We start from the raw sequence: 57,671 nt of genomic DNA, 5'->3' as shown, positions 1-57,671 counted from the left end.
ACGGCTACGGGCAGTCGCTTGAAAAAAGGGATTGTATCTGTGGATCCTAGATTGATTCCATTGGGCACAAGGCTATACGTTGAGGGCTATGGCTATGCTGTAGCTGACGATGTAGGTGGTGCTATTAAAGGTCATCGCATTGACTTGGCATATGATTCTCGCTCTGAAGCATTGCAGTTTGGTCGTCAAACTGTAAAGGTATACGTCTTATAATCAAAGCTCTCTAGTATATTATTCTAAGATAGGTTTAATCGACTTATCTCATGATATATGTACTAGAGAGTTTTTTCTTTTACCGAATTATGATGTTATCGAAAACTCGAATATTCGGAGATTATGGTATAATAAATAATAGATATATGGGAGGATAACTCATCATTTTTAATAAATGGGTGTATTCAATAGTTATATGATAAATGGTAAAGGAAAGTCTATGGATAAAGTACGGCGCGTGGAACGAATGGTGGCAATGACAAAATTGTTAGTTGATTCACCGCAAAAATTGATTCCTTTGAATTATTTTTGTGACTTCTTTGGCATGGCGAAATCTACAGTTAGTGAAGATCTAACCTGTGTAAGACAGTCTATGGAACACTTTCAACTGGGAACATTAGAAACGGTAGCCGGTGTAGCTGGTGGGGTGCGATTTATTCCTCATCGTAAAGGCTCTCAAGCAAATGATATTTTACGAGATGTACAAGCTCGTTTAAAGGAGACGGATCGTATTATTCCTGGCGGTTTTATTTATATGTCTGATATTCTCTACGACTGGCATGTGATGACTCGCCTTGGGGAAATTATTATGACTCGCTTTATGGATCGCAATCCAGATTATATTTTGACTGTAGAAACAAAGGGGATTCCGTTAGCTGTCATGGTAGCGCGAGCTTTCAATAAACCTCTTGTCATTGCTCGTCGTGATAGTAAGGTTACTGAAGGTTCGGCTATTAGTATTAACTACGTAACTGGTTCCTCTGGTCGCATTCAAACTATGACGCTTACAAAGCGCGCTATTCCACCGAATGCTAGGGTTTTGATTATCGATGACTTTATGAAAGCAGGGGGGACTGCGAAGGGATTAAAAGAGCTTGTCCTTGAAATGAGTGGTGTCGTTGTGGGGACCGGTGTTTTAGTAGCAACGGCAGAACCAAACCCCAAATTAATCGATGATTATGAATCACTATTTACCTTCTATGGTATCGATGAAAATACAAAGAAAATAAGTATTGAACCAGTATTTGATGAAGAGTAAAGATAAATATTAATATTAAGCACATCATAGGCCAGTATAATAGTTTTATATTAACTATTGGCTAATAGGTTAAAAATGTAATTAATATTAAAATGTCAGACATATAAGAGATAATAGATAGGAGATTACTATGAATATTGCAAGCCTCATTTTAGCTGCTGGTAAGGGTACGCGCATGAAGTCTAAATTGCCAAAGGTGTTGCACAAGGTTGGCGGCAAAGCTATGGTAGAGCGCGTTCTTGAAACCGTTCAGTCAATCGGCACAAACCGCGATGTGGTTATCGTAGGTTTTGGTGGTGATGCGGTACAAAATTATTTAGGTAATCGTGCTGAATTCGTTCGCCAAGAAGAACAAAATGGTACAGGGCATGCCGTAAAAATGGCTCAGCCAGTGCTTGGTGATTATGATGGTACAATCTTATTGTTGTGTGGTGATACTCCACTCGTTACAAAGGAAAGCTTAGAAGCTCTTTTAGAGGAGCATAAAAACTCTGGTGCAGCTGCTACGATTTTAACAGCACATATGCCTGATCCAACTGGTTATGGTCGCATTATTCGTAATGAAGCAGGTTCCGTAGTTCGCATAGTAGAACAAAAAGATGGTAAACCAGATGAATTAGCCGTTCAAGAAGTAAATACTGGTATGTACGCTTTTGATAGCAAAAAATTATGGCCGTGCTTAGATCAACTATCTGATGATAATGCACAAGGTGAATTGTATATCACAGATGTAGTTGGTATTCTTGTAAATGGTGGCGATAAGGTAAGCGCTTATATGACTAAAGACTTTGAAGAGTCTCTAGGCGTAAACTCTCGCTTGCAATTAGCTGAAGCGGAGTCTATTTTAAAACACCGTAAAAATGTTGAATTAATGACAGCCGGTGTAACAATTATCGATCCAGCAAATACTTACGTAGCTCCAGAGGTAACAGTAGGGGCGGATACAATCTTGTATCCTGGTACAATCCTTGAAGGAGATACTGTAATTGGTGAGCGTTGTGAAATTGGTCCACATACTCGTTTAACTAATGTGAAAGTTGGTAACGATACGATTATCCACTTCACTTATGGTCATGACTGCGAAGTAAAAGATGGTGTAGATGTAGGTCCATATGTTCATTTACGTCCAAATACTGTACTAGGCAACAAGGTTCATGTAGGTAATTTCGTAGAGGTTAAAAACTCAAATGTTGGGGAAGGCACCAAGTTCCCACATCTTTCTTATATTGGCGACAGCGATGTAGGCGCTGGAGTAAACATCGGATGTGGCACAATTACTGTAAACTACGATGGTAAAGTTAAACACCGTACCACAATTGGCAATGGTGCTTTTGTTGGTTGTAATAGTAATTTAGTGGCTCCTGTAACTGTTGGTAATTATAGCTATGTTGGTGCTGGCTCTACTATTACTAAAGACGTGCCAGATAAGGCTTTGGCAGTAGGCCGCAGCAAGCAAATTGTGAAAGAAAATTGGGTAACAGAGGATACTTTCAAAAAGAAATAAAAAATTTTCGTATTTTTTAACACAATTAGGGCAAAATAGTATACAATAAAAAGGCAATAGTGTGTATCTGTAATGGATGATTATGGATAAGTAACCAGTATAGGAACAAATGAAAGGGTATCAAAATGGCATTTGAAGACGGCAAAAAACTTAAGATTTTCACAGGTAATGCAAATCCAGCATTGGCAAGAGAAATTTGTGATTATTTAGGTTTGCCTTTAGGTGAAGCATTTGTAGGTCGCTTCAACAATGGCGAAGTACAAATTATGATTGATGAAAGCGTACGTGGCAAAGATGTATTTATCATTCAACCAACTAGCTATCCTGTAAACGATAATTTAATGGAATTAATGGTTATGGCTGATGCGTTGAAACGTGCTTCTGCACGCCATATTACTGCTGTAGTTCCTTATTATGGCTATGCTCGTCAAGATCGCAAAACTCGTGGTCGTGAGCCTATTACAGCTAAATTAGTAGCTAATTTGATGCAAACATCTGGTATTACACGTCTTGTAACTGTTGACTTACATGCAGGTCAAATTCAAGGCTTTTTCGATGTGCCTGTAGATCATTTATATGGTGCATCCATCTTGGCTAAATACATTAACGAAAAACATCTTGAAGATGCTATCGTTGTTTCCCCAGACCTTGGTGGCGTAACACGTGCTCGTGACTTGGCTGACCGTATTGGTGCACCAATCGCAATTATCGAGAAAAAACGTCCTGAACCAGGCGTTGCTAAAGTTATGAATCTCATTGGCGACGTAAAAGGTAAAAACTGTATTATCGTAGATGATATCGTAGATACAGCTGGTTCCCTTGTAGAGGGTGCGAAAGCTTTGGAAGAGTTTGGTGCTAAATCTGTAACAGCTGCTGTTACTCATGCAGTATTAACAGATCCTGCTAGCGAACGCATTGCGAACTCTAATATTAAAGAGCTTATCGTTACAAATACAATGCCATTACCAGAAAATTGTAAATTGGAAAATGTTACACAATTGTCTGTTGCTCCATTGTTGGGCGAAGCAATTATGCGTATCTTCCATGAAGTATCTGTAAGTAATTTGTTCGACAAATAATAGGTGATTCTTGAAATTAGTAGTAGGCCTTGGTAATCCAGGCAAGCAATATGAAAAGACAAAACATAATATAGGATTTATGGTTGTCGACGCCATCGCGGATAGTGTTCCTCACACTCCTTGGAGGGAGGAACAACGAGCAGAAGTGTGCAGCATTACCGTAAATGGTGAAAAAGTATTGCTTGTAAAGCCTCAAACTTTTATGAATGCAAGTGGTGAATCTGTAGGACCGTTGATGCGATATTATAAGATTGATCCATCTGATGTGTATTGCATTTATGATGATATGGATTTACCAGTAGGCAAATTGCGCATTCGACCAAATGGTAGCTCTGGCGGTCACAATGGTATTAAGTCTTTAATATCTCACTTGGGAACAGAGAATTTCCCTCGCTTCCGCGTAGGCATAGGTCGTCCGTTACCACAGTGGACTGTCATAGATCATGTGTTAGCACCATTTAGTGAAGAGTCACAAGAGAAAGTACAAAAGGGTATCAAGGATACGGTGAAAGCTGTATTAGGTACCTTAGAAGTGGGTATCGATAAGGGGATGAATCAATTCAATCCTAAACGTCGTCCACATCGATAAATACATGCATAAGGGCATGAGTCTCATAGAGATTCATGCCTTTTTTACGAGGTATATATGAGTAATCAAGAAAGAATGCCTTTTGTAGAGGCCTTAGAAGCATATAAAGAACAACATTTTGTGCCCTTTCATACACCAGGTCATAAAATTGGTGTTGAAGCGCCTCAGCGACTAAAAGACTGGATGGGACCTGCTTTGCCATATGATTTAGGTGTTATGTATGCCTTAGATGACTTACATGAACCAGAAGGGGCATTAAAGGAAGCACAAGACTTAACAGCTGAGTTATATGGTGCTGATCACTGTTGGTTTTCCATCAATGGCACTACGGCCTTGATCGAAGCTATGGTTATGGGGACAGTAGGTCCCGATGAAACAATCATTATTCCTCGTGAAGCGCATCGCTCTGTTATAAGTGGTTTAGTCTTATCTGGTGCAAAGCCTGTCTATATGGATTGTCAGTTTGATGAGCGATGGGGCATACCTTTAGGTGTCTCTTTAGAAGATGCAGTTAGAACCATGGAGGCCCATCCAGAGGCAAAGGCGATTCTATTAGTCTACCCGAATTATTATGGTGTAGGTGTAGATATTGTAAATATTGTAAAAGAGGCACATAAACGAGGTTTAATAGTTCTGGTTGATGAAGCACATGGTCCACACTTACCATTTGATGAATCCTTACCTATAGGTGCTATCGAGGCGGGTGCAGATTTAGTAGCACAAAGCACGCATAAATCAGTTGGGTCTTTGACACAAACCTCTTGGTTATTAGGCCAAGGAGATATGATTAATAAACGTCGTATTACACAAATGCATCAAATGCTACAAAGTACGAGTCCCAATTATATTTTCCTTGCCTCCTTAGATATGGCGCGTTATCAATTGGCCACAGCAGGTAAGGCCCTAGTAAGTCGTACCGTAGAATTGAGCCTATATTTACGGAATGAATTACATAAGATTTCTGGTGTCACTACCATGGAATATAGGGATATTCAAGATCGAGTGGCTAACTACGATTGTACTAAGGTCCTTATCGATGCAAAAGAATTAGGTATTACCGGTATTGTATTTGAACAAATGTTGCGAAAACAACGTATTGAGGTAGAACTAGTGCAAGCTCATCATATACTGGTACTTATTACAATTGGCGATACTAAGGCGTCTGTAGATGCTTTAATTAAGGCTGTAAAAACTGTAAGTGATGAAGTATTAAATGGTTCATATACAACTGACCATAGCTTAGAGGGTAATTTTGATGTGCTTAGTAAAGATTCAGCTCTATTACCTGAGCCCGTCGTTCGTGTAACACCTCGCAATGCTATGTATGCTCATCGTGAGCAGGTTCCGTTACGTGAAGCATTACATCGTATTGTTGGGGAGACTATAGCTTATTATCCCCCAGGGATTCCTTGTGTAGCCGTAGGTGAAGAGATTAGCTCCTCTGTGTTACAATATATAGAGAATCGAAAGGCTCTAGGTTACGTGCCGAATGGGGCCAATGATATGACATTAGAAACAATCTGGGTGTTACAGGAGTAATTATGGGGACTTTAATCATATTAGAAGGCGGAGATGGTAGTGGCAAAGCTACGCAAACTAAACTATTAGTAGAACGCTTAATCAAGGAAGGACATGCAGTTAAATCTGTAAGCTTCCCAAACTATGATAGCGGCGCTGCTATGCCTATCAAAATGTATTTAGCCGGTGAATTTGGTAAAGATGTACATGATGTCAACCCTTATGTGGCAAGTTCCATGTATGCCATAGATCGCTTTGCATCCTTTAGAACTGATTGGGAAGAGTTCTATAAAAATGGGGGCATCATTATTGCAGATCGCTATACGACGTCTAATATGGTGCACCAAATGGTAAAATACGATGATCAGAAGGAACGTACTGCATTTTTGGATTGGCTTGAAGACTTTGAATTTAAAAAGTTCGGATTGCCTACACCTGATGCGGTATGTCTGTTAGATATGCCTCTTGAAGTCAGTGAAGCCCTTATGGCGGAGCGTACTGGCAAAACGGGAGGCAGTACAGGTGATATTCACGAAGGAAATCATCAGTACTTAGTAGCTGTTCACGATGCCTATGAAGAGCTAGTAGAACGCTACCAATGGCACCGCATCCCTTGTGCTAGTAAAGATGAATTTAGTCAGTATACGTTGCGCACCATTGAAGAAATTCATAACGATGTATATCAAGCAGTAGTAAATCTACTGCCTTAGGATAGGGCGGCTCTTTTAAAAGTCGCCTTTTTCTTATATAATATTAATATTGAGCATGTATTGATAGGAGGAGCTATGACATATTTTGATTCTATAATTGGTCAAGATTCGATCAAGGCACACCTATCGGAACTTGTAAGTCGCAATGCATTACCACATAGCCTTTTATTTTATGGTGAAGCAGGTCTTGGCAAGCTAGATATGGCCATTGGTCTTGCGTCTCTATTATTGGGGCGCCAAGTATTTTCTCAACCTGAGGGGACAGCTTATTTAGAAGCCGTTAAAGAAGCACGTCTTGCCAATGGTGAGACCGAAAAACGCATCGAAGCAGAAGGTTTGCCTATCTATATGGATAAGGGCGATGCCTTTTGGATTCGTCCTATGAAGACGACCTTAAAGGTGGAACAGTGGTATTCATTATTGCAAGATCATCTGTCAGTAGCAGGTAATGGTAACCGCGTTGTCATCGTGGAGGATTTTCACACGGCCAATGCAGTCATGGCAAACGCTATGTTAAAAACCATTGAGGAGCCGCCTGAACAGGTGTATTTCATCATAATTACGAACAAGATTAACACCGTATTGCCAACCATTATTTCTAGATGTATGGGCGTTGGTTTTAACAGTGTTGATGTAGATACGATTCGGAAGGCTCTTGTAGCTCGTGGAATTACTGGTGATATTGAGCAGGCTTTGTTAGCAGGTCATGGCAATCCACAATTAGTGGAGAAACTGGCTACTCAAGGTCGCATTGAAATGCTAGAGTTAGCAGTTAAAGTAATGGATATGCTCGCCTACGAAACGAGATGGTTTTCTATGATTTCGCTAGCTTGTGAAAGCTTACCTCGTGAAAGTCTAACAGAGTTAATGCACTGGCTACGTCTTGTGAGTAGAGACATGATGGCTCTTAAAATGGGGGCCCAAGACGGACAATTACAAGTACCTATGTACAAAACTCAATTATTACGATTATTACCGCGCTGGTCTATGCAAGCACTGTCAGAGGTTATTCCCGAAACATTGCAAGCAGAACGTGCTTTGCGCTTACATATAAAAACCGCTCTCGTGGTGGACGGTCTTAGTATCGCCCTTCATGATGCTCGGGAGGAGGATTAAATGCTAACCATAGTTGGCGTACGCTTTAAAAAGGCAGGTAAGATTTATTATTTTCTGCCTGAACAATTAGAATTATCTGTTGGAGATGGGGTTATCGTTGAAACGGCACGTGGCGTTGAATACGGTACGGTTGTGATTGGACCAAAAGAGGTCTTTGAAGATGCTGTTGTAGCCCCTGTTAAGCCTGTTATTAGAAAGGCAACTCCAAAGGATTTGAAACAAATCGAGAAAAATAAAGAGCGCGAAGAAAAAGCCTTTGAAATTTGTCTCGAAAAAATTGGAAAACGTAAGTTACCAATGAAGCTCATCAATGTGGAATACACATTCGATATGAATAAAATTATATTCTTCTTTACTGCGGAGGGTCGTATCGACTTCCGTGAGCTAGTTAAGGATTTAGCAACAGTATTTAGAACTCGCATCGAGTTGCGTCAAGTAGGCGTCCGTGATGAGGCTAAGGTTTTAAATGGTATTGGCGCTTGTGGTCGACCTTTATGTTGCTCTAACTTCTTAGGTGACTTCACACCTGTATCGATTCGAATGGCTAAAGACCAAAATTTGAGTCTGAATCCTACAAAAATTTCAGGTGTATGTGGTCGTTTAATGTGCTGTCTTAACTACGAAGATGATTTATATAAAAAAGGTGGCGACCTATATGTGAAGAAGGAACGCCCTCAAGCTCCTCAAGAGGTTGCACCTCCTGGGATTGGTAAAGAGGTTGTAACTGATGAAGGTATTGGTAAGGTCTTAAAGGTAAATCACCATAAACATACGGTGAAGGTACAGCTAGAAGCTGGCCGTACTATTGATTTGAAATGGTCCGAGGTGGCATTGCCTGATGAATGATCAAGAACGACTTGATGATTTAATTATAGATGGCTTACAGATTTATCAACGTTCTGATATGTTTCGCTTTTCCTTTGATGCTATAGCACTCATTCACTTTTGCCGTTTTAATAGTCGTCATACTTATGTTGATTTTGGAACGGGAACGGGTGTTATGCCGCTCATAGGGACGTCTTTAGGGGCGGGGCATATAACGGGTATAGATATTAACGAAACTCTTATTGAGTTAGCTCAGCGCAGTGTTGAGCACAATGGTAAACAAGATGTGGTAAAGATGTTGTGCGGCGATTATCGACATATATCTTACCGAGATATACAAGATAAGCCCTTTGATGGCGTTATTGTAAATCCCCCTTTTTATGATTCTGAAAGTGGTGCAAAACCTACGTCTGAAGAGCGGGCTTTGGCACTTCATGATGGACATACAACATTGGATGAGGTTTTGAAAGCTATACAGTCCTTTATTAAGTGTAAAGGGCGCTTGTGGATGATTTATAGTGCTAGTCGCTTACAATATGTGCTACATGAGTTAGAAGTAGCCAACTTTCAAGCTAAGCGAATTCGATTTATTCACGGTATGATAGATAAACCAGCGAAACTTGTGCTAATTGAAGCTATTTATCAAGGTCAGGCTGGACTTGTGTTAGAGCCGCCACTTATCGTTTACGAGAATCCTAATGTGTACACGAAGGAGGTGTCCTCTTGGTATGAACGATAACGAATGGGGCACCTTATACTTGGTGCCTACACCGATAGGTAATTTAGAAGATATGACGTATCGTGCAGTTCGCATCCTAGGTGAAGTCGATGCTATCGCCGCAGAGGATACGCGCCATACGGGTATATTGTTAAAACACTTTGATATTAAGAAGCCTTTGATTTCTTATCATGAACATAATAAGGACGAAAAGGGTGCTTATATTATTAAGCTTTTATTAGAGGGACAGTCTATTGCTTGTGTTAGTGATGCGGGTATGCCCGCTATATCTGATCCAGGGGCTGACCTAGTAACAAAAGCGATTGAAGAAGGCATAACGGTAGTGCCATTACCCGGTGCAAATGCGGCGTTAACAGCGCTAATTGCATCAGGATTAGATACGAAATCCTTTACCTTTGCAGGTTTTTTACCTAAACGGGGTAAACATCGGATTGAAGAACTACAGCGACTTTCACAAGCGACGGGAACTTTGATGTTTTACGAAGCCCCCCATCGATTGCAGGAGGTCTTACAAGATATGTATGAAGCCTTTGGCAATCGTTCTATTACGGTGGCAAGGGAGTTGACTAAGAAGTTTGAAACCTTTGTGCGCACCGATTTGGAACGTCTTGTAAATGATTTAGAACAGCTCACCTATAAAGGGGAATTCGTCCTCATCGTAGGGGGTGCTGATACAGTGAAATCTGACATTAGTGAAGTGTCAGATGAACCAGTATCTTATGTAGATGCTGTACAAGCCCTTGTAGAAACAGGGGTGCCTAAAAAAGAAGCAATTCGCCAGGTGGCAAAGCGATTTAACGTTTCCCGCCGGGATGTATATAATATTGTAGAACGTTAAACCTTCCCATTCGAAGGTTAGAAGGAGACTCATCATGGGAGACACAAAAAAAACGTATTATATTACGACACCTATTTATTATCCAAGTGCTAAGTTGCACATTGGACATACGTATTGTACATCTGTAGCCGATACGATTGCTCGTTTCAAACGTTTAGCAGGTTATGATGTACGTTTCTTGACTGGTTCTGATGAACATGGTCAAAAGATTCAACGTGCTGCAGCAGCAGAAGGTATTACACCTCTTGAATACACTACGAATATCGTAAATGGCTTCAAAGCATTGTGGGAGAAGATGCATATCTCTAACGATGACTTCATTCGTACTACTGATGAACGCCATGAAAAGGTAGTGCAAGAGCTCTTTACAAAAGCTTATGAAAAAGGCGATATTTACAAGGCTGAATATGAAGGTTGGTATTGCACACCGGACGAAACATTTTGGACAGAGCAGAAGCTAGGGCCTAATCATACTTGTCCGGATTGTGGTCGCCCTGTAGAGCGCGTTAAAGAGGAAAGTTATTTCTTCAAACTCGGTAAATATACTGATCAATGGTTGAAATTTATCGAAGAAAACCCTGATTTTATTCAACCTGAATCTCGTCGTAACGAGATGATTCAATTCGTAAAACAAGGTCTTGAAGACTTGGCTGTTTCTCGTACATCCTTTGATTGGGGTATCAAAGTGCCATTCGATCCTAAACATGTTGTGTATGTTTGGTTCGATGCATTAGTAAACTATATTAGTGCACTATCTCCATTTGATGGGGATGGCGAATTATACAAAAAATACTGGCCAGCAGATCTCCATTTAGTAGGTAAGGAAATTGTACGTTTCCATACAATTATTTGGCCTATGATGCTCATGAGCCTTGAGTTGCCATTGCCTAAAAAGGTATTTGGTCACGGCTGGATGATCGTTGACGGTACAAAGATGAGTAAATCTTTGGGGAATGTTATTGACCCAATTCCATTGATCGATACCTATGGTGCAGATTCTTTGCGTTATTATTTATTAAGTGAAATCACGCTTGGCAATGATGGTAACTTCACATTGCCTAATTTCGTTACAAAAATCAATGCTGACTTATCTAATGACTTAGGTAACTTATTGAACCGCACTATTGCTATGATTGAAAAATATCATGGCGGTGTGATTACAAAATGCGATGATATGGACGATTTAGATCGCGACGTATCTGCATTAGCAGTTCAAACTGTAAAAGACTTTGAAGCATCTATGGAAAATATGGAGCTTAATAAAGCTATTAAGTCCGTATGGGCATTTATTGGTCGCATGAATAAATACATCGATGAAACAATGCCTTGGGTATTGGCTAAATCTGAAGACGCTAACGATAAAGCTCGTCTTCAATCTACTATGTATCATTTAGCGGAAGCATTGCGCATCATTGCTATCTTAGTAAGCCCTGTTATCCCTGTAGGGGCTCCGAAAATCTGGGATCAATTAGGTCTTGTAGGTTTTGGTGAGGCTACATTAGAAGACGCTAAAACTTGGGGTGCATTGCCAACAGGTACAAAAGTTGTGAAAGGTGAACCTATTTACCCACGTTTTGAAATCCCTGAAATGGTAGAAGCTACTCCAACAGAAGCTAAAGAGGCTGTAGATACATCTAATATTCCACCATTAAAAGAAAATATTACGTACGATGACTTTGAGAAACTCGATCTTCGAGTAGCAAAAGTGGTTAGCTGTGAAAAAGTGCCTAAATCCAAAAAGTTATTGAAATTTGTATTGGATATCGGCATTGAAGAACGCACAGTACTAAGTGGTATTTCTCAATATTACGAGCCAGAAGCTATGGTTGGTAAAAAGGTAATTTATTTGTCTAACTTGGCTCCTAAGAAGATGATGGGCATCGAGTCTTATGGCATGATTTTGTCCGCATCTGACTGGGAAGAACATTTAGAGGTAACAAATATTGAATCTTTACCAGCAGGAAGTGTGGTTAAATAATGAAACTCTTTGATACACATGCTCATGTGAATGACGGCCGTTTCAATAATGACCGTGATGAGATGTTACAAGCTTGCTTTGATGCAGGCGTAGAATACATCATGATTCCTGGTGTAGACCGCAGTACCGTTGAATCTGGTTTAGCGTTAGCAAAACAGTATGACCGTCTTTATGCTGCGGTAGGCACACATCCTCATGAGTCTAAAGATTTTACAGAGGAAGACTATGAGTTCTATAAGGAGCAAGCACTCAATAACGATAAGGTACGTGCTATCGGTGAAATTGGTTTAGATTATTACTATGATTTCTCAGATCGTGAAACACAAAAACGCGTATTCATTCGTCAGTTGGAGTTAGCTCGTGAAGTAGAGTTGCCAATTATTATTCATGACCGCGATGCACATGGTGATATTATGAATATCTTGCGCAATGAAGGTAAGGATAATTGGGGCATTTTCCACTGCTATTCTGGTAGCTGGGAAATGGCAAAAGAAGCTATTAAATTAGGCTTCTATATTTCCTTTGCCGGTCCTGTAGTATTCCCTAAGTCTACTAATCTTAAGGAAGTAGCTCGCCAAGTACCCTTAGATAGAATACTTATTGAAACAGATTCACCATATTTGACGCCACCTCCATTTAGAGGACGTCGCAATGATCCTAGCAAAACTCAATTTGTGGCAGAGGAAATTGCACGTCTAAAAGGTATCGATGTAGATGAGTTCTGTGAAATTACTTTCAATAATGGTAAACGAGTATTTGGTATTGATTAGAAACATACTAGTATACAATATTTCTAATTGACTAAATGTAAGACAAGTTCTCATGGTCGTAGCTATGGAATAGAGATTAAAACTATATAGAAATATAAATTATAAAACGCGATTCTCCCTTTGCGGTGAGAATCGCGTTTTTCTATGGTATACTAAAGTATATTCATACTGAACACGTAGTAGGATGAGGGTAGTAGGATGAAACGTATTGCATTTATAGATTTAGGTTCTAACTCTGTTCGATTTGTCATTTATGAGATTTCAAAAACAGGTAGCTATAGACTGATATATCAAGAAAAAAATAGTGTGCGCCTCAGTGAAAATATGTGGGGCACACAGAAATTAACAAATGAGGCAATGGAACGTTCCTTGCGTTCTTTGAAAGCCTTTGTTCATATGGCGGAAGCTATGGATGTTGATACGATTAAAGCTGTTGCTACGGCTGCCGTACGCCTTGCTAAAAATGGCGATATATTTATAAAGACTGTAAAAGAACAAACAGGTCTAGATTTAGAGTGCATTGCAGGTGAAGAAGAGGCTCGATTAGGCTTTCTTGGTGTCATCAATACCATTGGACTCAAAGACTTTATCATCTTTGACTTAGGTGGGGCAAGTACGGAGGTAACCCTAGTACGAGATCGTCATATTGCAGAGGTTATAAGTTTGCCAATTGGTGCACTTACCTTGACAGGCACGTATCAAAAGGGGGAGGAGTATACCCCTAAAGAGCTTGAAAAAATGACTAAAGCAGTGAGGAAAGTAATTAAAGAACATACTTGGCTTCGCAATGTAAAATTACCACTCCTTGGCATTGGTGGTACAGCACGTAATATAGCTAAAATGGATCAACGAAAGTTATCGTATCCTATTACAAAACTCCATAACTATGAAATACCATATCATCGATTCCATGAAATTTTCGAAGACGTAAAAGGTAAATCTTTAGAGGAGCGTAAAAAGATAAGTGGTTTGTCTTCAGAGCGTGCAGATATCATTATCGCAGGCCTTACCATCGTGGAAGAATTATTTAACTACGTAAATACTAAAACTCTCGTTGTTGGTGGTTGTGGTTTACGTGAAGGTTTATTCTATGACTACTATGGAACACATTATTTAGGTGGAAATCCTATTATCGATGATATATTAGTTCATTCTGCTGAAAATGTACTGTTAGGCATGACTAAACATGAGCTAGTACACGCCAAATATATTACTGGTTTAGCTACAACCTTATTTGATGAATTAGAGTCACTTCATAAAGCAGATAACAACGCAAGAAGATGCTTAATTACGGCTGGCCTACTTCATGATATTGGTAAACGGGTTAATTACTATAGCCACGCACGTCATGGTTGTTACATGCTTGTAAATAGTAATTTATATGGCATTTCTCACGTAGAACAAGCTTTTAGTGCTTTCTTAGTTATGAACTCCCATGGATTGACACCTAAAGAGTATAAAAACTTCTTATATGGTAAATTATTAGATCAAGATCAACGCTCATTAGGTCAAAAATTATCTATTATCTTAGCCTTGGCTGAGGCTCTCGATGAAAGTCATGAACAATTTATTCGACGATTAGAGGTAGCTATTAAATATACTAGTGTGGCCTTAAAGGTACACTATTTAGAAGGTCGCGATGTGAGCGTTACGAAAGCGGCTGTTGAAAAATTAGCAAAATCCTTCAAAAAAGAATTCAAAAAAGAGTTAGAAATAGAGTGGACGGAAGCTCGTAAGGAGGCATAATGGCATTACCAAAAGCATTACGATATGCAGTATTACATGTGGGCTCCAGTAGTATGAGCATTACTATTGTAGAATATAGGGACATCGATGATGTACGTATTATCGATCATGCGGCACGAGAAGTAACCTTTGGAGAGGAATTATTTCAAACGTCTCGCTTAAGCTTTAAAACGATAGAAGAAATCTGTCATATTTTAAAAGGTTACAAGCAATTAATGGCAGATTATGGTGTAACTCGTTCTAGACTATATGGGACAACCGTAATTCGTGAGGCTGCTAATCGCCGTAGTATTCTAGATCAAATCTATATCCAAACAGGTATGCGTGTTGACGTTATCGACATGCCAAAAGAGGTATATTACAAATATGCCTTGCTATACTATAAGATGACGAATCAGTATCGCTTGACGGATCCTACCAAGGCGACGTTGTTCCTTGATATTACATCTGGTGGCGTGGGATTAACAGTATGGCGTGGTGAAAGTTTATTATTCCAACGCAATATGCATAGTGGTTCCTTGCGCGTTATGGAATCCTTTAACCGTAACCAACGTTCTTCTACGTCGTTTCCTATGGCAATTACTGAATATTTGCATCGCATGATTGGCCCATTACGTGAGGAACTTCAAACTTTCAATATTAATAGTGTCATTTTATCTGGTGATGAAGCTCAGTATATGGCTCGTCTCATGGGGGATGAAAGTAATAAGGACGATATTATTACTATTGAACCTGAACGATTTAAAGGCCTCATTAACTCCTTTGATGGTGTAACGGCTACCAAGCTAATGAACCGGTATAAATTGCCAGAGTATAAGGCTAATATTCTGATGCCTACCATGATTTTATTTAATGAAATCATTACGGCTATAGAACCTAAATCTTTGATTTTTAGTAGCTTCTCCTTCTCCCAAGGTGTAAGCTGGTTTTATGGTGTAGAGGCTGAAAACAATCCGTTTATGTACCAGCTACGTGAGCAAAACGCTCAATTAGCTCGCGCTGTTGCAGATAGATATCATACCGATAGCATTCACGATGCTGAGGTAGAACGATTTAGTTCATTATTCTGTAAAACTTTACGGCACAAAGGTTTACCAGAGCGGTGGGGCTATTTATGTCGTATAGCCGCTATCCTTTGCTCTGTAGGTAAATTTGTAAATTTGCGGAATCATGGGGAGCATGCCTATCATATCGTGATGGGTACAGATATTTTTGGACTTTCAGAAGAAGAAAAACAAGTAGTGGCCAATGTTGTATATTATCACTACAAAGGCACACCATCTGATGACGATGCTTACTTTAATGCACTAACCGAATTGCAAAAGATTCAAGTGACAAAGTTAGTAGCTGTCATTCGCGTAGCTTGTGCCCTTGATGCGGGCAGTAATCAAAAGATTTCAGATGTTACCTTAGAGGAGCGGGATAATGTATTATATGTATTCTGCCGGACTAATGAAGATATCTCTTTAGAATGGTGGACATTTATAGGTGACTCTGAATATTTTACAGAAGTCTTTGGTATGGAAATTAAGTTAGTAAGAGGAGGTGACCGCCATGTTCAGTAATGCAAAATACTATTTTAACCGTGAACTATCTTGGTTAAAGTTTAATCAGCGTGTACTATTAGAATCGATAGATAGCAATACGCCTTTATTAGAACGGTTACGCTTTATTGCTATCGCTAGCTCAAATTTAGACGAGTTTTTTATGATTCGAGTGGCTGGTCTACGACATCAAGTGGTAAATGGTATCGTTAAATATGATGCTGCGCATATGGATGCAAAGGCACAATTAAAGGCCATTGATGAGTCTGTACAACGACTCGTTTCTATGCAAAGTACATATTTAAACAATGTGCTCACTGAACTTGAAAACTACGGTTTCTTCTTTACTCAACCGGATCTACTCGATGTAAAATCAAAAGCTTGGTTACGTCATTACTTTGAGGAACATATCTATCCTGTTGTAACGCCACTAGCCGTTGACTCTGGACATCCATTTCCGTTTTTAACAAATCATACTATCAATGCTATTGTGCGTATCTTTCAAATATTACCGGATGGAAGAAAGGATTATAAGATTGCTATCTTGCCTATTCCATCTGTACTAGATCGTATTATTGAAATCCCAAGTAGAAGTAATAAAGAACATCGATTTGTTTACTTAGAGGATGTTATTACCTACTATGCTAATCAATTCTTCCAAGGTTACGGCATTGAAGATTATATGGTATTCCGTATCACTCGTGATGCGGACTTAGAAATTGATGAAGAAGAGGCAACGGATTTACTATCGGAGGTAGAGGAATCCTTGCGTCGTCGCCGTCGTGGTGATGCGGTGCGCTTAGAAGTATGTGGGGATGTGAAAGGCCACTTGCTTGACTTTGTTCTTACAAGTGTTGAGCTTGAACAAAAGGATGTATATCGTATTGATGGTCACTTGGACTGTCGTATGTACTTTGATTTTTGCAACTATCCTGGATTAGATGAACTGCGGTACGAGCCTTTTGACTCCAAGATTCCTAGTGAATTAGTTGATCATGAAGGTGAAAGTCTGTTCTCTATAATTGGCAAACAAGATCTTTTTGTTCATCATCCTTTTGAATCTTTTACTGTAGTTGAACAGTTTATTGCTCAAGCTGCAGTTGATCCTGATGTGCTTGCCATTAAACAAACCTTGTATCGCGTAAGTGGTGATTCTCCAATTATTGCATCCTTAATTAAGGCTGCAGATAATGGAAAACAAGTTACCGTTCTTATGGAGGTTAAGGCTCGTTTTGATGAAGAAAATAACATTCAAATGGCCCGTCGCCTTGAAAAAGCCGGCTGTCATGTAATTTATGGGTTGAAAGGTCTTAAAACACACTCTAAAATCACTATGGTGGTACGTAGAGAGAATGATGGCATAAGGCGTTATGTTCATCTTGCTACAGGTAACTATAATGGCAAAACTGCTCGAATTTATACTGACTGTGGTATATTTACGTGTAATGATGAATATGGTGACGATGCATCTCGCTTCTTCAATTTGATTTCTGGCTATTCTGATCCGCCAATTTGGAATAAATTTATCGTAGCGCCCTTAAATTTACGGGAAAAAATTATAGAACTGATTGATCGTGAAATTGAATTGGCTAAAAAAGGGGAGGATGCTTATATCATCGCTAAGATGAACTCCTTACTTGATAAAAACGTTATTGCCAAGCTATATGAAGCATCTACTGCAGGTGTTCGTATTGAGCTCATCGTTCGCGGTATTTGTACACTTCGTCCTGGTATTGCCGGTGTAAGTGATAATATTACGGTTCGCTCCATAGTAGGTCGTTTCTTAGAACATCATCGTTTATTTTATTTCCGTAATGGTGGCAATGAAAGTCTGTATTTATCTAGCGCAGACTGGATGCCTCGTAATTTAAATGAACGTGTAGAGCTCATGGTTCCTATTGAAGATAAGCGTCATAAAGAACGTGTGAAGGGCATATTGGATCTTTATTTGGAAGATACCTTAAAAGCTCATATTATGAGAGCTGATGGTTCCTATCGCAAGATTAATGATCGAGAGTATCCAATTTCTGCTCAAGAAGAGCTTATGAAAGCAGCTATTGAGAATGAACGTAAGGAGTCGATGACCGTCATCGAACGTCTACAACCAATGCTGAAGATGAATAAGTGATGAATTTTGACTTATAGATAGTATTATGAATTTTAATACAACTATGTAGTACGAAAAAAGCCTGTTTATACAGGCTTTTTTCTATGTATATCTATTTGAAAATGAGATAAAAATGAAGTTTTAGAAAATGTTGAAAATCTTGGTAACAATTTAAAAACACATAAAAATACAATTTTGGTAATAAAAAAACTGTGTATACTATATATGGTATGAGTGTCGTATATATGTACACAATTCGGAATATATTGTATTGTACTTAAAAATATCGATATGTTCGTATACAGTGGACTTTTTGTGTAAAACTCTAAAAAATATAATATGAAAAATCAGTAATTATGTATGTTTGAGTCTTATTGTTAACCTAATGCGTTTGACAGGTTATATCTATCTGTAGTAGAATAATACCATTACAGGAGGGATTACAACATGAGAATTCATAAGACACACAAACGATATATTTCGTCTGTTGTTGCCGGATTGATTGTAACAGCTGTAACTATGACAGGTTTTTCTTATAATGATAAAACCGTTACCGTTATGGTAGATGGTGCAGCACACACTGTTAGAACGCATTTAAATTCTAACGAAGGCATCGTACGCGACGCTGGGGTTAAATTAAATCCAAATGATAAAGTTATTTCCAGCTCTACATCAGTTCAAAATGGTACAACACTAACTGTTGTTCGCGCTATTCCAGTTTATGTAACTGTGAATGGTAGAACAAGAGCTGTTTTCACTACAGAAACAACGGCTCAAGGCGTTGCTAATGAGCTCGGCTTTAAAATACCTAACTATGTAGTTGTAGGTGATGCAAATGGTTCTGTATTAAGTGGTACACATATTACAATTGCTCAAGTAACAAGTCGTTCTTTATCTACAGTGGATCAAGAAGTTGCTATTGAGGTTATCCGTCAAAAAGATGATACAATGGCTAAAGGTGAAGAAGAGGTTGTTCAAGTTGGTCAACCTGGGTTAGAACGAGTACAACGTGAAATATTATATAGCAATGGTACAGTTATTAAAACAAATGACATATCTAAAGTAACACAACGCGCAATGGTTCCTACCATTATTAAAGAAGGTACCCGTGAAGTGACTACTTCTCGTAATGTAGCGGGTCGTGCATCTCGGGCTATCGTAATGGAAGCATCTGCTTACCTAGCAGGCGATGGAGATGGTTTGGGTATTACGGCTACAGGTGTTCCTGCAGTTCGTGGTATTGCTGCTGTTGACCCTGATGTTATTCCATTAGGTACACGCTTGTTTATTCCAGGCTACGGTGAAGCTATTGCAGCTGATACAGGTGGTGCTATTATAGGCAATAAAATTGACCTTGTAATGGACTCCTACGGCGAGGCTATGGAGTTTGGGCGTCAAGACGTAACAGTGTACGTTTTAGACTAAATTATGTTAAAAATACTAAAAAAGACGACTTACATTGGTAAGTCGTCTTTTGCTATTTAATCTTCAGGGTTATAGGACAAAAAGTGTTGCTATTAATGCCGATGGAACTAGTTAAATACTAGCTCCATCGGCATTTTATCTTTTTGAGTAACTTTTACATATAGGACAAAAAGTGTTGCTAAAAAGTCTGAAACTCCTTGATTTTACTGACTCAAATGAGGTTTTATCTTTCTAAAGAGATATATTTTTTAGAAGGAGTATAATTATGAAACTAGTCAGATGCCCTAATTGTGGTTTCGTCTGTAAGAGAAATGGTAAAACAAATGCGGGTTCTCAACGTTGGTATTGTAATCAATGTTCTTACTCATTCACAAATAAAGTGAATAAAACTAACAATAATTTACAGATATTTTTGGATTGGTTATTTGGTAAACACACACAGTTAGATATGGCTGGCGATGGACGTTCATTTCGTAGAAAAACATCACAGTTTTGGGAGCTTTGGCCATTACCACCAAAAGTTGAATCATCAAGTAGTGTGGTATTTGTTGATGGTATTTATTTAGCTAGAAATGCTTGTATTTTAATCTGTTGTAATGAGACGCATGTCTTAGGCTGGTATGTTTGTAGATATGAGCATTCTAAGGCTTGGGAGGCTTTATTACGACGTATTTCATCACCTATAGTAGTTATATCCGATGGTGGTACCGGCTTTCAAAAGGCATTAAAAAAAGTTTGGCCGAAAGCCAAACTACAAAGATGCTTATTTCATGCATTTCAACAAGTAAAACGCTATACAACAATACGTCCTAAAACGATTGCTGGTTGTGAGTTATATGGAATTGCAAGGGATTTATTAACAATACACACGCAAGATCATGCTATAAAGTGGGTACAAAACGTTATGTCATGGAAAGTACGACATAGAGTATTCCTATCAGAAATAACAGTTGATGAAAATGGTACGATACGACCTAAACATGAACGACTTATAAAAGCAGAAAATTCCTTAGTTAAATTGATTAACAAAAGATGTTTATTTACTTACTTAGATGCATCGTTAACATGTGCCTGCCCAGCTACTAATAATCGTATAGAAGGTGGTGTAAATGCTCAGTTACGCACTATGTTACGTAATCATAGAGGAATGTCTATTGAAAGACGAATAAAAGCGGTGTTCTGGTGGTGCTATATGCACTCACCAAACCCGCTTTCTAATGCAGAAATACTTAAGGTTATGCCGACCAACAAGAGTATTTCTGATATATATCATACCATACATGAACAATCTAGGTTAGAAGCTTCTATTCCGACTTGGGGTGATGCTATTGTTTGGAGTGATTTGCATAATTATGATCGCCTATTTACCAATCTTTGGGACTAAAATAGCAACACTTTTTGTCCTATAACCCAATCTTCAATATACGGTAAAAGATATTCGTATTTTGTGCCTTTTAACTCTTCTTTAGGAATAAAGGTTAAGGCAGATCCATTGATGCAGTAGCGAAGGGAGCCATTAGGCCCATCTTCGAATACATGGCCTAAGTGAGCATTACCGATGCGGCTGCGCACTTCAATACGATTCATACCATGAGAGTCGTCTTGATAGTATTTAATAACATCCTTAGCGATTGGCTTTGTAAAGCTTGGCCAACCACAATGAGAATTAAATTTATGTGATGATACGAAGAGGGGCTCTCCCGTAGTAATATCTACGTAGAGACCTGCTTTAAATTCATCTGTTAATTCATGACTAAAAGGAGCATCTGTAGCAGAATTTTGGGTAACTTCATACTCTTGTGGTGATAGTGTATCTAAAGATTCTTTAGAAGGTTTATTAAACGCATTATCATCGATAAGTGGCTCATCGGATAGGTCTAATGGAATATGACAATAACCGTTAGGGTTTTTATCTAAGTAATCTTGATGATACTCCTCCGCAGAGTAGTAGTTCTCTAAAGGTAACACTTCGATAGCAAAGGGTTTGCCTTCAAAGGCTTGCGCACGGGCTAAGGTGCTTTCAATAATAGATTTATCTGCTGTATCCGTATAGTAAATACCAGTACGGTACTGAATACCTACGTCACCGCCTTGTTTATTAACACTAAATGGATCGATAGCACGTAGGAAATATTGAATCAAATGGTCCAAGGAAAGTGTGTCTGCATCGTAGGTCACCTTGAGGGCTTCAACGTGGCCACTATTGTGACATACATCTTCATAGCTTGGATTTTCAGTAGGACCATTGGCATAGCCTACTTCAGTCGAAAGGACGCCTTCGATTTTTTTGATGTATCCTTGCAGGCCCCAGAAACAACCGCCTCCTAAATATATAGTATGTTCATTCATTTAATCACCCCATACTTCTTGAGCTATTTCTTTAACTAATGCTAGTTTAGCCCATTGTTCCTCTTCGGTCAATTGGTTACCAATCTCACAAGAAGCAAAGCCGCATTGAGGAGATAAGCCAAGTCTTTCGAGAGGAATATATTGTGTAGCCTCTTGAATACGTTTTTTAATAACTTCTTTGTCTTCTAATTCTGGACGTTTAGATGTAATTAGACCTAATACGACCTTCTTGTTAGGAGATACTTCGCGCAATGGTTCAAAGCCACCGGAACGATCATCGTCAAATTCTAAGTAATAAGCATCTACATTTTCTTTGGCGAATAGAATAGGGGCAACTGGTTCATAACCGCCGCTAGCAGCCCAAGTAGAGTTGTAATTACCACGACATACATGAGTAGTGAAGGCTAAATCTTGAGGGCGACCTTCTAGGGCCAAATTGTTTAAGCGCAAATATTTAGCTGTTTCGCCTTCAATGGTTACGCTTTTATCCTTTTGACGACCTGTCCAGTAAGCGTGGTCACAGCACATACCCCAAGTACAATCATCAAACTGGATGTTGCGGCAACCAGCGTCATACAAATCTTTGATAACTTGACGATACGCAGCGGCAATGTCTTGAATGAGTTCTTCTAAATCAGGGTAGAAGGAGCGTGTCGTAATGCCGTTATCCTCACGGAATAATTCCGCTAAGAATTGAGATGGGGCTGGGATTGTTTGACGTGCCGTAGTATTTTCGTCTTCAAATTGTTTTACAAATTTGAAATGTTCAACGAATGGGTGGTTTGTCCCCGTAATTTTGCCAGTAAGGGCGAGGGAACCTGGCGCTGTTTCTTGACCGACGAATTTGTAACCGTGTTCCAGTTCAATTTCTTTTACGCCGTTAAATCCCCACATGAAATCTAGATGCCAATAGGCACGACGAAACTCGCCATCTGTAATAACTGGTAGGCCAGCAGCCTTTTGTTTTTGAATGAGGTCTGTAATGAGACGATCTTCAACGGCTGTTAATTCTTCTCTAGAAATATTTCCATTATTGAAAGCTTCGCGAGCTTCTTTTAATTCTTCAGGACGTAGGAAAGAACCTACAATATCAAAGTGGAATGGTGCTAATTGTTTGGACATAATAGTAATCCTCCTTATATAAACGGTAAAACCGATAATTTCGATAGGTTTATTATAACGAAGTATGAGTATATGTAAAAATATCTATATCTTAGCGTTGTGTATAACCTAAAGCTATATAGGCGTATAAATTTGTTTATTAAGTTATATCTAGATATAAAAAAGCACTCTCCTGAAATGAGCTGCATCTCAAAATTGTGTCCAATTTTGGGGCAGTTCATAAAAGAGAGTGCTTTCAACATACTATTTAATACAATTATTTAATTCGCCTAGAGTTATTAAAATGTACAACTCTATTAATACTATAATTTTCTAATTATTTTTTATCGTCTGGCAGTTGAATATGTCTGCCATAGTTGCCAACGTATTGTTCTAAGGCTTGAATATATTCTTGGCCTAAACGACTGCGTTGCATTTTGTTGTTAGTAATATAGCCAATGTGCATCAAGCCTTCTTCTGCAAGCGGCACAGAGATGATGTTTTCACCATTAACCTCTTTGTCGATTACACCACTTGATACAGTGTACCCATCAAGTCCAAGTAATAGACTAAATAAAGATGCTCTATCGCGAACGCGGATGTGTTTTGGACGTACAACGGTACTGAAAATTTCTTCAGAGAAATAGAAGGAGTTATGATCCCCTTGTTCAAAGGAGATATATGGATATTCTTCTAATTCATCCATAGAAACTACATCTTTATTGGCTAACGGATGTGTTTTACCGATAAAGATATGAGGGTGAGCCGTAAATAATTCTGTAAAAGTTAATTCGTTGGTATGAATTAATTTTTCTAATACAGGACGATTGAAATCATTATAATAGAGCAAACCGATTTCACTCTTCATATGAGCTACGTCGTCGATGATTTCATAGGTTTGTGTTTCGCGCAAGGATACATCGTATTGATCGATACCTGCACCTTTTAAAAGCTCTACAAAGGCATTAACTGCAAAGGAGTAATGTTGAGTAGAAACGGAAAATTGTTTTTTCCCGCCGCTTTGGCTCTTGTATTGCTCCTCTAAAAGGGCCGCTTGCTCAAGGACTTGGCGTGCATAGCCGAGGAAACGTTCTCCTTCTTTAGAAACAGTAATACCTTTATTGGTACGATCGAAAATGGTAATGCCCATTTCCTTCTCTAATTCTTTAATGGCCTTTGTAAGGCTAGGTTGAGATACAAATAATCTCTTGGCAGCTTCACTAATACTACCTATATTGGCAATTGTTGTGACATACTTTAATTGTTGTAAGGTCATAATAGGCCTCCTTTTATATATTACACTACTTATACTACTCGATTATAAGTATTTAAGCAATGTTATATATGTGTTACAATGTACTAATAGAATAAAGGAGGAACTATGCTTAAACAAGTCATCGTCGTAGAAGGAAAATCTGATATCCAACGCATTGCCCAAGCTGTAGAGGCTGACTGCATAGCAACTGAAGGTTTTACCCTTAGAAAAGGCGTTATTGATATGATTCGCGTTGCTTATGAAAAGCGTGGCATCATCATATTAACTGATCCAGATACGGCAGGGGAGCGAATTCGTCGCGTATTGACGAAAAAATTCCCTAATGCACAACATGCCTTTGTCCCTCGTGACGAAGCTTTTGCAAATGATGATATTGGCATAGAACAAGCATCTCCAGAATCCATTAGAAAGGCTTTATCTACATTACATGTAGAGTCTTTAGAATCATCCAATGAATTTTCCATGGTCGATTTAGTACGACATGGTCTTTCAGGTATGCCAGATAGTGCAGCTCGTCGAGCTGTTATCGGTGCAAAATTAGGGATTGGCTACGGAAATGGTAAGCAGTTTTTATATCGGTTAAATCATTACGGTATAACGCGAGATGCTTATGAAGAGGCAGTAAATAGTTTGAAATAGGAGTTAAGATGTTAGAATCAGTAATTGCAAGCCCAGAGGTAGTACATTATATATGTAAACGCTTCGACATTAAAATGAGCAAAAAGCTAGGGCAAAACTTTCTTATTAAACGAGGCATCGTCGATGAAATCGTTCATGCTGCGGAGTTGACACCTGGTGAACCTGTATTAGAGGTTGGTCCTGGTATTGGTACCTTAACACAAGGTTTAGCACAAAGTGGTGCAGATGTAACGGCTATTGAGCTTGATCGTCGTCTATTAGAAGTATTAGATACAACATTAGCATCTTATGACAATGTACGCATCGTTCATGGTGATGTATTGAAACTAGATGTACCGACCATCATGAACCATAAACCATTTAAGGTGGTTGCTAATTTGCCGTACTATATTACAACGCCAATTATCATGTCGCTATTGGAAAGTAAATTACCAATTGAGCGCCTCGTTGTAATGGTACAAAAGGAAGTTGCTTTGCGCATGGTAGCAAAGCCTGGTACAAAGGATTATGGTGCTTTATCTGTAGCGGTTCAGTATTATACAGAGCCAGATATTGTTCTTGATGTACCGCCTAAATCCTTCTTACCAGCTCCTGCGGTAACAAGTTCTGTCATTCGCTGCGTATTACGTGATAAACCTCCTGTAGATGTCATTGACGAGAAACTATTCTTCCGTGTTGTGAAAGCTGGTTTTGCGCAACGTCGTAAAACATTTTCCAATACCATGAAAACAACGGGCTTATCAAAAGATAGAATCGAAGAGCTATTAGCAAAAGCAAATATCGACGGTCAACGGAGAGGAGAGACCTTTACTCTTCAAGAATTTGCCGATGTAGCTAATGCATGGGCCTCTTTAATTAAATAGTATAATGCAAAAAGAGCTTATTAGATTGATAGTATTTAAATCTAATAAGCTCTCTTTATGGTAATAAGTTTTTCATAAAAAAAGGACCCGAATGGGTCCTTTTTATTAGTACAAGAAGCCTGCCATTGTTGTAATGAGGAAGGCGTTTGCAAAGTCGATTAAGAATGCACCTACCAAGGAAACTACGAGCCATGCACGAGGGGATGGACCGTGTTTGCCTGCCAAGGATAACATGTTAACCAACGCATTTGGTGTAGCACCTAGACCGAAGCCGATGGCACCAGCGCCAAGCATAACAGCATCGTAGTTGCGACCAAAGATAAAGTAGATAAGGTATGCAAATACACAGATAAGTGCACTTTGTGCTATTAAAATTGTAATCAATGGTAATGCAAGATCGATTAATTGAACTAGTTTCAAGCTGTTGATAGCCATTGTTACGAATAAGGACAATGCTACGTTAGATACTGCGTCAAGTGCAGAATCGTTGATTTTGTAAGCTTTAGTAAAGTCACCTACGTTACGAATTACAGCTGCACAAATCATAGCGCCGATGTATGCAGGTAGTGGAGTAAGAACGGATAAACCAGCACTTACGATAGTACCGATACCAAGTGCAAGACCAATCCACATACAAATAGTTAAAAGATCTTGAGAGTTGAATTGTTTGCCTCCGATTTCAACGTGAGCTTCGCTCATGTCGATACCGTCATCTTCAAATAATTCAGGATTTTGGTAAGGTGTTTTTACTTTGTGCATTTTAATAATGCGCTCACCTACAGGAGCACCTAAGACTGTACCAGCAACCATACCGAATGTTGCGGCTGCAACTGCAGCAGATGCTGTACCAGGGATGCCAAGTAATTGTTCGTAATACGGACCGAAGGCACCAGCTGTACCAAGACCGCCGATCATGGATACGGAACCTGCCATGATGCCGATGATTGGTTCAATGCCCAACGCTTTAGCAATCATAATGCCTGCAGTATTTTGTACTACAATCCACACTGCGCAAGCTAGGAAGAAGAAGATAATAAAAACGCCGCCTTTTTTGAGGACTTTCAAGGAAGCCATCAAACCGATAGTAGTAAAGAAAGCGAGCATTAAGAATGTTTGTAGAGAGCCTTCAAATGTAATGTTTAAAATCTTGTAATAAGAAAGAATAGCAGTTAAAAATGCAAATGGAAGGGCCCCTACAGCAGGTGCAGGCATACACATTCTTTGTAAAAATTGTGAATGTTTGTTAATCCAAGTACCTATGAACAAGGTAATAACAGCGAGACCTACGGTTTGGATCATGGACAGTTTTAATGTCCATACATTGTTGACTAAGGCTAAGTCAATTAGTGGCATAAAATCACTCCTTTAAAAAAATAAACCTATATTTTATGGTATCATGAATGGTTGAAAAATACTATAGAATATACACTGTATAAAAATCTTATATATTTTCTTTACAACACTCACAACAACATTAAAACCTATACTTATATGTATATAATATGTATATAACTATTTATAATTATATACATAGCATACATGATATGTCAAAAAGTAATATCATAAATTACTTACCTACATAATCATATTATATGTATTCGACTTAAATCTGTGATTTTCCTCCTACATATAAAAAAATAAACTGGAATATATTTCTTAAATTCATAATTCTATGAAATATATTCCAGTTTTAAATTTTAAAAGTATTATATAGTCTTATTTTGCCTAGTTTCTTGAATTCATATGGGGCAAATTTAACCCGTATATACATATAAGGGTATAACTAAAATGTATATTCTAATACATAAAATAATTAGAAGTTATAGCGGTTATAGCTGTTATAGATTGTATTAGCATTGTAGAAAATATATGTATTATAGTTAGTTTAAGCGTTATAGCTCATGATGTAGTTTAGGCGTAGTTAAGAAGGTAACATCTGGATTACGCTCTTGTACCCAACCCATTTGCCATTCGTTGGAAATAAGAACTACCGTGCGATCGCGATTATCTTTTACGATCATCGCATTATCAACACCTTTCAAGGATGCAATATCTACTTCCCCGTCAATCCAGCGAGCTACACTGTATGGCAATGTATGATTTAGTAAATCTACACCATATTCGTTTTTAAGGCGATATTCTAATACTTCAAATTGAAGCATACCAACGGCGCCAACTACGAAGGAGTCAAGGGCACCTGGTTGTTCAAAGATTTGAACCGCACCTTCTTGAGCCAATTGAGTCATACCCTTTTGGAATTGTTTACGCTTCATCGTATCTTTTGGAGATACGCGAGCAAAGAATTCCGGTGGGAATACAGGGAAGTCACCGAAGGTTACTTTGTGCTTTGGTGCGCATAATGTGTCGCCTACGCCCATTGTACCAGCATCAAAAACACCGATAATATCGCCAGGGTATGCATCCTCTACGATAGTGCGTTCTGTAGCTAAGAATTGTTGAGGTTGAGATAGGCGAATCGTTTTGTTGGATTGTCGATGTAATACGGACATGCCTTTTTCAAATTTGCCAGAGCAGATACGCATGAATACGATGCGATCATGGTGGTTAGGGTCCATATTAGCTTGGATTTTAAATACTAAGGCGGAGAAGTCTTCACTAGTAGGTTGTACTATTTCTTCTACAGCTTGACGTGGAGCAGGGGATGGCGCCAATTCTAAGAATTTCTCCAAGAATGGTTTTACCCCAAAGTTTGTCATAGCAGAGCCAAAGAACATCGGTGTCAATCCACCGGCACGAACTTTATCAAAGTCAAATGGATCGCCTGCAACATCAAGCAACTCAATATCATCAAGCAAGGCTTGATATACATCATCACCTAATAACTCTTTCATGCGAGGATCAGTTAAAGCACCTTTTTCAGAGGCTAGTTTTTCTTGACCATGTGTTTCATCTTTTGCAAAGAGCTCGATAGTTTCATGTTCTCTATCGTATACACCTTTGTACTCGCCATTGATACCAATAGGCCAGTTCATAGGGCATGTACGAATGCCAAGAACATTTTCGATTTCTTCCATCAAGTCAAATGGACTACGACCGAAATGGTCAATTTTGTTTACAAACGTAAAGATAGGAATGCCGCGCTCTTTAGATACGGCAAATAGTTTTTTCGTCTGTGCTTCGACGCCTTTTGCTACATCGATAAGCATGACAGCACTATCGGCAGCCATCAATGTACGGTACGTATCTTCGGAGAAGTCCTGGTGACCAGGCGTGTCGAGGATGTTTACGCGACAACCGTCATAGTCAAATTGCAACACCGAACTCGTTACGGAAATACCACGTTGTTTTTCGATTTCCATCCAGTCAGATACAGCATGTTTTGCAGTTTTACGAGACTTTACGGAACCCGCCAAGTGGATGGCACCACCATATAGTAGTAATTTTTCTGTTAATGTTGTTTTACCCGCATCCGGGTGAGATATGATAGCAAACGTACGACGACGTTGTACTTCTTCTAAAAATGTCATGGTTCACCTCTATTAGTATGTTTGTATAAGTAGATATATATTACAGTTCTACTTTTACAGTCTATATCGTAAAAATTATACATGATTTTTCTAGTTATGACCACTAAATTGTAGTATAATGAGATTTCATAGAACGGCTTGGGGATTAGCCGTTATCTTCATGTTAAGGAGGGGGACCATGCGGTTATTTATTGCAGAAAAGCCATCCATGGCTCGCGAAATTAGTAAATGCTTGCCAGAAAATAAAAATATCCAAAAGCGGAATGGCTATTTTATCCAAGGTGATGATGTAGTGACTTGGGTGGTTGGTCACGTATTACATCAAGCAGAACCAGGCGATTACGATGATAAATATATTCGTTGGCGCCCTCAAGATCTGCCGATTGTGCCAGCTGAGTGGAAACTACTCGTTACAGATAGCAGTCGTCAACAATTTGAGACGGTAAAAGATCTAATCGGTAAAGCGGATATTATCGTAAATGCAGGTGACCCGGACAGGGAAGGGCAACTTTTAGTTGATGAAGTACTATACTATGTCGGTAATACAAAACCAGTACAGCGAATTTTACTAAATGCGCTCGATGAAAAATCTATTCGTTCTGCTCTTAATGATTTACGAGATAATAAGGACTTTCATAATTTATATCAATCGGCTTTGGCAAGAGCTCGTGCAGATTGGCTCATCGGTATGAATTTATCTCGAGCATATACTTTAGCCGAACGCTATAAGGGCAATAAGGTGACATTGCCTATAGGGCGAGTTAAGACACCTACTTTGGCGCTCGTTGTACGTAGAGAACGAGAGTTAGCTGCATTTAAGCCAGTAGACTATTTTACTGTGAAAGTTTTGTATAATCATCCTAATGGTGTATTCTGGGCTACATGGCAACCTACAGATGAGCAGAAAGGCTTAGATCCTGATGGTCGTCTCATCAATAAGGCTATAGCTGATGCATTAGTTGAACAGTTGAAAGATGGTCCAGATGGTATTATTAAGGCTGTTACTAAATCTAAGAAGAAAGATGCACAGCGATTACCATTATCCTTGTCGTCCTTACAGGTATTGGCCGGTAAAGCATTTTCCTATGATCCGCAAACTGTGCTTGATACGGCACAGAAATTATACGAAAAGAAATTGACCACCTATCCTCGTTCTGATTGTGAATATTTACCACCGAATCAATATGGTGATCGTAATGCGATTCTCAACAATTTACAGAGTGCAGGTGATGAGCGGTTAGCACAGTGGGCTAGTGATGCTGATCGCTCTATTAAGAGCCGCGCTTGGAATGAAAAGAAAATTACGGCCCATCATGCTATTATTCCGACTACGGTTGCTTGTAATATAAATAGCTTGACTCGTGAGGAACGAAATATTTACTTCCTCATCAGCCAAGCTTATATTGCTCAGTTTTATGGAGAGCATGTTTATGAGCAAACTAAAATTGTAGTAGAGCAGTGTAAGGAAGAATTTGTTGCTAATGGCCGTGTAGTTATTGAAGAAGGCTGGAAGACCCTCTATAAACGACAAAAGTCTAAGTCTACAACAGATAATGAGGAGCCGGATTTAACGGATGAAAGTGGGGCCGAATCAGATCCTAAAAAAGAAGTTCCTGAAGAGGCGGATCATTTACCAGCCGTTAAAAAGAACGACACTGTTTTATTTACGGATTCCTCTGTAGAGGCGAAGCAAACCAAGCCACCATCTCGCTTCACGCCGTCTACTTTGTTACAAGCAATGAAGGAAATTCACAAGTTTGTAAAAAACGAAGACTTGAAAAAGCAATTAAAAGCGGTGTCTGGTATTGGTACGGAGGCGACTCGCGCTAATATTATTGACGAGCTCATCAGTCGTGGATTTATGAAAACTTTTGGGAAAAAGCAAGTTCTATCGCCGACGGAAACAGGCTATCTTTTAGTAGATGCATTGCCTGATGAATTGTTGTATCCCGATGAAACGGCTGTTTGGGAGGAACGATTGGCGCTCATGAGTGAAGGTGAGGATACATTAGATTCTTTCTTGTCTGATCAGATTAAGTTTTTGAAGCATTTGATTGATAAACTGGGCTTTGATAAACAAGGCAGTTCTGGTCAAATGATGCCTAATGTGGTTCGCACCATAACAAATCAAAACCGTAAACGTCCTATGGATAATACTAGTGTCGATGTATCTTCTTTGCCTATTTGTCCGAAGTGTAATAAGGGCCGTTTGCAACAGCGGAATGGTAAATTTGGCGCCTTTTTAGGCTGTACCAATTATCCTGCATGTAAGCATACGCAACCTGTTGAAGATGTTAATCCTAATGGTGAAAGTAATATTGAAATATCTGATGACGATAAACAATATAAATGTCCGCGATGTAAGCAAGGTTATTTTGTAAAGCAAGAGGTGAGAGGTCGAGTAAACTGGATTTGTAGTAATCGATCTCAATGTAAAACTCAGTGCTCCGATGTAGATGGAGTACCAAGTATTTACGCAAACAAGTAAATATTAATCTATTATAGTTAAATATATAATATATAGAAGATACTAATGTAGTTTGATAATTAAAAAACGCGTACAGCTATGCTGTGCGCGTCTTTTTGTTGATATATTGTTTGAAGAGAAATAATATCTTCATTTACTAAACAATCAATATAAATGTTGTCTTATCTACGTTTGCCACGACGTCCTGTTTGAGACGTAGCTGTGCGGCGTTGGCGTGTGTTGGAACCCTTATGACCACGTGCTTTGTGGGCCTTAGCCTTAGTAGCTTGGTAAGAGCTACTTACTTTAGGTTTACCTGTTGCTTTTGTACGTTTTGGTGCAGCACTTGCGTTACCCTTAGTTTTGATTTGACCATCTTTAGTGTATTTAGTAAGCGTTGCTTGGATGGCACGCTCGATGCGTCGTAACCAAGATTCATCTTGTGGTGTTGCAAAGGTTACGGCCACACCAGAATTACCAGCGCGACCAGTACGGCCAATACGATGGATGTAGTAATCTACATCGCGAGGTACATCATAGTTATATACATGAGTAATACCTTCAATATCGATACCACGAGCTGCAATATCTGTAGCAACTAAGATTTGTGTTTTGGCTTTAGCAAAGTCTCGCAAAATTTGAGTACGACGGCCTTGTGTTAAGTCGCCGTGCATTTCTGCGATGTTAAGACCAGCTGCAGTTAGTTCATAGGATAGACGAACCGCACCTTCTCGTTTATTACAGAAAACAATTGCTAAGAACGGATTATCTTCTTCAATCATTTTGATGAGACGTTCTGTTTTTTCTTCAGGATTCATCATATACACACGTTGATCAATCGATTCAAGGGTAACATGTTTACCTTCAGCTGTAACAGAAACCGGTTTAGACATATATGCCTTTGCAAGGTTACGAATTTTGTCTGGAATCGTTGCAGAGAATAGTAATAGTTGTCTATTCGAATCTGTTTGACTGATGAGACTTTCAATATCAGGTAAGAAACCCATATGAAGCATTTGGTCTGCTTCGTCTAGTACAACTCGGCGAATACAATCTAAATGTAAAGAACCTCGTTTCGCGTGATCTAGTAGACGACCTGGTGTACCTAAAATCACTTGTGGACGGCGACCTAGTTGTTGTAATTGGGCTTCAATTGTTTTACCGCCGATAAGAGGTAGGATATCTATGTTTAGAATCGCTCCAATTTCTTTCGCCTCATCTGCAATTTGTTTTATAAGTTCACGTGTAGGTGCAATGATAAGCACTTGTTCTTGATGTACATCTGTATGTACACGTTGAAGAATAGGCAATAAGAAGGCAAGAGTCTTGCCTGTGCCTGTTTGAGCTTTTGCTATAACATCATTCCCTTTAAATACCACAGGAATGGATTGTTCTTGGATTGGCGTGGGCTCCTTGATACCTTGTTTTTGTAGGGCTTGGATAAGCTCATCGCAAACGCCTAAAGTTTTAAAAGATTTCATGGATAGTCCTTTCTATAATACATATTATATTAATTATACCTTATGCACATAGCAGGGGCAAATAAATTGAATTGTTATCCTTGGCAGTATTATTAGCGGGGAACCATAGACGATTTAAATAAAATAGGTGTGAAATTATATTAAAATCACAACTAATTGATAATAAATTGAAAAATAACGATTTAATGAATATTTATGAGAATGAAAAACATTAAAATATAAATATTAAAATAGAGTTTAAAGAGATAAATGAGAATGATTAAGTTATCAGTAATGATAATCTTAGTAATTTTTATTATTTTATATTTCTACTATGAATTAAGTGTAGAGAGGTAAATACTATACCCAATGGGGTTATCTTGAATCATAATAAAATAATATTCATAGTTAATATGAGAAAAAAATATATATATAAGATAGAAAATAACCTTAAAATTGATAATAATTGTTGAAATTAATGTTTGATTTGGTATAATAGTTTAAGATATTAATACGCATTCTTATTTGGTGTGGTTAATATGAGGTTGTTAGGTACAAAAAATAAATAGGAGGTGTAATATGGCTATCAAAAAATTGAAAGACATGAAGCCAGGTGAGTCTGGTCTTATTGTTGCTCTACATGGCAGTGGCAATGTTAAACATCGTCTGATTGACATGGGCCTTGTTAAAGGTACAAAAATTCATGTTATGAAGTTTGCCCCTTTGGGTGATCCAGTAGAAGTTAAAGTTAAAAACTTTGAATTAGCACTTCGTACAAGTGAAGCTGGCATGATTGATGTAGAGGTATAATAGGAGGTCTATATGGCAGAAAATAGGCAAATTCGTATTGCCTTAGCAGGTAACCCTAACTGTGGTAAAACTACAATGTTTAACAATATCACAGGGGCGAAGCAACACGTTGGTAACTATGCCGGCGTTACGGTAGAAAAGAAAGAAGGCCATGCTAATTTTAATGGTCGTGATTTATTATTTATTGACTTACCAGGTACGTATAGTTTAACAGCACGTTCATTGGATGAGTTAGTAGCTCGAAATGTAATCGTAAACGATAATCCAGATGTAATCGTAAACGTTCTTGATGCATCTAACTTAGAACGTAACTTGTATTTAGCGGCACAACTGTTGGAACTTGAAAAGCCAATGGTTATTGCTCTAAACATGTCTGACGTTGCTGAAGAAATGGGCATCAAATACGACTTTAAAAAAATGGCTGAATTAACAGGCGCTACAATCGTTAGTACAGTAGGTCGTACAAACATTGGTACAAAAGAGTTGTTAGAAGCAACAATTAGCGTAGCTGCTTCTCAAAAAGCGCCTGGTGTAACAGTTAATTATGGTGATTTATTAGAAGGCAAAATTGCTGAACTAGTAGCAGCACTTGAAGAAGCTGGTACAGTAACGTATCCACTACGTTGGATCGCTATTAAATTATTAGAAAACGATCCAGATGTGGTGGAAAAAGTTAAAGGCTTTGCGAATACAGAGGCAGTTTTACAAAAGGCAGCTGCTATCCGTGAAGAAATCAAAGATCAAGTTGATCTTGATATAGTATTCCAAGAATATCGTCATCGTTATGCTGTTGAAGTATATAACCAATCTTTAACACAAGCTCCAAAAGAAATAGAAACACGCTCCGATCGTTATGATAAAATCTTAACACACCGTATTTGGGGCTTACCAATCTTCATGATTGTTATGTACCTATTGTTTGCGTTCGTAAACATCGTAGGTGGTATTCCTCAAGGTTGGATTGAAGATGGCTTTGCTGCATTACAAGCTTATGCAGTTCAAAATATTCCAGAAGGTCAATTACAGTCCCTTGTATCTGACGGTATTATCGCCGGTGTAGGTGCCGTACTTTCCTTCTTACCATTGATTCTATTGCTATTCCTTGGTATTTCCTTCTTGGAAGATACTGGTTATATGGCCCGTGCAGCCTTCGTTATCGACCGCGTAATGCGCGCTTGTGGTTTGCATGGTAAATCCTTTATTCCTTTATTATTAGGCTTTGGCTGTTCCGTACCATCCGTAATGGGCGCTCGCATCCTTGATAACTATAAGGATCGAATGGTTACAATTTTGATTACACCATTCATGAGCTGTTCTGCTCGTTTACCTGTATACATCTTATTTGCTAATGCGTTCTTCCCAAATGGATGGGATAGTACATTAGTTGTATTCTCTGTATACTTCTTAGGTATTATCTTTGGTGTTATCTTTGCGAAAATCTTCCGTAAATTCATTTTCTCTGGTGAGGCTGAACCATTTGTAATGGAATTACCTCCTTACCACTTGCCTACATTGAAAGCAACTTGGTTACATATGTATGAACGTGCTAAATTGTACATTATTAAAGCCGGTACTTTCATCATGGCAGCATCCATCTTGATTTGGTTTATCACTGCATACCCTATGGATGTAGAATACTCCAAAGATTACGATGCAATGAAAGAACAAGTTGCTCAAGCGTACGAAGTAAAAGATGCAGCTACATTAGCACAATTTGGCATTACTGCAGATGACCAAAAAGAAGCAGTAGATAAAATTGTTGAAGATATGAAATCTACTGTACAAGATGCTACTGATGCTGCTAAGCAAGCAGGAGAAGATGAACCTGAAGTAGCCGTAGAAGCTGATTCTGCAGCGCCTGAATTATTCAATGATATTAAAGATAAAAATAAAGACTTGTTCCCAGCAGCATGGGCAATGTATAAAAACAGTGCTAACTTAGATGCTGAAAATGACAAACTTGGTAAAGAACAAGCTGCGGAAAAAATTGAACAATCCTATGCAGCATCCTTTGGTAAAGCCATCAACCCAGTGCTAGAACCATTGGGGTTTGATTGGAAAATGGGCCTATCATTAGTAGCTGGTTTAGCGGCTAAAGAGGTTGTTATCTCTACATTAGGTACTATTTACGCTGTTGGTGGCGATGATCAAAATCCAGCACCGTTGACTGAGTACCTACAAAATGACCCTCATTTCACACCGTTAATTGGTTTGACAATGATGTTGTTTATCTTAATTTACCCACCTTGTTTGGCAACATTAGCTGTTATTAAACGTGAAACAGGTTCTTGGAAATGGGTTGCTTTCATGTTCTTCTATGAAAACGCATTTGCTTGGACTGCTTGTTTCATCTTCTACAATGTGGGCCGTGCATTAGGTTTCTAATTCGTGAGTCATTAAATACAGTATTTTAGCCACTTTATAGGTAGTTGAAAGAACTGCATTGAATAATTGCGATTTAGTTATAGTTAATTTGAAAATAATACTTGCTAATTATCAATATTCGTGGTTAAATGATAATGAGAAAAGGGAAATATCCTTTTGATATTGCTTTTATCTTATTTATCACTAAGACAGATATTGTGATTTAGTTGATATTGAGAAAGAGGCAAAATAATGGATAATCTTATTATAGGACTCATAGTTGTTCTAGCTCTAGCTTATATTGGTTCTAAAATGTTTAAACAAGTAGGCGGTAAAGGTGGCTGTGGCTGTGGCGACGGTGGATCTGACTCCGGTAAATCATCTGGCTGTGGTGGAAACTGCAGTTGTGACGGTTCCAATAAAGCATTAGGCATTAAACGTGCTGATAAGTAATCAGAACAACACTCAAGTTTTTGGAAGAGAAGAGGAGTCTCTATAATGGCTTCTCTTTTCAAATATAGTATTTAAATTTTTTATCATATTTAGTAGAAAGGAATGTTATCATGTTCAACATCGATCAAAAAAATCTTAAAAACGCTAACTTATTCGCAGCAGGTCTTGCATTGGGTACTGTAGGTCTTAAAGTGTTAACTTCTAAAGACGCTAAAAAAGTATATGCTGGTATCGTAGCAGCTGGCCTTCGCGCTAAAGAAACTGTATTAGAAACAGCTGAAAAAGTACAAGCATCCGCATCTGATGTATTGGCAGAAGCTCAAGAAATCAACGAAGCACGCAACGAAGAAATCTTTGAAGAAAACAAATAATTAGAGGATTGCACATATGTTACAATTTTCTGTAGTAAAAAAACTCAGAAATCGCTTGCATGTTAAGGTAACTGGTCATCATTTTACAGAGGCTGAAGCCGCTTTTGTAGAGGATACATTACTCCTTAATGATGCAATTGTAGATGTAACCTTCTACACTCGTAGCAGTCAAATCGCCATTAAACATACTGGCGATGTTGATGCTGTGCGTGAAGCAGTGCTAGGTCTACGCGATTTAGATTTGTCCGAAGCACCTGCTTTGAACGAATATTCTCCACGCTTGGTAAATAAAAAATACCGTGAAATGATGATCAACCGCACTGCAGTTTACTTAGGTAAAAAAGCCGTGTTGCCTGCACCAATTGCAGCTGCATGGGCATGGTTTGATGGTATTAAATTTATCGGCAAAGCCATTAAAACATTGTGGCAACGTAAGTTAACTGTCGAAGTACTTGATGGTGTAGCTATTGGTGCCGCTTTACTTCAAAAAGACTACCCTACAGCTGGCGCTGTTATGTACCTATTGGGTATTGGGGATATTTTGGAAGAATGGACTCACCGTAAATCTGTATTAAATCTTGCTCAAAGCATGTCTTTGAATGTAGATAAAGTATGGGTATTAGTTGACGATATCGAAGTGAGCAAGCCAGTTAACGAAGTTGTAGCAGGCGATCAAATTATCATTCGTCAAGGCGAAGTGATTCCATTGGATGGCGTCGTTATCGATGGTGTTGTTCTTGTTAATGAAAGCTCCATGACTGGTGAACCAGAAGCGGTTCGCCGCGATAAAGATAGTTCTGTATATGCAGGTACTGTTGTAGAAGACGGTAAAGCTATTGTAGAAGTACGTAGTACATCCAAAACATCTCGTTACGAAAAAATCGTTAACCTTATTGAAGAGTCTGAACAAATGAAATCTGGTATGGAACAACAAGCATACCGCATGGCAGATAAATTAGTTCCAATTAGCTTTATTGGTGCTGGTTTAACATATTTGTTGACTCGAAATGTAATGAAAGCATTGTCTTTCGTTATGGTTGACTTCTCTTGTGCTCTAAAATTATCTATTCCATTGTCAGTACTTTCCGCTATGCAAGAAGCATCTAAACGCGGTATCACTGTTAAAGGTGGTAAGTTCTTAGAACAAATTGCACAAGCAGATATGATTGTGTTCGATAAAACTGGTACTCTTACAAAAGCAGAACCTGAGTTTGAACAAATCATCCCGTTCAACGGTCATGATGCAGATGAAATGTTGAAATTAGCTGCATGTATTGAGGAACATTTCCCTCACTCCATGGCAAAAGCAATTGTACGCGCTGCTAAGGATCATGACTTGCCTCACAAGGAAATGCACTCCGATGTAGAATACGTTGTAGCTCATGGTATTGCATCTAAAGTCGGTCGCTACCGTGTACGCATTGGTAGTGCTCACTACATCTTTGATGATGAAAAGACAAAAATTCCTGCAGATGAACAAGAAAAATTCAACAATTTACCAAATTCATCTTCCCATATTTACCTCGCTATTGGGGGTACATTAGCAGCGGTTATTTGTATTAAAGACCCTGTTCGAGAGGAAGCAAAACAAGTTATAGCTGATTTACACACTTTGGGTATTAAAAAGATTGTCATGATGACTGGTGACTCCAAACGTAATGCACAACGTGTAGCTGACGAACTCGGTATTGATGAATTACATGCTGAAGTATTGCCAGAAGATAAAGCAGCTTATGTAAAGCAAGCTAAAGCTGAAGGCTATACTGTTATGATGGTAGGGGATGGTATTAATGACTCCCCAGCAATTTCTGAAGCACATGTTGGTATCGCTATGAATGAAGGCGCTCCAATTGCTCAAAAGATTGCGAACGTTACTATTTCTTCCGATAACTTACAAGCTCTTGTAGATTTACGCCGCATTTCTATGGCATTGATGAAACGCATCAAAGCAAATTACAATGGTATCGTTGGTTTCAATGGTGCTCTTGTAGGTGGTGGTGTACTCGGTATTATGCCGCCAAGCCAAACAGCATGGTTGCATAATCTATTCACATTGGGTATCGGCTTAGAAAGCATGACTCCATTGTTGAAGAAAGAAGAACAAAAGGAAACTGTTCCTACAATTGATGTAACAGCTGATTCTGTAGTAGCTTAATTAAAGACCTCCATACTTGGTAAGTATTTACCTGTGTGGAGGTTTTTCTTTTTTGATGACATTTATCCTTGATTATTGTAAAATACAAAGAGATTACATATCATAGGAGATCTATATGAACATTTTGATAGATATTTGTAAACGATCTTTTTATTTGAATCTATTTATCGTGGTAATTCCGATTATTGCGTATATGATTCATAATGGATCGAGTGCGACAGTAGCATTAGTATGGTATTTGTTGTTATCCCTATTTATGCCTTGGGCGTATTTATCGTTTAAAGACAGTACCTTTGGTGATGGTAAATCTATAAGCCGTATTGCTTACATAGTGAGTTGGATTGCCATTCATGGCATTGCATACAAAGGCATTTTCCTAGGTGTAGATTTATCTATGTTGTGGGGCTGGCCAACTGTAGGCAGAGATGTGGCTTTTTTAGTGTCTATGTATATTGGTGTCACAATTAGTCTAATTGTTGCTTACGGTTTAACTCGATTAGTGGGAGGCCGTAATGAATAAAAGTTTTTGGCAATTTACCTTTGTTTGCGCGCTCTTTGTTAGTGCCGTTACAACAGTACTTTCATTAAGTGGCGCCTTATCATTGCCAGTATTAGTATTTCCCGTATTATCGCTGGTGATACCATTTATGGTGCGCAGGCTAAAGAATGCTAAATTTAATGATGACTTGCCGTTGTATATGGGCTATCATACATACAGCTGGGCGTGGTGGACTGTATTTTCTTTTCTTCACACGCCGTTTAGCTTTAATGTAGACAATGGTATAACTAAAGCATTACTACTATTTGTAGTGTACTTTATTGTTCAAGTTCTTATTGAACTATGTGGTTTACTAGGAACAAAGTTTTTCAACCGTACTCACCGTTGGGGTATGATCGATGAAGCCCTCGATATAATTGGTTATATTATACCGATTCCGTTCTTGTATATCGGTTCCATTCTACATATTGATTTACAAGATCCCATGGTATATTTTATGTATGCATCATCAATGAATGTAAATATATTATTTGCTGAGCTTGTTTTGTTGCTAGTATCTTTATTGGTATTTGTATTTTACTTATATCCTCGTGATTTAGCATATAAAGGTGTGCGTTTATTGCGCATTGTTATTACTGCAGCTATGTGGCTTGCTATGAATGCTCATATATTATATGGTGGCTACATTCCTGAATTTATTTTATCTTTAGTTCCCACCGTTTTCCCAACGTACCAAGGTAATCCGCTTATATTTATAACGCCAGCTCTTTTAGAGGCTGGTATGATAGGTGTGGCTGTAATTATTGGTGCATTGGTAGAGCGTGGTATTATTTCACGACGCCGTGAAAGTATTTAATTTCTAGTTTCGACTTATATCCAGCATGGAATGAGAGCGAAGGAGGATTTATGAACAACAATGAACGTCTAGTGGATGATAACTCAACTGTATCAATCCAAGATAATGAAAAGGAAAGTCCTATGGAGATCCCAAAAGCTGAAAAACAAAAGAAAAGTAGTATTACTATTCGTGAACTTACCATTATCGGTTTATTGGCCGGCATTACGATTGCTTTAGGCTTATCTGGCTATGGTATCATCCCATTGGGACCACTCAATGTAACAACACTACATGTACCAACATTGATTGGTGCCATTGTAGAAGGTCCTAAGGTAGGTGGCTTTGTAGGCTTTATTTTTGGTTGCTATAGTTTGTGGCAAAATATTACAGCGCCTAATATCTTATCTCCACTATTTATCAATCCGATCATTTCCGTGTTGCCTCGTGTATTGTTCCCAATCTTAGCATATTTAGTATATCTAGTATTGTGGAAAGTGCCTCAAGGCCCACGTATTATCGTTACCGCATTTATGGGCACAATCTTCCATACAATCATGGTTATGGGCTTAATCTTCTTGCTTTACGCAGATATGTTTGCTCTTAAAATGAACCTTAGCCCAGATCAAGTGTTAGGATCTATTCTTTTCTTATCTGCTACACATGGTATTCCAGAGGCTGTTTTTGCGGCTGTTATCGTTACACCAGTTGCCATGGCATTGCGTAAAGTATTGCGTAAGGATAAGCCTAAGAAAACTAAAGGTGAAGATGTAACTGTAACAGAAGCTAAAGAACCTGAATTAGCTGGAACTACTGCAGTAGAAACTAAAGAAGCTAACGCCGGAGAAGAAAACTTAACGAAATAAGTATTTTACAGGCTTTTTATAAATATGATAAAATAAATATCATTCGATAAGTATTGAGGAGGATAACCATGGCTAAACGCATTCGTACTATCAACACTGAATCTTTACAAAAAACTGCTAAAACTGGCGGTTGTGGGGAATGTCAAACATCTTGCCAATCCGCTTGCAAAACAAGCTGTACAGTTGGTAACCAAGTTTGCAAACAAAAATAATAAAGAGGCTCGCTTAGCGGGCCTTTTTTATTTATGTTTTTAATACATACCTTGTATGGTATATCTTTATGACTCTTTTCATAACCTTTACGTTAGAAATGTGGTACAATTATCTAGAAAGTTCTATATACTAGAACTTTTACCATACATATCAATTGGAGGTACCATGTTAGAATTAAAACCAATGATCCATAAGTTTCGGATGAAGGATAACTACTATTGCTTAGATGTAAATAGCGGTATTATTCACGTTATCGACGAACTCATCGATAGAGTTCTTGACATATATGATGGCACAAATCGTGATGCGGTACATGCTGCGTTAGATGCTAAAGAAGACGCAGTAGAACTCGATGAGATTATGGACGAGTTAGATGAGCTCATTAAAGCAGAACAATTATTTGCTCCAATGAGTACAGAATTTAAACTTGTAGTAGGTGAAAAGCCTATCGTTAAGGCTTTATGTCTTAATATTGCGCATGATTGTAATTTAGCATGTAAATACTGCTTTGCTAGCCAAGGTGATTACGGCGGTGTAAAACGTGAGTTAATGAGCTTTGATGTAGCGAAACGGGCGGTAGATTTTCTCATTAAAATGAGTGGTCCTCGTCAACATTGTGAAATTGACTTCTTTGGTGGTGAACCGCTATTGAACTGGGATGTTGTTAAACAAACCGTTGAATACATTGAGTCCATTCAAGAACAGCACAATAAAATCTTTAAACTTACATTAACTACGAACGGCATGCTTTTAACACAAGATAAAATTGACTATGTAAACGAGCATAAGATGAGTCTTGTATTATCCTTGGACGGTCGTGAATCCGTGCATAATGCAATGCGACCAGTAGCAGGTAGTGGTGCTGAGTCTTATAAATATATTGCTAAAAACCTTATCAATGCCGTAAAACAACGTCATGGTTTAGAATACTATGTACGTGGTACATATACGCATAAAAACTTAGACTTTACTAAAGATGTTATGGCTATGTCTGATCTTGGCTTTGAACATTTGTCTATGGAGCCTGTTGTAGGCGAAGAAGGGGACTATGTTCTTCGTGAAGAAGATTGGCCAGCACTTGAAAAAGAATATGAAAAATTGGCAGATATCTATTTGGAACGTCAATTAGAAGGTTGGGGTGAGAAGTTTAACTTCTTCCACTTCCGTATGGATTTGTACCGCGGTCCATGTATGGCAAAACGTCTTCGTGGTTGTGGTGCTGGTCATGAATATATGGCAATTGTTCCAAATGGTGATATTTACCCATGTCATCAATTCGTTGGTAAAGACGGTTTCGTAATTGGTAATGTGTATGAGGGTTTGCAAAATACAGAAATCCCTAAAAATTTCCGTAACACCCATGTATTCTCAAAACCAACATGTGCTGAATGTTGGGCTAAATTCTTCTGTTCTGGTGGTTGTCATGCTAACAATATTACATTAGGTGGCGACTTAGAAACTCCGTATGAATTTGGTTGTCGTCTACAAAAGAAACGTATTGAATGTGCCATCATGATCCAAGCTGAGTTGGAACAAGCGGGTATCGATGGTAGTATTCCTGTCGCTTTAGGTTAATTATCAATTATTCTCCGAGTATAGTAGGAGTTCATATGAAAGAAAATAGTAATCAAACTATAGAACGCTGGGGAATTCGCTATACCGGTATAGTTCAAGGGGTCGGATTCCGGCCCCTTGTTTCTATGTGTGCCCATTCTCTAGGATTAACTGGTATTGTATATAATGATAGTCACGGTGTATATGTTGAAATACAAGGTCCTCTAGGAGCATTACAACTATTTTTAGATGCTATTCAAGCAGAGCAACCTCGTTTATGCCGTATCACTAGTCAAACAGTGCAACCTCTTACTATAAAAGATGAGGAAACTTCATTTTCCGTTGAACCATCTCCATTAGGAGAAGATGTTAGTACGTTTATCAGTGCAGACACGGCTCCTTGTGAAGATTGTCTTAAAGAGTTACAACATGATAAGCGAAGACAGGAATATTCTTTTATCAATTGCACAAATTGTGGACCACGATATACGATAATCAAATCGTTGCCCTATGACCGGGAACGAACGACGATGAACGAGTTTCCTATGTGTGAAGCTTGTCTAGCTGAGTATGAAGATATAGAGGGGCGTCGGTATAGAGCTGAACCAAATGCATGTTCTCATTGTGGGCCTCGTTATACTTTATACAAGCCAAATCGCACGGCTGTAGATACGGTAAATGTATGGAATACAACGCGTGAATTGATCAATGAAGGTAGCATTATCGCTATAAAAGGGGTAGGTGGCTATCATCTTGTATGCGATGCGCGAAATGACGCGGTTGTACAACGTTTACGGAAGCGTAAGAATAGGCCTCATAAGCCATTAGCTATTATGGTTGGTTCATTAGATACAGCTATAGAGTTAGTTCAAATTAGTGATGTAGAACTAGATGTATTGACGGGGATGGAACGTCCTATTGTGCTATTAGAAAGAAATCATAATAGCTCTGTCCGTTTAAGTTCTCACGTAGCACCTGATAATCATATGCTAGGCGTAATGTTGCCGTATACACCGATGCACGAGGTCTTATTACCCTCTGATGCAGCATGGGTTATGACTAGTGGTAACAAAAGCGGTGATCCCGTATTATATAATGATGACCAAGCGTTTAATGAGCTAGGTGAGGTGGCAGATTATTTTCTCGTTCATAATCGTGAAATCTACGCACCTCTTGATGATTCTGTAGTGATGGTTATCAATAATAAACCACGCTTTATTCGTCGCAGTCGTGGCTACGTACCTGAGCCGATTCATTGTGAAAGCATAGCGGCGACATCGATACTGGCTATGGGCAGTGATTTAAAAAACGCTTTTGCCCTCAATAAAGGGAATGAAATTTTAATAGGGCCTCATATTGGTGACCTAGAAAATGCATCTACCCATGAAACGCTAGAGTGGACGATTAATCGATATGAAAATTTATTTTCCATAGAACCTGAAAAAATAATTATAGATAGTCATCCCCAATTTTTCTCCTCTCATTTAGGAGAACATATTGGGGCAAGCTCACAAATACCAGTCGTCACGGTTCAGCATCATCATGCACATATAGCCTCTGTTATGGCTGAACATAATTTGATAGGCCCTGTACTAGGCATTGCTATGGATGGTACTGGTTATGGTCCAGATGGAACCATATGGGGCGGGGAGTTCCTTCTCTGTAAAGGCAATCAATACCAACGATTAGCTCATATTCATGGAGCTCCTTTACCAGGTGGGGAAAAAGCTGTCTCTGAGCCTTGGCGTCAAGCCTTGTGGTACATACGTAATTATTATGGAAATGATATTCCTTCTGTTTACCAAACATGGATGGAGAATCTTCCGAAAGGTTGGGAAATTCTTGATAAAGCATTGCAATCTACAATGCCCATGATTCAAGCAACTAGTTGTGGTCGTTTATTTGATGCTGTAGGCTCTCTCTTAGGGCTAGGTATGATACATACATATGATGCACAAATTACCATTGCCTTAGAAGCCTTATGCGGCGAAGAAAAAGGTTCTTTACTTGACTATAATTATGATGGGAAAGTTCTAGATTTTACACCTACTGTACAAGCCATTATGGATGGCGTTGTACAAGGTAAATCGCGTGCTCATCTAGCTGCATCTTTCCATAAAACGATTGCTATTGCAGTTTGTGAAACTGCAGCCGATTTGATGGAACGTTATAAAATTAGCGATGCTGCTATATCAGGCGGCGTATTTCAGAACCGTAAATTAGTAGAGTTGATCTATCGTACATGGCATGTAGGTAATTTATATATGAATGAAGCTGTACCAGCTAATGATGGAGGACTTGCTTTAGGCCAATTATGGCTTGGGAGTCAAATCCGATAGTTAGGTTGAGCTACTTGTAGCGGCTATCACTAAATAATGTTTGTAATTGTGATACAATCATATTAGATATATTTATATATTCTGAGGAAGATTTTTTGAAAAGCTTCTGATTAAAGTGAATTTTTTACTATATAAACGAGTGTTATTAGAAATAAAGATAAGGAGATAGTATGTGCTTAGCTGTACCAGCTCAATTAATTGCTGTGAATGATGCTATTGGCACTGTTGAATTGACGGGTGCTACACGAGACTGTAGCTTGCTCCTCGTACCAGAAGCAAAGGTAGGGGACTGGCTATTAGTTCATGCAGGTTTTGCAGTACAAATTGTTGATGAAGAAGAGGCTCAAAAAACATTAGAGGCCTTTAAGGAGTTAGAAGAACTTGAAGAAGCTTACTTTGCAGGAAAAGCAGAACACAGCTGATGCATTGTTAAAACGTATCAATGCACTTCATGAGCCCGGCGAAACTGTGCGGCTTATGGAGGTGTGTGGCACACATACAGTGTCGATTTTTCGAGAAGGTCTTCGTCAACTATTGCCAAGTGGCATTGAACTTGTTAGTGGACCAGGATGTCCTGTATGTGTAACAGATCAAACATATATGGATAAGGCATTAGCCTATGCAGAACGTGAGGATACTATTATTGCTACCTTTGGGGACATGTTAAAGGTTCCTGGTAGTTATAGCAGCCTCAGTGAAGCTCAAGCTAAGGGGGCTCATATCCATGTAATCTATACACCTTTAGAGGTGATAGAACTAAGTAAAAAATATCCAGAAAAGAAAATCGTCTTTTTAGCTATTGGCTTTGAAACGACGATAGCAGTCATTTGTGCTACTGTGAAAGCTGTTCACGAGGCAGGACTAAAGAATGTTTTCTTCCTCGTATCTCATAAATTAGTACCACCTGCTTTGCGGGCTTTACTAGATAGACAAGAAGGCCATATTGACGGCTTTATCTTGCCAGGTCATGTGAGTGTTATTATTGGCGAAGAACCATATGGTTTCCTACCTGAAGAATATGGTATTCCCTCTTGTATCGCTGGCTTTGACGGCTTAGAAATTCTATCTGCTATTGCTAATATTTTAGAGCAACGAAAAACTGGTAATATTGTTGTGGGTAATACGTACCATTCTGTAGTTATGCAGAAGGGGAATCCTGTGGCTCAAGCTATGATGAAGGAAGTATACGACATATGTGATGATGCATGGCGTGGTATTGGTATTATTCCAAACTCTGGCTTGGCTTTAAAAGATGAGTATGCCGCTTATGATGTTGAGTGTGCACTACCCATTGAGCTAGAGAAACCATCCCTTGATCCAAAAGGTTGTCAATGTGGACGAGTTTTGCAAGGGCTTATTAAACCAAGTGAATGTCCATTATTTGGTAAAAGTTGTACTGCGGATCATCCCGTAGGGGCTTGTATGGTCTCTGTAGAAGGTAGTTGTGCTGCTTGGTACAAATATGGATATTCCAGTGGTGGATCGACGTGGGAGGATTAATATGGAACGAGTTCGCTTAGTCCATGGTAATGGCGGTCGATTCAGTCATGAATTGACAGAGCGTTTTATTTTGAAATATTTTACTAATGATTTATTGGCCCCTTTGCACGATGGGGCTCAATTTCCTGTTACAGCAGGGCGCATGGCATTCTCTACGGATTCTTATGTAGTACAACCGGCATTTTTCCCTGGTGGAAATATTGGTAAACTCGCAGTATGTGGTACTGTTAATGACCTTGCCATGAATGGGGCAGTTCCACAATATTTAAGCTGTGGCCTCATTTTGGAGGAAGGCCTTGCCTTTGAGGAATTAGATGAAATTCTTCGTACCATGGCAGAGATGGCTACGGCTGCAAATATACAAATCGTTACTGGTGACACAAAGGTTGTAAAAAAAGGTGAAGTCGATAAAATCTATATTAATACTGCAGGTATTGGTATGATTCCTGATGGGATAGATATTGGACCGCATCGCGTAAAAGCGGGCATGGATATTATCTTATCTGGTGCTATTGGAGATCACTCCATTGCCGTTATGGGACAACGATTTGGTTTAGATTTATCTGATTCGTTAAAAACAGATTGTGCTCCTTTAAATAAGATGGTTCATGCTGTGCTTGATAAAGTAGGACCGCAAGTAGCCTTATTGAGAGATCCTACAAGAGGTGGCTTGGGCACTGTGTTAAAAGAAATCGCAGATCAAAGTCAAGTGGGTATTAAGGTTGAAGAAACGGCGATTTCCATTCACGATGAAGTACAGTCTGTTTGTGATATTCTAGGCTATGATCCACTATATTTAGCAAATGAAGGTAAAGTCGTTTTAGTAGTTGAACCAGAGGTTACTGACCAAGTTCTTCAAGTTTTACATAGTTTTGAAGAAGGAAAAGAAGCAGTTCTCATTGGTAAAACCTTAGATAAAAATATTGGTAAAGTAGGATTGCAAACAGCTATTGGCGGTGTTCGTCTAGTCGATTTATTAGGTGAGGATCAAGTGCCACGTATTTGTTAGCTCTATAACTAGAAATAATATTTTAATTAGTATATATAATTTCTTTCTTTTTTGTGATTTTTGATGCTTTTTAAGTATTGGTTCTATTAGATATTGACAGTATCATGCTGTGATGATAGCATTAAATTAAGTTGTATAAAATTCACTGCTCGTTCATTGTGTTTTTATACAATATTGGTATCTTTATGTGTAAGTTCTTATACTTTCACTAGAATCTATGTATAGAATTTGTTAAAATATAAGTATCTACAGGAGGCTTATTATGAAAAAGAAAATTATTACAGCTGTTCTAGGGATTTGTTTAACTACAACTGCATTTGGTGGCATCTTGACTACTCAAGCTGGCGGCTTAAGCAGCATTCTTGGCGGTGCAGCTAAAATTGGCGGCATCGGTATTGTTATTAACAAATTCGGTCCTCAAATTGACTCTTTCTTAAATAAATTATTGAAACAAAATAACTTAAGCACAGAATATACAACTAAAGTAGTACCTATTATTAGTATTGGTACAAAAGGTTATATCGGTGCTGCTCAAGTTACTGGTCCTGCTTCTAGTATTGAAGAAGTTAAAGCGGTTGCTCAAGTAGAAGGTAGCTTTAACGGTATGGTTCGTGTTAAAGGTTTAGTACCTGTTGATAGCACAAACCCAGTTGGTGCATCTCGTGTACAAGGCGTAGGTGTATCTGCGATTATTGATTTGAAAATTTAATGGCCACTGAGCATATAAAATAGTAGACTCAGGGAATAAGCACGGTCTTAGGCCCGTGCTTATTCTGTTGTATAACAGTTATACATTAGATACGTTGTGGAGGAATTTATGAAGAAGCAAGTACTTACACTTTTAATGGCATCCCTAATTTCAGGCACTGCATTTGCTGCTCCTGGTACAGTAACAGAGAAAACACATGTTTTGGAAACTACTGTATATGGTTCCGTACAAGATGGTGCCGTAGTGGACCGCATTAATCAACTTGATGAAACCGTGTATGGTACTGGTTTCAGTGGAAACTCTGCGACATTGAGTAAACGTGTTGATACACTCTATAACTCCGTAGAAGGTAGTGGTACAAATATTTCTTTGCGTGAAGAAATGGACGCATTAGAATATACGTATCAAAATAGCATTAACGCAGGCTCTCTTGTTGATCGTGTAGAGAAAATGGAACGTAGCGTAAATGGTCGTATCGGTAGTGGCTCTTTACAAAAGCGTATTGTTTCTTTAAAAACTAAAGTATATGGTAGTAATGTAACTCTTACTAACCAAGTAGGCACATTGGCAGGTGACCAAGTATTTAAAGTAACTTTAAATGATGCTGTTTCTTCTAAAACAAGTCATGAAGGCGATACTGTATCCTTCACGGTGGCTGAAAATGTAATGGATGGCAATGTATTGTTAGTTCCTGCTGGTACTGTAGGTTCTGGTACGATTACGTCTTTGAAAAAGGCTCGTTCCTTTGGTCGTAATGGTGCTTTAGATATTACATTTGATACTATTCCTGCTATCGATGGTACAGAATTCACTGCTGTACAAGGTAAAGAAGCTAAAGACAAAACTCGTAATGAAGTAAAAGCAGCTGGCGCTTCCGTAGCTGGTGCAGTTTTACTTGGACCTGTTGGTCTTGTTGGCGGTGCATTCGTTAAGGGGAAAAATATAGAGTATCCAGCTGGTTCTACAATCTATGTACAGCCACAAGACTCTGTAACTATTCAAGGTCTTGTTATCGGTGGTGACGGTTTAGCGCATAGTGATGATGAATTGGCTGAAGCTGTAACTGTACCGAATGCAGCAGATGAATCTGAAGAAATTGTAGATACTAATGAAGCGGCTGTTGATGAAAATGAAAGAACAACAGAGGAACCAGCAGCAGTAGAAGAACAAGAAGAACAAGTAGAAAATGTTTCTCAACCTATCGTGGTTGTAAAACGCAATCAATAATTAACAAATTCTTAAAGCAAGAGGAGTTCTAGTAACCATGAGGAAACGTAAAGTACAATGGCTAGCAGCGGTATGTGTGTTTTGTTTAGCACAACCTGTATGGGCCGCTACGGAGTCAACCACGGTATATCAAGATCAATTGGATAGCGTAGGCCAATCTTATGCTGGGGAAATCTCTAAAGCATCTACACCTGAACATAGCAATATCCGTGTTGTACGTCGTGGTGAAAAGGCAAAATCTGCTGAGCCTACAGAGCAGTTACCTACTCGTATTGATGCAGACAAAATGTCTTATAATGGTTCCACAGGTAATGTATATGCACAGGGTGATGTAGTAGTTACTCAAGGTAATCAAACTTTGATGGCACCTCGTATTGAAGGTAATACGAAAACTACAGAGTACCGTACAGTTGGTGGCTATCACTACTTAGAAGATGGCGGTAAAACAAAGGATATTACAGGTCAAAATATGACGTATCGCACTAGCGACCGTCATTTCACAGCTGACCAAGCGATGGGGTGGAACGATCCATATTATGTAAAGGGACAAAATGCAACCTTTGATGGTCAAACTGGACATATGGAAAAAGGCATGGTTACCACAAAACATGCGATGGCATTTAAACATACGCCGGACTACCGTGTAGAAGGGCAAGACATTAAAGTATATCCTGGTGATAAAGTAGTTATCAAAAAACCTTCCTTCTATATCAAAAACTTTAAAATTTTATCCTTGCCATCTTATACAGCTTCTTTACGTCATGATAAAAAGAATAAATTTAGTATTTTCTCTTTAATACCAAAACCTACGTATAATAGCGATAATGGTATTGGTTTACATGGCAGTACTGAATATCCAATTGGTAAGAGAGGTGAAGCTTATCTTGATTACCGCTGGTATTCTAAAGCTGGTTTCAAACCACAGGTTGGATATCGTCATTACCTACCTTGGGGGACTGCTTCTATTGGTTATAGCAAGGAATCCAATGAGTACAATGATAAAACTGTATGGATTGAAAAAATCGGTGAAGTTCGCTTAGATACACATACGTACCATGTAGGAAAATCTCCTGTTACTGTGCGTGGTGGTGTTAATGTTGGTTATTGGAAAGAGGATTCTGTAAAAGGTACTCATAAAGAATATTATGCAGAGGTTTCTCATGATCCAATTAAACTCGGTAAAAAGGCAGATTTGCGCTTCTTAGGCGGTTACCAACGCGACTACTACGGTTATGATGGTTCTATTCGTAGCATGCCTTATTGGGGGGCTAGATTCCAATCTAAAGTTGGCAATCGTGCAAATGTATGGGTAAGCTATGATCAAAGAAATATTTCTTACAATAACTCTCCATATCGATTCGATACGACAGAGCTTCCTAAGGAGCTTGTTTATGGGGGCTCTTATAAATTAACTCGCCTAGATGATATTTCTGTAAGTGTTAAAAATAATATGATGAGTGGGGATATTGATTCTATCTACTACACATGGCATCGTGATTTACACTCCTTCGATATGTACTTAACATATAAGGATGGTCATAAAAACAGAGATAATCAATGGAAGATTAAATTTGTAGGTAAAGACTTTTAGTTAGGAGACTATTATGCAACGCATTAGAAAAGCCGTAATTCCAGCAGCTGGTTTTGGCACACGTTTCTTACCAGCTACTAAGGCACAACCAAAGGAAATGCTTCCTATCGTGGATACTCCTGCTATCCAGTATATTGTGAAAGAAGCCTTAGATTCTGGTATTGAAGAGATCCTAATCATCACCGGTCGTAATAAACGCGCCATTGAGGACCATTTCGATAGTAGTGTTGAATTAGAATTATTGTTACAAAGCCAAGGTAAAAACAAACAATTGGCCATGATTAAGGATTTAGCGGATATTAAGGTTCACTTTATTCGTCAAAAAGCACCTCGCGGTCTTGGTGATGCTGTATTGTGTGCTAAAGCATTTATTGGTGATGAACCATTTGCAGTATTACTTGGTGATGATATTGTTTATAACCCAGAAAATCCATGTTTAAAGCAATTAATTGATTGCTATAATGAACATCCTGGTATTATCTTAGGGGCTCAATTTGTCCCTGAAGATAAAGTTAGCTCATATGGTATCGTATCTGGCGAGGCTTTGGCTGATAACTTATATCGCGTTGATAACTTGGTGGAAAAACCTAAGCAAGAAGATGCTCCATCTCAACTTGCTGTATTAGGTCGTTATATCTTGACACCAGATATCTTTAACATCTTGGAAGACACTAAACCTGGCGTAGGTAATGAAGTTCAATTAACGGATGCCTTAGCAGCTTCTAAGACTGACACCTATGCATTGGCCTATGAAGGCATTCGCTATGATACAGGCGATAAACTAGGTTATTTGAAAGCTACTGTTGAGTATGCATTGCGCAACGAAGAGTTAGGCGAAAACTTCAAGGCATATTTAAAAGAGCTAGATCTTAAATAATAAATCTATAAGATTGAACCTTATAAAAGAACCTATGATATATCATGAACTGCACCTCCAAAAATTGTGTCCAATTTTGGGGGCAGTTCAATCATGGGTTCTTTTTGTTTTTGTAGTATATTTAGCTAATAAAGATATATTATTTTATATTTGTTAACAAATGGATAATGACTTTTGTTGACGAATGAAATGATGTTGATTATAATCAATTTATTGAATGAATAAAGGACTGTGATTATATGAGAACATTATTTAAAGCATTATGTAATAATGACTTAGATCTACCAGGACATAGCGTTATTAAGCATATGCATTATAATTCTTCCGGTAGTGATGAAACTATATGTAAGATAGTATCTCAAGTTGCTAAAACTACGACTATCGGTATTATGGATAAATCTGGATTCTTGATGGTTGATTTACGTCCAGTGCCGAAACAATTTAGCATTCGCACCACAATACATCAAGAGGAAATCAGTGGCGCTATATCGTTTTCCAAGAATGATATAGTACAATTCGTGAATGATATTAATGACACGAATCCAATTCATCGAGAGGCTCCTTATGTCGTACCTGGGTGCATGATTCTTGAAACATTGTGGAACTATTGGAATATTAGTAAATCTGCGCTGCAAATGGCGATTTACTTTCATGCCCCTGTCATTGCAGGGGATATGGTGACCTTAGTGGAAGTCCCTGAGGATGCTCATGTAGAAGGTTATGTAGGTGACACATTGGCATTTTCTGCTACTTTTTTTGGTGAAAATGAAGATTCAACATCTTTGAAACAAAGATCTATTAGTTAGAGGTAATTATGGAAGCAAGACGTTTAACAAAAATGGCTTTATTAACAGCCTTATTATGTATTTCAGCATATATTTCTTTTCCTTTGCCATTTAGTCCAGCCATGGTAACGGCATTGACTTTGGTGGCTACATTAACTGGTTTGTTGTTACAACCAAAAGATGCATTTATTGTATTTATCATTTATATTTTATTGGGTGCTGTAGGTTTACCAGTATTTGTTGGTGGTACAGCTGGTCTTGGTAAATTATTAGGACCTACAGGGGGCTTTATTTTCTCTTGGCCAATAGCTTATACATTATTAAGTGTATTTAAAGGTTCTAAGAAGAGCTTTTTCTCTTATGCATGGCGTTCTATTGTAATTACAATTCCTGTAGTATACCTATTTGGTGTGGCAGGCTTTATGATAGTTACAAAAACAGAACTTTGGGCAGCGTTGCCAGTAGTAATGTTCCCATTCATTCCAGGGGACATTGTAAAATGTCTCGTTGCTTCTTGGTTAGCAACTAAAATTAAAATTTAGAACCTAATAAAAGGGGCATTCCTAGGGATGCCTCTTTTATTTTAATATAAGGAGTTCATATGTCAGTATATATTCACGGTGGCCTTCGCAGCCCTATTGGCGTTTTAAATGGACAATATAAATATATGAGACCAGAAATCTTGGGGGCTCAACTTATTGATGAATTAATTAATCGTCATACTATTTCACAGGTGGATGGAATTTTTTGTGGCAACGCGGTTGGCACTGGTGGTAATATTGGTCGCCTTATGGGACTTATGTGTAATTTACCGAATTCTGTTCCTGCTATTACCGTAGATATGCAATGTGCATCGGCTTTGATGAGTATTGAAATGGCCTATACGCACATTGCATCAGGTGTTATGGATGCTGCTATTGCTGGTGGTATTGAAAGCTCCTCCTTACAACCCGATCGAATCTATGCAGCTGGAGATGATCGAGAAGGTTTATATAAGGTAGCTCAATTTACCCCTGAAGATCGGTCTCCTTTAGCTATGCTTGAAGGGGCTGAGCGAACGATACATAAGCATTATATAACGAAGGAAGATTTATATCCCTACATTATTAACAGTCATCGACGTGCTTTTGGAGCTTTAGATAATCCATATTTACAGTCTTATATTATGCCTATTACGCTAGATGGCAAAGTATGTGTAGACGAATGTATTCGTCCTAAGATGAACGAGAAACTCTTGTCTAGGATGAAGCCTTTATTGGGCCCTAATTCCATTACAAATGCAGGCAATGCGTGTTTAACTCATGATGGGGCGGCATTCGTGTACGTATCTAATACAAAGGGGCCCTTTAGAATACATAGTGTCATGCCTTGGGCTGGAAATCCTCAGTTTAGTCCAGAAGGAGCATTAGAAAGTACTGAAGCTATTTTAAAGAGGACTGGCTTAATTATGGATGATATAGACGTAGTGGAATGGAACGAAGCCTTTGCCATCATTGATGTGCTTTTTAATAAGGCGTATCCGAATCATATGGAAAAATATAATACGTTAGGCGGTGCGTTGGCGTATGGACATCCGTATGGTTGTTCTGGTGCTATTTTAGTACTTCATTGTATGGCAGCCCTAGAATCGTGTAATGGTAGATATGGTTTATGTGCCATTGCAGGCGCAGGCGGTACAGGTACAGCTTTGATTATGGAGCGTATGTAATATGACAATCATTGAACGCTTGCAACAACATAAAGACTTACAACCATATAAAATTGCTCTCATAGTTGATGAGGAACAGTATACATATGGTCAGCTATATGATGCTATTATCTCTATGGAGTTTAACAATACAAGTAGAATAATTAATTTAGGTCAGTTTAATGATGGTCAGAAAAATAAGGTACTCTTAATTCAGAGTCTCTCTTTTGTAGAACAATTATTACAGTGGTTATGGGGGTTATATAAAGGGTATATCCCCATGGTGTGCCATAATGAAATGGATGTGGCTTATATCGATGAGCTAGCTCGGATTATAAGTGTTGAAGGCGTTCCTACATCTGCAGACTTTGGTGTCCTTACCTCTGGAACTACGGGGCGCCCCAAACCTTTGTGGCGCAGTGAGAGATCGTGGCGAGAGTTCTTTGATATTCAAAACAATATCTTTCATATAAACAAAGATGCAAAAATCTTCTTACATGGTAGCTTTAGCTTCACAGGTGTTAGTAATATGGTTATGGCTGTGCTATGGTCTGATGGAACCGTTATTACAACGAAATCGTTGCGTCCAATTCGATGGATACAGCTTATTGAGAAATATCATGTGGACCATATATATGCATTACCAACAAAATTACGATTATTAGTACGCCATTGCAAAAGTAAACTAGACTCTATTAGCTATATCATCGGAGGATCTCAAGTACTGGATCGACAGTTGATGGAACAGTTAGAACTAATATGTCCGAACATGGAGTTTATTCTCTATTATGGTGCATCTGAGCTTAACTATATAACATATTGTACAGGTAAAGAGTGGTTAGATAGAGAAGGTACTGTGGGAAGACCATTTCCATCTGTTAAAATAGCAGAGCAGAACAGTGTTATTTATGTGACTACAAAGTATCATATTGAAGGCATTCCCGATACATATACTGTAAATGATTGCGGCTATATAGATAGCGATGGGTATCTCATGTTTAATGGGCGGCGAGGTGATGTCATCAATAAAGGGGGCTATAAAATTTCTATCCCAGAAATGGAATTATATTTACAATCCTTACAGGGCGTTTCTGAAGTCGCTGTTATTACGATTAATGATGAAATACGCGGGGAAGATTTTATTGCTTATATGGTATTAGAGGATAATACTAAATTAAGTAAAATTATAGAATGCATTCATCATGAAAGACCTTTAGTGGAGTGGCCAAAAGCAATACTAGAAATTCCTATGATACCCCTTACGGAATGCTCAAAAGTTGATAAACGAAAACTAAAAGAATGGTATAATAAAGGGTAATCGTTTTTCTATTAAAAGGAGGCATCATGCAGATTAATAAGGCTGCGCTAGAGATTTTTGACTTTACGTCCTCTTTAGCCGTATATTCTGAACATGAACTAAAGGTTGGCGATCAAGCTATACAAGATTATATTGCTAATCATGTAGCTAAGGCGTTCAAAGACCCAGGTGCTAGAACAGGTACCTTACATGATGCAAGTCCATTTGGTAAACAGCTAGTGGAGTATAAAAAGGGAGACCTCAAGTTTATAGATTTATCTAAGAATTTAGGTGAAAGCTTGTTTACCTATATGAAACAAGCAACGGACTCCGTAGTAATCGATACGATTATTTGTGAAGCTGTTACAGATACGACTTATATTTGTATTCTTTTGTGCCAAGCTCATGATGCTTTTACCCATCAACTATTTAGTGAAGATGATGGTACATTAGCTACAGAACTTGTTTCTCATAAGGCAGTACTGCCTATGCCATCTCAAAAATTACGTGCCTTTGCATCTATTAATTTACATGATTTTAGTGTTCGTATTTTTGAACCAAAAGGTGAGTTTGATGGTGAAGTATCCTATATCTTAGCGGATAAGGTATTACAATTAGGCACTAATCAATCCTCCCGAGATACAGTAAAAAAGGTGAAAGCCATTGTAGATAAGGTGGCTCAAGCGCATGAGTCTGATGGCGTCGTTGAATTGACGACTGCAAAGTCTATGATTGCTAAAAATGCTGAAGTATCAGATACAGTCGATCCTGTTCGTATAGTAGAAGAGGTATTCAAAGCGAATCCGATTCAACAAGAGGCGGCTAAGAAAGAATTAGCTGATGCAGATATGATGCGGCCATTACCGGTGAACCGTGAGTTTGCTACAAAGGTTGGAGAACATCATAAGATTAAAACCGATACGGGCATTGAAATCTCTTTTCCTGTGGAATATATGAAAAATCGCGAGTTTATTGAAATCAAAACTAATGATGATGGAACGTTGCGCATTGAATTAAAGAATATCAATAAAATTATGAATAAATAAGAATGCTTAGTTGTAAATTGAAATTGAACACATAAAAAATCCATATTAGTACAAGTGATAAGATTAGAGTATCAAATTCGCAATCAATCACGAGGTACTAA

50 protein-coding genes (1 of these 50 running past the window's edge) are annotated in these 57,671 nt (G+C 38.5%); 44 read left to right on the top strand and 6 right to left on the bottom strand.

Annotated elements, in window-relative coordinates; all coding sequences use genetic code 11:
- From KH364_RS07555 to KH364_RS07470, 18 genes are all read left to right on the top strand, one after another.
- Nucleotides 1-213 carry the end of a peptidoglycan-binding protein gene (locus KH364_RS07555; protein ID WP_009351398.1) on the top strand. 396 nt of this gene lie to the left of the window's left edge, so the window shows 213 of its 609 coding nt (coding positions 397-609); its start codon lies beyond the left edge, outside the window; the stop codon is at nt 211-213.
- A gap of 220 nt (nt 214-433) precedes the next feature.
- Nucleotides 434-1,252 carry a pur operon repressor gene (gene purR / locus KH364_RS07550; protein WP_265137548.1) on the top strand — a complete coding sequence of 273 codons (819 nt, stop codon included), beginning with the start codon at nt 434-436 and terminating at the stop codon, nt 1,250-1,252.
- A 130-nt stretch (nt 1,253-1,382) separates the two neighbouring features.
- Nucleotides 1,383-2,756: a bifunctional UDP-N-acetylglucosamine diphosphorylase/glucosamine-1-phosphate N-acetyltransferase GlmU gene (gene glmU, locus KH364_RS07545; protein ID WP_273299176.1), complete on the top strand. Its 1,374-nt coding sequence runs from the start codon at nt 1,383-1,385 to the stop codon at nt 2,754-2,756.
- A gap of 125 nt (nt 2,757-2,881) precedes the next feature.
- Nucleotides 2,882-3,835: a ribose-phosphate pyrophosphokinase gene (locus KH364_RS07540; RefSeq protein ID WP_009351403.1), complete on the top strand. Its 954-nt coding sequence runs from the start codon at nt 2,882-2,884 to the stop codon at nt 3,833-3,835.
- A gap of 10 nt (nt 3,836-3,845) precedes the next feature.
- Nucleotides 3,846-4,424 carry an aminoacyl-tRNA hydrolase gene (gene pth / locus KH364_RS07535; protein WP_273299174.1) on the top strand — a complete coding sequence of 193 codons (579 nt, stop codon included), beginning with the start codon at nt 3,846-3,848 and terminating at the stop codon, nt 4,422-4,424.
- A gap of 57 nt (nt 4,425-4,481) precedes the next feature.
- Complete coding sequence (locus KH364_RS07530; RefSeq protein WP_273299173.1) at nt 4,482-5,963, top strand: aminotransferase class I/II-fold pyridoxal phosphate-dependent enzyme; 1,482 nt, start codon at nt 4,482-4,484, stop codon at nt 5,961-5,963.
- Nucleotides 5,964-5,965: 2 nt separating this feature from the next.
- Complete coding sequence (locus tag KH364_RS07525) at nt 5,966-6,652, top strand: thymidylate kinase (RefSeq protein WP_009351416.1); 687 nt, start codon at nt 5,966-5,968, stop codon at nt 6,650-6,652.
- Between the two features lie 75 nt (nt 6,653-6,727).
- A complete protein-coding gene (locus KH364_RS07520) occupies nt 6,728-7,768 on the top strand; it encodes a DNA polymerase III subunit delta' (protein WP_273299172.1) in 1,041 nt (346 codons plus the stop codon).
- Nucleotides 7,769-8,614, top strand: coding sequence for a stage 0 sporulation family protein (locus tag KH364_RS07515; RefSeq protein ID WP_105081341.1), 846 nt, complete (start codon nt 7,769-7,771; stop codon nt 8,612-8,614).
- Nucleotides 8,607-9,332, top strand: coding sequence for a methyltransferase domain-containing protein (locus KH364_RS07510; protein ID WP_273299170.1), 726 nt, complete (start codon nt 8,607-8,609; stop codon nt 9,330-9,332). Before KH364_RS07515 ends, KH364_RS07510 begins: the two co-directional genes overlap by 8 nt.
- Complete coding sequence (gene rsmI / locus KH364_RS07505) at nt 9,322-10,170, top strand: 16S rRNA (cytidine(1402)-2'-O)-methyltransferase (protein WP_273299169.1); 849 nt, start codon at nt 9,322-9,324, stop codon at nt 10,168-10,170. The genes KH364_RS07510 and rsmI overlap by 11 nt, the downstream gene beginning before the upstream one ends.
- Nucleotides 10,171-10,204: 34 nt before the next feature.
- The gene (gene metG / locus KH364_RS07500; protein ID WP_273299168.1) at nt 10,205-12,148 is read left to right on the top strand and encodes a methionine--tRNA ligase; all 1,944 of its coding nucleotides are present in this window, start codon (nt 10,205-10,207) and stop codon (nt 12,146-12,148) included.
- Nucleotides 12,148-12,918, top strand: coding sequence for a TatD family hydrolase (locus KH364_RS07495; protein WP_273299166.1), 771 nt, complete (start codon nt 12,148-12,150; stop codon nt 12,916-12,918). The genes metG and KH364_RS07495 overlap by 1 nt, the downstream gene beginning before the upstream one ends.
- A gap of 198 nt (nt 12,919-13,116) precedes the next feature.
- Nucleotides 13,117-14,664 carry a Ppx/GppA phosphatase family protein gene (locus KH364_RS07490; RefSeq protein ID WP_273299164.1) on the top strand — a complete coding sequence of 516 codons (1,548 nt, stop codon included), beginning with the start codon at nt 13,117-13,119 and terminating at the stop codon, nt 14,662-14,664.
- Nucleotides 14,664-16,229 carry a phosphatase gene (locus KH364_RS07485; protein ID WP_273299162.1) on the top strand — a complete coding sequence of 522 codons (1,566 nt, stop codon included), beginning with the start codon at nt 14,664-14,666 and terminating at the stop codon, nt 16,227-16,229. The genes KH364_RS07490 and KH364_RS07485 overlap by 1 nt, the downstream gene beginning before the upstream one ends.
- Entirely contained in the window at nt 16,219-18,336 is a 2,118-nt protein-coding gene (gene ppk1 / locus KH364_RS07480) for a polyphosphate kinase 1 (RefSeq protein ID WP_273299161.1), read from the top strand. The genes KH364_RS07485 and ppk1 overlap by 11 nt, the downstream gene beginning before the upstream one ends.
- Before the next feature lie 426 nt (nt 18,337-18,762).
- Nucleotides 18,763-19,740, top strand: a complete 978-nt coding sequence (locus KH364_RS07475) for a 3D domain-containing protein (protein WP_273299159.1) — start codon at nt 18,763-18,765, stop codon at nt 19,738-19,740.
- A gap of 265 nt (nt 19,741-20,005) precedes the next feature.
- Nucleotides 20,006-21,124 carry an IS256-like element ISVesp1 family transposase gene (locus KH364_RS07470; protein ID WP_038124491.1) on the top strand — a complete coding sequence of 373 codons (1,119 nt, stop codon included), beginning with the start codon at nt 20,006-20,008 and terminating at the stop codon, nt 21,122-21,124.
- On the opposite strand, the gene msrB is transcribed toward KH364_RS07470, so the two are convergent.
- From msrB to KH364_RS07455, 3 genes are all read right to left on the bottom strand, one after another.
- Nucleotides 21,121-22,089, bottom strand: coding sequence for a peptide-methionine (R)-S-oxide reductase MsrB (msrB, locus tag KH364_RS07465; RefSeq protein ID WP_273299158.1), 969 nt, complete (start codon nt 22,087-22,089; stop codon nt 21,121-21,123). The genes KH364_RS07470 and msrB overlap by 4 nt on opposite strands.
- Entirely contained in the window at nt 22,090-23,211 is a 1,122-nt protein-coding gene (locus KH364_RS07460) for a 5-methyltetrahydropteroyltriglutamate--homocysteine S-methyltransferase (protein WP_273299156.1), read from the bottom strand.
- A 316-nt stretch (nt 23,212-23,527) separates the two neighbouring features.
- Nucleotides 23,528-24,466, bottom strand: coding sequence for a LysR family transcriptional regulator (locus tag KH364_RS07455; protein WP_009351392.1), 939 nt, complete (start codon nt 24,464-24,466; stop codon nt 23,528-23,530).
- 105 nt (nt 24,467-24,571) lie between these two features.
- Here KH364_RS07455 and rnmV point away from each other — a divergent pair, with 105 nt between their 5' ends.
- Together rnmV and rsmA are read left to right on the top strand one after the other, a co-directional pair.
- Complete coding sequence (rnmV, locus tag KH364_RS07450) at nt 24,572-25,105, top strand: ribonuclease M5 (RefSeq protein WP_105097800.1); 534 nt, start codon at nt 24,572-24,574, stop codon at nt 25,103-25,105.
- An 8-nt stretch (nt 25,106-25,113) separates the two neighbouring features.
- Complete coding sequence (rsmA, locus tag KH364_RS07445) at nt 25,114-25,968, top strand: 16S rRNA (adenine(1518)-N(6)/adenine(1519)-N(6))-dimethyltransferase RsmA (protein WP_009351415.1); 855 nt, start codon at nt 25,114-25,116, stop codon at nt 25,966-25,968.
- 105 nt (nt 25,969-26,073) lie between these two features.
- On the opposite strand, the gene KH364_RS07440 is transcribed toward rsmA, so the two are convergent.
- Complete coding sequence (locus KH364_RS07440) at nt 26,074-27,321, bottom strand: sodium/glutamate symporter (protein ID WP_009351427.1); 1,248 nt, start codon at nt 27,319-27,321, stop codon at nt 26,074-26,076.
- A gap of 539 nt (nt 27,322-27,860) precedes the next feature.
- The gene (locus KH364_RS07435; protein ID WP_273299154.1) at nt 27,861-29,456 is read right to left on the bottom strand and encodes a peptide chain release factor 3; all 1,596 of its coding nucleotides are present in this window, start codon (nt 29,454-29,456) and stop codon (nt 27,861-27,863) included.
- A 178-nt stretch (nt 29,457-29,634) separates the two neighbouring features.
- Here KH364_RS07435 and KH364_RS07430 point away from each other — a divergent pair, with 178 nt between their 5' ends.
- Entirely contained in the window at nt 29,635-31,944 is a 2,310-nt protein-coding gene (locus tag KH364_RS07430) for a DNA topoisomerase 3 (RefSeq protein WP_273299153.1), read from the top strand.
- Nucleotides 31,945-32,105: 161 nt separating this feature from the next.
- Here KH364_RS07430 and KH364_RS07425 read toward each other — a convergent pair whose 3' ends face one another.
- Nucleotides 32,106-33,404 (bottom strand): DEAD/DEAH box helicase, encoded by a 1,299-nt coding sequence (locus KH364_RS07425; protein WP_273299152.1) that lies wholly within the window; start codon nt 33,402-33,404, stop codon nt 32,106-32,108.
- A 558-nt stretch (nt 33,405-33,962) separates the two neighbouring features.
- On the opposite strand from KH364_RS07425, the gene KH364_RS07420 reads away from it, so the two are divergent.
- The 23 genes from KH364_RS07420 to KH364_RS07310 all read left to right on the top strand — a co-directional run bounded on the left by KH364_RS07420 (nt 33,963) and on the right by KH364_RS07310 (nt 57,570).
- The gene (locus tag KH364_RS07420; protein WP_009351422.1) at nt 33,963-34,193 is read left to right on the top strand and encodes a FeoA family protein; all 231 of its coding nucleotides are present in this window, start codon (nt 33,963-33,965) and stop codon (nt 34,191-34,193) included.
- A 12-nt stretch (nt 34,194-34,205) separates the two neighbouring features.
- A complete protein-coding gene (feoB, locus tag KH364_RS07415) occupies nt 34,206-36,578 on the top strand; it encodes a ferrous iron transport protein B (protein ID WP_273299150.1) in 2,373 nt (790 codons plus the stop codon).
- Between the two features lie 231 nt (nt 36,579-36,809).
- Nucleotides 36,810-37,010, top strand: coding sequence for a FeoB-associated Cys-rich membrane protein (locus tag KH364_RS07410; RefSeq protein WP_009351407.1), 201 nt, complete (start codon nt 36,810-36,812; stop codon nt 37,008-37,010).
- Nucleotides 37,011-37,120: 110 nt separating this feature from the next.
- Nucleotides 37,121-37,381, top strand: coding sequence for a DUF6110 family protein (locus KH364_RS07405; RefSeq protein WP_004697111.1), 261 nt, complete (start codon nt 37,121-37,123; stop codon nt 37,379-37,381).
- Nucleotides 37,382-37,397: 16 nt separating this feature from the next.
- Nucleotides 37,398-39,536, top strand: coding sequence for a heavy metal translocating P-type ATPase (locus KH364_RS07400; protein WP_009351394.1), 2,139 nt, complete (start codon nt 37,398-37,400; stop codon nt 39,534-39,536).
- Between the two features lie 115 nt (nt 39,537-39,651).
- Nucleotides 39,652-40,056, top strand: a complete 405-nt coding sequence (locus KH364_RS07395) for a hypothetical protein (protein WP_009351406.1) — start codon at nt 39,652-39,654, stop codon at nt 40,054-40,056.
- A complete protein-coding gene (locus tag KH364_RS07390) occupies nt 40,049-40,891 on the top strand; it encodes a hypothetical protein (RefSeq protein WP_273299149.1) in 843 nt (280 codons plus the stop codon). Before KH364_RS07395 ends, KH364_RS07390 begins: the two co-directional genes overlap by 8 nt.
- Before the next feature lie 50 nt (nt 40,892-40,941).
- On the top strand, nt 40,942-41,736 hold the full coding sequence (locus KH364_RS07385; protein WP_273299148.1) for an ECF transporter S component: 795 nt from the start codon (nt 40,942-40,944) through the stop codon (nt 41,734-41,736).
- A 68-nt stretch (nt 41,737-41,804) separates the two neighbouring features.
- The gene (scfA, locus tag KH364_RS07380; protein WP_004693318.1) at nt 41,805-41,948 is read left to right on the top strand and encodes a six-cysteine ranthipeptide SCIFF; all 144 of its coding nucleotides are present in this window, start codon (nt 41,805-41,807) and stop codon (nt 41,946-41,948) included.
- Between the two features lie 166 nt (nt 41,949-42,114).
- Nucleotides 42,115-43,524, top strand: a complete 1,410-nt coding sequence (gene scfB / locus KH364_RS07375; RefSeq protein WP_273299143.1) for a thioether cross-link-forming SCIFF peptide maturase — start codon at nt 42,115-42,117, stop codon at nt 43,522-43,524.
- Nucleotides 43,525-43,559: 35 nt separating this feature from the next.
- Entirely contained in the window at nt 43,560-45,842 is a 2,283-nt protein-coding gene (gene hypF, locus KH364_RS07370; protein WP_273299142.1) for a carbamoyltransferase HypF, read from the top strand.
- Nucleotides 45,843-46,012: 170 nt separating this feature from the next.
- Nucleotides 46,013-46,264, top strand: a complete 252-nt coding sequence (locus tag KH364_RS07365) for a HypC/HybG/HupF family hydrogenase formation chaperone (RefSeq protein WP_105097814.1) — start codon at nt 46,013-46,015, stop codon at nt 46,262-46,264.
- Complete coding sequence (gene hypD, locus KH364_RS07360; RefSeq protein WP_273299140.1) at nt 46,224-47,342, top strand: hydrogenase formation protein HypD; 1,119 nt, start codon at nt 46,224-46,226, stop codon at nt 47,340-47,342. Before KH364_RS07365 ends, hypD begins: the two co-directional genes overlap by 41 nt.
- Before the next feature lies 1 nt (nt 47,343).
- Entirely contained in the window at nt 47,344-48,351 is a 1,008-nt protein-coding gene (gene hypE / locus KH364_RS07355; protein WP_273299138.1) for a hydrogenase expression/formation protein HypE, read from the top strand.
- A gap of 262 nt (nt 48,352-48,613) precedes the next feature.
- Nucleotides 48,614-49,060 carry a hypothetical protein gene (locus KH364_RS07350; RefSeq protein WP_273299136.1) on the top strand — a complete coding sequence of 149 codons (447 nt, stop codon included), beginning with the start codon at nt 48,614-48,616 and terminating at the stop codon, nt 49,058-49,060.
- Between the two features lie 108 nt (nt 49,061-49,168).
- Nucleotides 49,169-50,287, top strand: coding sequence for a hypothetical protein (locus tag KH364_RS07345; RefSeq protein ID WP_273299135.1), 1,119 nt, complete (start codon nt 49,169-49,171; stop codon nt 50,285-50,287).
- 37 nt (nt 50,288-50,324) lie between these two features.
- Nucleotides 50,325-51,878 carry an LptA/OstA family protein gene (locus KH364_RS07340; protein WP_273299133.1) on the top strand — a complete coding sequence of 518 codons (1,554 nt, stop codon included), beginning with the start codon at nt 50,325-50,327 and terminating at the stop codon, nt 51,876-51,878.
- A gap of 13 nt (nt 51,879-51,891) precedes the next feature.
- Nucleotides 51,892-52,755: a UTP--glucose-1-phosphate uridylyltransferase GalU gene (gene galU / locus KH364_RS07335; RefSeq protein ID WP_273299132.1), complete on the top strand. Its 864-nt coding sequence runs from the start codon at nt 51,892-51,894 to the stop codon at nt 52,753-52,755.
- Nucleotides 52,756-52,994: 239 nt separating this feature from the next.
- Nucleotides 52,995-53,561 carry a hypothetical protein gene (locus tag KH364_RS07330; RefSeq protein WP_273299130.1) on the top strand — a complete coding sequence of 189 codons (567 nt, stop codon included), beginning with the start codon at nt 52,995-52,997 and terminating at the stop codon, nt 53,559-53,561.
- Between the two features lie 8 nt (nt 53,562-53,569).
- The gene (locus KH364_RS07325; protein WP_273299129.1) at nt 53,570-54,082 is read left to right on the top strand and encodes a biotin transporter BioY; all 513 of its coding nucleotides are present in this window, start codon (nt 53,570-53,572) and stop codon (nt 54,080-54,082) included.
- Between the two features lie 59 nt (nt 54,083-54,141).
- Nucleotides 54,142-55,248: a thiolase family protein gene (locus tag KH364_RS07320; protein ID WP_273299128.1), complete on the top strand. Its 1,107-nt coding sequence runs from the start codon at nt 54,142-54,144 to the stop codon at nt 55,246-55,248.
- 1 nt (nt 55,249) lies between these two features.
- Nucleotides 55,250-56,545 carry an AMP-binding protein gene (locus KH364_RS07315; RefSeq protein WP_273299126.1) on the top strand — a complete coding sequence of 432 codons (1,296 nt, stop codon included), beginning with the start codon at nt 55,250-55,252 and terminating at the stop codon, nt 56,543-56,545.
- A gap of 26 nt (nt 56,546-56,571) precedes the next feature.
- Entirely contained in the window at nt 56,572-57,570 is a 999-nt protein-coding gene (locus tag KH364_RS07310; protein ID WP_009372044.1) for a nucleoid-associated protein, read from the top strand.
- Nucleotides 57,571-57,671 lie beyond the last annotated feature (101 nt).

This window comes from Veillonella sp. oral taxon 158, from assembly GCF_018376515.1.
In the GTDB taxonomy this organism is placed as follows: Bacteria; Bacillota; Negativicutes; order Veillonellales; family Veillonellaceae; genus Veillonella; species Veillonella rogosae.
Note: the sequence above shows the minus strand (reverse complement) of the source record. Positions and strands in the feature narration are given on the sequence as shown.

Coding starts and splice junctions, on each gene's coding strand:
- KH364_RS07425 (WP_273299152.1), bottom strand. CDS start 33,404: ATGAAATCTTTTAAAACTTTAGGCGTTTGCGATGAGCTTATCCAAGCC.
- KH364_RS07395 (WP_009351406.1), top strand. CDS start 39,652: ATGAACATTTTGATAGATATTTGTAAACGATCTTTTTATTTGAATCTA.
- scfA (WP_004693318.1), top strand. CDS start 41,805: ATGGCTAAACGCATTCGTACTATCAACACTGAATCTTTACAAAAAACT.
- KH364_RS07515 (WP_105081341.1), top strand. CDS start 7,769: ATGCTAACCATAGTTGGCGTACGCTTTAAAAAGGCAGGTAAGATTTAT.
- galU (WP_273299132.1), top strand. CDS start 51,892: ATGCAACGCATTAGAAAAGCCGTAATTCCAGCAGCTGGTTTTGGCACA.
- KH364_RS07510 (WP_273299170.1), top strand. CDS start 8,607: ATGAATGATCAAGAACGACTTGATGATTTAATTATAGATGGCTTACAG.
- rnmV (WP_105097800.1), top strand. CDS start 24,572: ATGCTTAAACAAGTCATCGTCGTAGAAGGAAAATCTGATATCCAACGC.
- glmU (WP_273299176.1), top strand. CDS start 1,383: ATGAATATTGCAAGCCTCATTTTAGCTGCTGGTAAGGGTACGCGCATG.
- metG (WP_273299168.1), top strand. CDS start 10,205: ATGGGAGACACAAAAAAAACGTATTATATTACGACACCTATTTATTAT.
- KH364_RS07310 (WP_009372044.1), top strand. CDS start 56,572: ATGCAGATTAATAAGGCTGCGCTAGAGATTTTTGACTTTACGTCCTCT.
- KH364_RS07405 (WP_004697111.1), top strand. CDS start 37,121: ATGTTCAACATCGATCAAAAAAATCTTAAAAACGCTAACTTATTCGCA.
- KH364_RS07430 (WP_273299153.1), top strand. CDS start 29,635: ATGCGGTTATTTATTGCAGAAAAGCCATCCATGGCTCGCGAAATTAGT.
- KH364_RS07420 (WP_009351422.1), top strand. CDS start 33,963: ATGGCTATCAAAAAATTGAAAGACATGAAGCCAGGTGAGTCTGGTCTT.
- hypE (WP_273299138.1), top strand. CDS start 47,344: ATGGAACGAGTTCGCTTAGTCCATGGTAATGGCGGTCGATTCAGTCAT.
- KH364_RS07490 (WP_273299164.1), top strand. CDS start 13,117: ATGAAACGTATTGCATTTATAGATTTAGGTTCTAACTCTGTTCGATTT.
- msrB (WP_273299158.1), bottom strand. CDS start 22,089: ATGAATGAACATACTATATATTTAGGAGGCGGTTGTTTCTGGGGCCTG.
- KH364_RS07540 (WP_009351403.1), top strand. CDS start 2,882: ATGGCATTTGAAGACGGCAAAAAACTTAAGATTTTCACAGGTAATGCA.
- KH364_RS07385 (WP_273299148.1), top strand. CDS start 40,942: ATGAACAACAATGAACGTCTAGTGGATGATAACTCAACTGTATCAATC.
- KH364_RS07365 (WP_105097814.1), top strand. CDS start 46,013: ATGTGCTTAGCTGTACCAGCTCAATTAATTGCTGTGAATGATGCTATT.
- KH364_RS07525 (WP_009351416.1), top strand. CDS start 5,966: ATGGGGACTTTAATCATATTAGAAGGCGGAGATGGTAGTGGCAAAGCT.
- KH364_RS07320 (WP_273299128.1), top strand. CDS start 54,142: ATGTCAGTATATATTCACGGTGGCCTTCGCAGCCCTATTGGCGTTTTA.
- rsmA (WP_009351415.1), top strand. CDS start 25,114: ATGTTAGAATCAGTAATTGCAAGCCCAGAGGTAGTACATTATATATGT.
- KH364_RS07350 (WP_273299136.1), top strand. CDS start 48,614: ATGAAAAAGAAAATTATTACAGCTGTTCTAGGGATTTGTTTAACTACA.
- hypF (WP_273299142.1), top strand. CDS start 43,560: ATGAAAGAAAATAGTAATCAAACTATAGAACGCTGGGGAATTCGCTAT.
- KH364_RS07530 (WP_273299173.1), top strand. CDS start 4,482: ATGAGTAATCAAGAAAGAATGCCTTTTGTAGAGGCCTTAGAAGCATAT.
- KH364_RS07475 (WP_273299159.1), top strand. CDS start 18,763: ATGAGAATTCATAAGACACACAAACGATATATTTCGTCTGTTGTTGCC.
- ppk1 (WP_273299161.1), top strand. CDS start 16,219: ATGTTCAGTAATGCAAAATACTATTTTAACCGTGAACTATCTTGGTTA.
- purR (WP_265137548.1), top strand. CDS start 434: ATGGATAAAGTACGGCGCGTGGAACGAATGGTGGCAATGACAAAATTG.
- KH364_RS07315 (WP_273299126.1), top strand. CDS start 55,250: ATGACAATCATTGAACGCTTGCAACAACATAAAGACTTACAACCATAT.
- KH364_RS07440 (WP_009351427.1), bottom strand. CDS start 27,321: ATGCCACTAATTGACTTAGCCTTAGTCAACAATGTATGGACATTAAAA.
- KH364_RS07455 (WP_009351392.1), bottom strand. CDS start 24,466: ATGACCTTACAACAATTAAAGTATGTCACAACAATTGCCAATATAGGT.
- rsmI (WP_273299169.1), top strand. CDS start 9,322: ATGAACGATAACGAATGGGGCACCTTATACTTGGTGCCTACACCGATA.
- KH364_RS07460 (WP_273299156.1), bottom strand. CDS start 23,211: ATGTCCAAACAATTAGCACCATTCCACTTTGATATTGTAGGTTCTTTC.
- KH364_RS07410 (WP_009351407.1), top strand. CDS start 36,810: ATGGATAATCTTATTATAGGACTCATAGTTGTTCTAGCTCTAGCTTAT.
- KH364_RS07470 (WP_038124491.1), top strand. CDS start 20,006: ATGAAACTAGTCAGATGCCCTAATTGTGGTTTCGTCTGTAAGAGAAAT.
- KH364_RS07435 (WP_273299154.1), bottom strand. CDS start 29,456: ATGACATTTTTAGAAGAAGTACAACGTCGTCGTACGTTTGCTATCATA.
- KH364_RS07495 (WP_273299166.1), top strand. CDS start 12,148: ATGAAACTCTTTGATACACATGCTCATGTGAATGACGGCCGTTTCAAT.
- KH364_RS07485 (WP_273299162.1), top strand. CDS start 14,664: ATGGCATTACCAAAAGCATTACGATATGCAGTATTACATGTGGGCTCC.
- feoB (WP_273299150.1), top strand. CDS start 34,206: ATGGCAGAAAATAGGCAAATTCGTATTGCCTTAGCAGGTAACCCTAAC.
- KH364_RS07325 (WP_273299129.1), top strand. CDS start 53,570: ATGGAAGCAAGACGTTTAACAAAAATGGCTTTATTAACAGCCTTATTA.
- KH364_RS07390 (WP_273299149.1), top strand. CDS start 40,049: ATGAATAAAAGTTTTTGGCAATTTACCTTTGTTTGCGCGCTCTTTGTT.
- scfB (WP_273299143.1), top strand. CDS start 42,115: ATGTTAGAATTAAAACCAATGATCCATAAGTTTCGGATGAAGGATAAC.
- KH364_RS07520 (WP_273299172.1), top strand. CDS start 6,728: ATGACATATTTTGATTCTATAATTGGTCAAGATTCGATCAAGGCACAC.
- KH364_RS07340 (WP_273299133.1), top strand. CDS start 50,325: ATGAGGAAACGTAAAGTACAATGGCTAGCAGCGGTATGTGTGTTTTGT.
- KH364_RS07330 (WP_273299130.1), top strand. CDS start 52,995: ATGAGAACATTATTTAAAGCATTATGTAATAATGACTTAGATCTACCA.
- KH364_RS07400 (WP_009351394.1), top strand. CDS start 37,398: ATGTTACAATTTTCTGTAGTAAAAAAACTCAGAAATCGCTTGCATGTT.
- KH364_RS07345 (WP_273299135.1), top strand. CDS start 49,169: ATGAAGAAGCAAGTACTTACACTTTTAATGGCATCCCTAATTTCAGGC.